Raw genomic sequence first — 57,671 nt, forward strand, 5'->3', positions numbered from 1 at the left:
CAGCAGGTGGATCGCCAGCATCGGCAGGAACGGAATAAAGGCGCTCGCCACCAGCACCGAGAACACGTTGCCAAAGTTAGAGCTGGCGGTCATGTTCAGGTATTTGATGATGTTGCCGAAAGTCTCCCGCCCCTTGATCACTCCCTGCTCCAGTACCATCAGGTTCTTTTCCAGCAGAATAATGTCAGCAGACTCTTTCGCGATATCAGTGGCGGTATCCACTGAAATGCCGATATCCGCATCCCGCAGCGCCGGGGCATCGTTAATGCCATCGCCAAGGAAGCCGACGGTATGGCCGTTATGCTGGAGCGCCTGGAGCACGCGGGACTTCTGCCGGGGCGTCAGGCGGCAGAAAAGGGTCCGCTCCTCAACCAGCCGGGAAAGCGCGCTGTCGTCCAGCCGTGCAATGTCGCTGCCGCACAGCGGTTCGCCGGGCGCCAGTCCGACATCCCGGCAAATTTTGCTGGTGATGACGGCGTTATCGCCGGTCAGCACTTTAACCGTCACGCCATTTTCATGCAGCGCTGCGATAGCCTGCCCGGCGCTCTCTTTGGCCGGATCGAGAAAGGTCAGCAGGCCACAGAGCGTCAGTTCACGCTCGTCCTCTTTATTCAGCGGCCGCGCCAGCCGGTTTTCTCCCAGCTTGCGCTCGCCGACAAGCAGTACCCGGAAACCCTGCTGATTGAGTTCCCCGACATGCTGGCACCACTGCTGACGGGCAGCGGCGTCCAGCGGACGACGTTCACCGCCGTCCATCCAGTGGGTGGAGATGGCCAGCATTTCATCCGCCGCGCCTTTGCAGATCAGCTGGTGCTGATTATTTTCGCCCGCGACCACAACCGACAGGCGGCGCCGTTCAAAATCAAACGGCAGCTCGTCAATTTTACGGTAGCGGCGTAGCCCGCTGAGGGCCAGGCCGCCCTGACTGTAGCTGAGGATCGCCTTGTCCATCAGGTTCCTCACTCCGCTCTGGTGGCGGCTGTTCAGCCACGCCAGTTGAAGCACCTGCTCACTGCTCCGGCCATATGCATCCAGATGCTGCGCGAGGATAATGCGGTCGCGGGTCAGCGTGCCGGTTTTATCGGTGCAGAGCACGTCCATCGCCCCGAAGTTCTGGATGGCGTTAAGGCGTTTCACCACCACCTTGCGGCGGGCCATCGCGATAGCGCCTTTCGCCAGGTTGGAGCTGACAATCATCGGCAGCATCTCCGGCGTCAGACCCACCGCCACTGCCAGCGCAAACATCAGCGCATCGCTCCAGTCACCTTTGGTGAAGCCGTTGATAAACAACACGACCGGCACCATTACCAGCATAAAGCGGATCAGCAGCCAGCTAACGCTGTTCACGCCGCGATCGAAGGCGGTCTGCGGACGTTTGCCCACCACGGATTTCGCCAGCGAACCAAACCAGGTGTTATTCCCGGTCGCCACGACCACCGCCGTTGCCGTGCCGCTGGCAACGGTTGTCCCCATCAGGCAGGTATCCGGCCTGTTCAGCAGATCGTTTTCGTCCCTGTTCTCAGCGATCCTTTTCGCGCGGATGCCGGAGGCCGTGACGTATTTCTCCACCGGGATAGCCTCGCCGCTCAGCGCCGCCTGGCTGACCAACAGATCGCGGGACGTCAGCAGGCGGCTATCTGCCGGCACCCTGTCGCCCGCCGCAAGGAAAACAATGTCGCCGGGCACCACATCCTGCAGCGAAATCACCATTTTCACCGGCTGCGATGTTTCACTGCGGCGGCGGATCACCGTGGCAGTCGTACGTACCAGGGATTTCAGCGCGTCCGCCGCTTTGTTAGTACGGTACTCCTGCCAGAAACGCAGCAGTCCGCTGAGCAAAACCATGATCAGCATGATGCTCACGCCGGTCAGATCGGTCTCTTCCCCCTGGCGCAGCGGTAAAACGTAGTCGGTGAAATAGCTGATAGCGGCCAGCACCATCAGCACCCAGATAAAAGGATTATTGAAGGCCTGAACCAGCTGTAGCAGCGCATGCGGCGCTTTTTCATTAGCAACCTGATTTTTGCCATGCTTCAGCAGGCGCTCAGCGGCATCGGCTACGGTCAGGCCACTGCGCTGGGTGTTAAGGTGTGCCAGGGTGCTGTCCAGGCTTTGTGTCATCTCGCGGGCGAAAGCCAAATCGCAGGCGAGTTTTATGTTGGCGTTATGCATTTTCATCTGCCGGATCCTTACTTATTTTTATTCAGGCGCGGGGCATCTCTCCTGCGCATGAGGATTTTTACGTTCTTTGGGGATCGGGACGGGGACAGAAAGCAGAAACGGACAGGAGGATTACAGTGAGCAGTCACTCCTTATTCTGCCTGTGTGCCATCGCCCGCCGCTGGTTGGAGGTTCTTTCATAGTACGTTCCTTGCCCGGCATCAGCACGGGACAACATTTAGGGGCAAAACGGGGATGTGACACGAGAGAGGTGAAACATTGCCCGCCGGTTTTCGGCAAGCAAACAATGGAGTTGGCTTACCTTAAAGGGTAAAACTTAAAGGGTGACTGTCCAACTGAGGTCTCCAGTGATGAAATCGCCGTCACTATAGTTCCGCTGATGGATGAAGTAAATTGTTAAAAAAAGCAATCATTTTTCCTGAGTCAGCCTTAATAACCATTATAAAACATAATGTTATGTGATAACTCTAGGTTATTACTTGCTGTTTTTTTCCTAAACCTTTTATCAACGCTTTGCATTTAGCTGCCTGTCCGGGCCGTTCATCGCCGGTGAGAGATGACAACGATCAACGCCAGGTGGCAGATTCAATCTACACTTCAGACCGATAACAGAGAGGACGCTCCCATAATGCTGAGAAGGACAAAAGTCTGGTTAAAGCGATCGCTGATCGTTCTGCTGATAGCGACGGTCGCCCTGCTGGCGCTGCGCGTGGCGCTAACGGAGCGTGGACCCGATTTGCAGCCCTGGCATAAGTGGGTACCGGATGAGCTGAGCGACAGCCAGATGGATCGGGATAGCTGGACGGATTATCTGCAAAACGAACAAAAAATCTTTGCCGACATGAAGCGCAACGTTACTGACAAAATCGCGGATACGTCGGAAACGCTCAACCGCTACGCTGAAAAAAGCCCGGTCTATCCGGGCCATTTTGCCACCGACTGGAACCGCTCTTATGAACTGCTTCCGCAGGGAACGCCGCGTGGCGCGGTGGTTCTGCTGCACGGGCTGACGGATTCGCCCTACAGCTTGCGGCATTTTGCCGTCAATTATCAGCAGCAAGGCTATGTTGTGGTAGCCATTCGCCTGCCGGGTCACGGCACGGTGCCGGCGGCGCTGACGAAAGTAGAATGGGAAGACTGGATGGCGGCTACCCGGCTGGCCGTTCGTGAAGCCAGGCAGCGTGTGCCGGCTGGCGCACCGCTGCAAATCATGGGCTTTTCCAACGGCGGCGCGCTCGCCATGAAATACACGCTGGACGCCCTGGAGGATCCCTCCCTGCCGCTGCCCAGCCGCCTGATCCTGATTTCGCCGATGATCGGCGTCAGCAGCTATGCGCGCTATGCCGGGCTCGCGGGACTGCCTTCGCTCCTGCCTGCGTTTGCCCGCTCGGCCTGGCTCAGCATCCTGCCGGAATTCAATCCGTTTAAGTACAACTCCTTCCCGGTCAAAGCGGCGCGGCAGTCCTGGCTGCTGACCAGCGCATTGCAAACGCAGCTGCACCAGGAAAGAGAGAATACGTTGCTGGATAAAGCCCCGCCGGTGCTCACTTTCCAGTCGGTGGCAGATGCCACGGTAAGTACGCCTGCGGTGATCCGCGCGCTTTACAACCTGCTGCCGGATAACGGCAGTGAGCTGGTACTGTTTGATGTCAATCAGGCGGTGCAGCTTTCACCGCTGATGCGCAAAAGTGCCAGAGATGCCGCAGACCATTTACTGCCTCCCGCGCCACGGCATTACACGACCAGAGTGGTGACCAATACCTCGCCACAGAGCAGTGCAGCGGTGGCGGAAACGACGCTGGCTGGCGCGACGTCCACGTCCCGCATACCGCTGGGCATCAACTATCCCGGCGATATCTATTCCCTCTCCCACGTGGCGTTACCCTTTCCGTTCAGCGACTCGTTGTACGGCCGCACGCCGGAGAGGCTCAATGAGTTCGGCGTCAGCTTCGGTTCCCTGTCGCCGCGCGGCGAGCGTTCGGTCCTGATCGTCAGCCTTGATACGCTGATGCGCCAGTCTTCCAACCCGTTCTTTCCCTGGATGCTGCGGCGGATTAACCAGACGCTGCATTAATTCTGCTGCGGGCCGCTGCTGTCGCTGAGCAGCAGCGCCAGCGGCGCCCCGTCCCGGCTCTGTTCCAGCGCGATTTTTGCCACGATAGTCAGCGGCACGGAGAGCAACATGCCCACCGGGCCCAGCAGCCAGCCCCAGAATATCAGCGACAGAAACACCACCAGCGTGGAAAGCCCCAGCCCGCGCCCCATCAGCCGCGGCTCCAGCATATTGCCAATCACCAGATTGATCAGCAGGTAGCCTGTAGCCACCAGCAGCCCCTCGCCAGAGCCGTTGAAAATCAGCACCTGAATAATCGCTGGCACTGCCGCAATGATCGAACCGATATTGGGAATATAGTTAAGCGCAAAAGCCAGCACGCCCCACAGTAGCGCAAAGCGGACCTCCAGCAGCAGCAGCATCAGCCAGACGAGAATACCGGTGAACAGGCTGATAGCGGTTTTCAGCACCAGATAACGACTGACGCTGTCGAGCGCCCGCCTGATAGCGGCCATGCCAGCGGAGGGCGGGCGGAGCAGATGCTGGAGCTTATCCGTCAGCAGCGGTACTTCGAACAGCATGAAGACCACGGTCATCAGCAGCAGGAAAATACCGGAGACCGCGCCGGAAAGCTGGGTGAGCAGCCAGCTCGCCAGGTTGAGCGTCGCGTTGGGATCGACCATGGTTATCAGCGCCTCGGTGGACACAGACACCCCCAGCTGGCCTGCCCGCTGCTGAAACGCCAGCAGCGACGCCAGCAGCACCTGCCGATATTGCGGCAGCGTGCGGGAAAAATCGTTCAGCATTGTCACCAGCGTGCTCAGCAGCAGCGCGCCCGCCATCACGATAGCCCCGGCCAGCAGCGAAACAGCCAGCATTCTGGGCAGGCCTGCGCGCTGCAACAGCCGGACCAGCGGATTCAGGATCACCGCCACGAACATGGCGAGGATAAAGGGCACGATGATTTCAGCGCCGGCGCGGATGCCAGCCAGAATAATCACCAGCATCCCGAGCATCACCACCACTTTAAAAGTGTTCTTGCTGGCCGACGCAAACATTAGCTTTTCCCGTAAAGATATTTAAACCCTTCACGTAGCCGCGGAGTATGCGAAGAGAATGCGGGAATAAACGCCGCCCCCATCCACACGGGCAGCAACAGCCCGCTCAGCGTTCGACGTTTTAGCAGCATCGCAAAGCTCCTCCTGAAAGATTCCGGAAAAATTGATCGGCCAGAAGTCTATTTGCTGCAAAAAACCGCGTCCTGTTTTCGATCAGAAAAGAAAGAGATCGGCGACGGTAAATGCGGCTGATTTAACATTTATTTAGTGGCCGGGGACGCTATCCGGAAATAGCAGGTAAGTGGGAGCAGGAGGAGCCGGGGATACGCGTTTTATTCCGGTAATTCAGTTAAAAATCTGGTTTAGTGGTTAACTTTCAGGCTGTACCCAGCATTTATAGCTGAGCAGATACTTTTTATAAGCCGATCCTTAGTGAATCTTGCCAGAAAATCGTCAATTCACCCTGCCATCGCCCGGCAATCCAGCCATCTCTCGCAGGATCCTCTTTATCGCGCCGGGCGCCTGCTGCGACGGGCTTTTCACCATTGAATGCGTGGGGGCGGGTGCGTAAGATTCTTTTTTACGTATTATAAATAAGAAACTGCTATGCAAGCCTCCATCGCCACATCGCCCGACGCCGAAAATGACGCCACGCCCGTAAACTCACGCGGTAAAGTACTCGTTGCTTCGCTGGTCGGCACCGCTATCGAATTTTTTGATTTTTACATCTATGCAACCGCTGCGGTCATCGTTTTTCCGCATATCTTCTTTCCTCAGGGTGATGCAACCGTTGCCACGCTCCAGTCGCTGGCGACCTTTGCGATTGCGTTTATCGCCCGCCCTATCGGGTCAGCGGTCTTTGGCCACTTTGGCGATCGCGTAGGCCGCAAGGCTACGCTTGTCGCCTCACTGCTGACGATGGGGATCTCCACCGTCGTGATCGGCCTGCTGCCGGGTTATGAAACCATTGGCGTCTTTGCACCGCTGCTGCTGGCGCTGGCCCGCTTTGGTCAGGGTCTCGGCCTGGGCGGTGAATGGGGCGGCGCGGCACTGCTGGCCACCGAAAATGCCCCGGCGAAGAAGCGCGCGCTCTACGGCTCTTTCCCCCAGCTTGGCGCCCCTATTGGCTTCTTCTTTGCCAACGGCACCTTCCTGCTGCTCTCCTGGCTGCTGACTGACGATCAGTTTATGCAGTGGGGCTGGCGCGTTCCTTTTATTCTTTCCGCCGTGCTGGTGCTGGTGGGCCTTTACGTTCGCGTCTCGCTGCATGAGTCACCGGTGTTCGCGAAAGTGAAAAAAGAGAAGAAGCAGGTCAAAGTTCCGATTGGAACGCTGCTGACGAAGCATCTGAAGGCGACCATTATCGGCACCTTCATTATGCTGGCAACCTACACCCTGTTTTACATTATGACGGTCTACTCCATGTCATATGGCACCACCGCCGCGCCGGGCGGGCTGGGCTTCCCGCGCAATACCATGCTGTGGATGCTGATGCTGGCGGTCATTGGCTTTGGCATCATGGTGCCGATCGCCGGCCTGCTGGCTGACCGCTATGGCCGCCGTAAAACGATGATTGTCATTACGCTGATGATTATCGCCTTTGCGATGATTTTCCCGTCAATGCTGGGCTCAGGCAGCCCGGCCATGGTGCTGGCGTTCCTGGTCTTCGGACTGAGCATTATGGGCCTGACGTTTGGCCCGATGGGCGCGCTCCTGCCGGAGCTGTTCCCGACGGAAGTCCGCTATACGGGCGCGTCATTTTCCTACAACCTCTCCTCGATCCTGGGCGCTTCCGTCGCACCCTATATCGCGACCTGGCTGGCGCATAACTATGGCCTGTTCTATGTCGGCGTCTACCTGGCGGCGATGGCCTGCCTGACGCTGTGCGCCCTGCTGGCCAGCAAAGAGACGCTGCACGACTCGCTGTTCGATTAAGCCGGATAGGGTGCTGGAAGTCCGGATGGGAAGCCGGACTCACCACCCATAACCCGCACGACGCAGCTATCAGTGCCTCTGGCCCGTAAAGAGCGGCCAGAACGTCTCAAGCAAGCCGCTTGTCCTGCATCCACCTGCTCAGCTCTGCTGAGCAGGTTTTTTTATTTTTTGTCGCTCTTCATCTGTTGCAGCACGTTAGTACACTGGTTGCCTTCATTATCGCTGGGCGAGATCAGCGCAAGCAGCGCCGCCGCCGGAGCCACCACGGCACCCAACGCAACGGCAGCGGCACCACGGGCAAGCAGCGGTCCGGCCTTCACGCCCGCGTCCGGATTTTTAAAAGTGCCGCGCACGTAGAGCGGTGAGCGCAGGGTAACGATGCGGATACCCTTACTTTCAGGGTCGATTGAAAGATCCAGCCGCTCGTTAGCGAAGTTTGTGGTGCCGCTGATATTAACGACCGCGTTCTGCGTATCAAAAACAAACAGCCGGGTGGCGGCCAGACCGTTCGTCACGTTCAGATCGGCGGCGGCACAGTTAATCCGCACTTCATCATCGCCAAACAGCTTGCCCACCACGTAGTTCCCCACGTTCAGGCCGACGATCTCCATCAGGTTACGGCTGATAACGCCATCATTCATCAGCAGCTTCAGATCGCCATTGCTGGTCGCCAGGATATCCGCCACGGAATTCCCGGTGCCGCGCAGCGTGGCATCGCCGTTAATCTGTCCCATACTGCTCTGCATCGCTTCAACGTCCGGGAAAAGCTGTTTCAGCTTCAGGTTACGGGCATGCAGATCGGCACGGGCGCGCATCGGCGTCCGGTCTCCCTCCATCCGTATTGTGGCGTTGAGGTTGCCTCCCGCGATGCCAAAGCGCAGCGGATCGAGCAGGATATTGCCGTTTTTCAGGACAAGATGCGTATAGAGATCGCTGAGCGGCAGCGAATTGCTGTGCTCAATGCGCTCGCCGCGAAACTTCACGTCGGCATCCATGACGTCCCAGCTTTTGGTTTCAAACTTATCATGCGGCAGCACGCGATCGGCAGGCTGGTTGTCCGCCTCACCGCGCTTCGCTTTTGCCTGTTCGGTTTTTTCGCTGCCTTTCCCGGAATTAACGCCTATCAGCGGGCCGAGATCCGCCATGCGCAGCTGTCGTGACGCCAGCGAACCTTCCAGTTTGGGCCGTGGTTTGCCCTGGGTATAGGTCAGTGAGCCGTGAATGTCGCTGTCACCGATATGACCATTGAACTTCTCATAACGGAACACCGGGCCGCCCTTCTGCTGGAAGCGGGCAATCAGGCGTCCATCCGTTTCGTAAGGAGGCGTGTCGGGCAGCAGAATACCCGTCAGGCCATAGAGGTTGGCCAGCGTATCGCCAGAGAAGCGCAGCCGTATATTCAGGCCGCCCAGATTGAGCGGATCTTGCAGGCTGCCCGCGACCTGAACACGGGTGGTGCCGTTGCGCACATCGGCCTGAAGGGGGAAAGGGGTTGTCTGGCTGCGCAGGGAAAGCATGCCGCCAATTTTCCCCTCGCCGGTGAGCTTTTCATCGTTATAGGTGCCGCTGGCCTTCCAGCCGAACACAAAGTCAGACGCCCCTTTCTGGCTGGCCTCTTCCTGATTGCCCGTGACCTGAGAAAAGGGCACAGGTTTACCCAGTGGATTAACCGTGACCTGGACGTCCGCCTTATTGATCGCATCCTGATAAGCAATCTGACTGCGATCAAACATAATGTTATCGAGGCGGAACGACCAGGCGGATGGCGGCTGGTCCGCATCGGCGTTGTCACTGCCGGCAAGGTTAAAGGTCCAGTTGTTTTTCCCCTCAGCGGTCTGGATCAGCCTGGCGTCGGGCTGGGTCAGTTTAATCCACGGGATATAAACCTCTTTTCCCAGCAGCGCCAGCGGTGCCAGGGTCGCCTCCGCGCGCTGGAGGTGGACCATAGTCACTTCGGGGATGTCAGGAGGATTGCCGAGCAGAATATCGTCGGCATGCACATGCGGCCAGGGGATCCAGCTGCGCCAGCCCGGCTCCTCCCGGTTACGCGTCCAGGCGACGCCCAAATCGCCGCGAATGGCAAAGGGACGGTTCAGCTCCGTCGAGACCTTCTGGTTGATAGTTGGCTTAATACGGTTCCAGTCAAAGGTGGCGATAACGATCGCCACCACGACAACCAGCAGCAAAAAAATCCCGACAATCCAACTGATTATTTTCCCGGTGCGTGACATACCTGTTCTCCATGCTCGCTTCTGTCTTCAGTAAAGATAGTCGAGAGCGGGCGAAAGGACATTACCCTAACCGAAGCGGTAAACTCCAACGTGAGCGAAAATTAAGGTTTTGTCGAACGCTCAGCGCTAACCCGGCGCGGCCAGCGTCGGCAAAATTTGCTCAGACCGCCCTGAAAAGCGGATAAACAGCCAGGAAACGGAAAAACAGGCGTGATGACACATAAAAATAAAACGGCGTTTTAAATTATTGACTCCATCCCCAGCCACGGTGAAACTAGGGGCAGAACAGATAACGGACTGATGAAAATGACCCAGAAAAGAATCGCCGTAATCGGCGAATGTATGATTGAGCTTTCACAAAAAAACAATGACTTAAGCCGTGAATTTGGCGGTGACACCCTCAACACGGCGGTCTACATTGCCCGCCAGGTTGAGGCTTCGCAGCTGAGCGTGGATTATGTTACCGCGCTCGGTACCGACAGCTTCAGCAGTGAGATGATCGCCGCATGGCAGCAGGAAGAGGTCCAGACCGCCCTAATCCAGCGTATGGATAATAAGCTGCCGGGCCTTTATGTCATCGAGACGGACGCCAGCGGCGAGCGCACCTTCTATTACTGGCGTAACGACGCGGCGGCCCGTTACTGGCTTGAGAGCGATCGCGCAGAGGAGATCTGTCAGCAGCTGGCGGAGTTCGACTATCTCTACCTGAGCGGCATCAGCCTGGCTATTCTCACGCCGCAGAGCCGTGAGAAGCTGATGACGCTGCTGTCAGCCTGTCGTCGCAACGGCGGGAAGGTTATTTTTGATAATAACTACCGCCCGCGCCTGTGGGCTTCTGCAGACGAGACGCAGACCGCCTATCAGGCCATGCTCGCCTGCACGGATATCGCTTTCCTGACGCTGGATGATGAAACCCTGCTCTGGGGCGAGGCGGACGTGGAGAAGGTGATTGCGCGAACGCGCGCCGCAGGCGTCAGCGAAATTGTTATCAAGCGGGGCGCGGAGTCCTGCCTGGTGTCGCTACCGGATGCGTCACTGATTGAGGTTCCTGCCGTGCAGCTCCCTGCCAGCAAAGTGATCGATACTACCGCAGCCGGCGACTCGTTCAGCGCAGGTTATCTGGCGGTACGGCTTTGCGGCGGCAGTGCAGAAGAGGCGGCGAAACGCGGTCACCTTACTGCCAGCACCGTGATCCAGCACCGTGGGGCCATTATTCCCCGGGCCGCAATGCCAGCCTGATTCGCTGTCGCTCAGGAGCATCCTGTCGGGTGCTCCTGATTAACGCCTCCACCCGCCATAATTATCTCCCTGCCTAAAGTTAAATCAGCAAAATAAAATCCCACACTCTCTTTTAGCTTCATCCCGAAAATAAAAGCGCTCCCTTATTTCAGCGGCTAATATTGGTATTAAGCTGTTATTTTCAATCGGCCTTTATCCCGCAGGTAATAAACGGAATTTAACAGAAAAATAATTTAAGCCTTTCTTTTAAATTGCTATGCCACGGCATTAGTTTAAATCTTAACTTCATGATTTTTATGGAGATAAAACTTATATCACTTAAATAAAAACAGTAGTAAATTTTATACTCTATTTTCCTGCTTACGGTGCTGGGGCGCCAGGTCACTAAAACGGATACGGACAGTACCGCTGGGTATAGTCTGATTCTGGACAAAACGCGAGGCAAAAGCTGGACGCTTTATTTATAAAACGGCACTGTCATCGCTATTCACCTTATTCCTGACCGGTCCGCCCGTTATTTTTAACGGCTGGCCTATACTCAAATAATGCTGCTCAGGAGCGCCTATGAAAACTGAAATTATTACTATCTGGCCGCAGGGCGACGCCCCTGGCGCCAGCGACTCGCGCGTTCAGCCGCAGATCGTCGATCTCGCGAAGGAATATGAACCCTTCGATCGTGCCGCCAGCGGTGTCCGCAGCCCGGAGATCGCGTTCTGGTATCCCGACGAGAAGAACGACAATGACGTCACGCTGCTGGTTACACCCGGCGGCGGCTTTGAACGCATCATGATCGATAAAGAAGGCAGTGCGCTGGCGATGTTTTTCACCGCGATGGGCTATACGCTGGCGGTGATGACCTATCGTTTTCCACAGGATGGCCATCACGAAGGCAGCGACGCGCCGCTGGCCGACGCACAGCGTGCTATTCGCGTGCTTCGTCATCGCGCCGCCCGCAAGCTTAACGGCAAGCGCATCGTGATGATGGGCTTCTCCGCCGGTGGCTACGTCGCCGCCAGCGCTGGCACCCGCTTCGGTGAAAAACTCTATCCAATACAGGATATTGCCGATTCGCTGAGCGCCCGGCCCGACGCGATGGTACTGCTCTATCCGGTCATCAGCATGCGCGAGGGGCTGGCGCATCCGGGCTCGCGCCTGCGGCTGCTGGGTGAGCATCCTGTTCAGCGGGAAATCGACGCGTATTCACTGGAAACGCGGGTAACGGAGCAGACGCCGCAGACGCTGCTGATCCATGCCGTAAATGATGAGTCGGTGCCGATCAATAACAGCATGGTGATGTTCAGCGCGCTGCGCGAGCATAAGGTTTCCAGCGAGCTGCACTTTTACGAGAAAGGCGGGCACGGCTTTGGCATCCGCAATGTCGCTGACCTGCCGCTGGCAAGCTGGCCGATGCTGGTCAATGAATGGCTGCGCGCACGGGCCTGGTAGGCAGCAGAGCGGCTTAACGCCGCCCTGCCCACTTAGTTTTGCCGGACCGGAATATCGGAGACTTCGGGCTGGGTTTCATCGACGACAGCCGCCGGTTCCGGCGCGGGCGTCATTACCGTCTGCCAGATGTTCTGAAGCGTTTTTACGTTGGTTTCCGGTTCGCCCTGCGGCTGCATCAGCACCATCGTCAGCTCCTGAGAAAGCTGCTGCCGCAGTTCCTGATTCATCAGTGACAGCGTCAGGCCGGACAGAAAAGTCTGCCGCAGCTTCTGATACTGTTCCGGGGCGATATCCACCACCGCATTCTGCTGCGACCGCAGCCGCTGGCTCATCAGTACGTCAGTATCGGTGCGGGCATAGGTGGCAAACAGCTTATTCAACTCCACCGTTTTCTGCGCCATCAGCGCGTCAAACTCCTCCTGCGGCAGACCGTTATCACGAATATTCGCCATCTCCTGGGCGATCAGTTTCAGGTTGCTCTCCAGCGTGGCGTTGTCCGCGTCGATATTGATCGCGCACTGGGCGCGCTGATAGAGCACGCGGCAGTCAAAGCCGACCTGAACCTTCTGGGCTTTATTCTCCGATAGCACCTTCTGCACGTGCCAGAACAGCGCTTCGCGGGCCAGATCGCTCTGCCAGTAGCGCTGCAAGCTTTGCGACTCGCGGATCGGCTGCCACGGGTTATCCCAGACCAGCGACAGGCGATCCTGCCGGAGGCTGCTGTTCACCAGGTTGACCGGCTGCGTCGGCAGCGGTGAGAGCGTTGGCATCGGGGAGGGCACTTCCCGCTGGCCCTGAAGCGACGAGAACGTTTTGCCGATCTGTTCAGCCAGGCTGCGGCTGTCAACGTTGCCGACCACAAACAGCGTCATGGCGTCCGGCGTGTACCACTGCCGATAAAAGGCGTTCAGCTTTTGCGGATCGACCGGCTGGCTGACCGCCGGGGCCGGATCGTGGCCCAGCAGCGTCGAGCCTTTCAGCCGATAGCGCCACCAGACGTCCTGCGGGTTGCCGGGCCAGGTGGCGATGGGGTCATCCGCACTGAGGGCGGTAGTGACCGTCTGCTCATCGATGTTCATCTCGCCGGCGGTGGCAGCCAGCCAGTTCAGCGCCTCTTTCAACAGCTCGGGACGGTTGTTCGGCAGGCTTAATGTATAGAGCGTATGGTCATAGGAGGTGAGCGCTGGGGGCTGTGGGCGATCGTGATCGATCCCCTGCTGCCAGAGCGAGCGCTGCTGCGCGGGTTCCAGCCTGACGTTGTGCACCAGCGCCAGACGGGGTAACAGATGGGTGAATCCGGCCTGCTGCGTACTCTCCACCAGCGAACCGGTATTGATCAGCAAGCGTACTTCAACGCGGTCACTTGGCCGCTGCGGCGTTGTCAGCACCTGCCAGCGAAAACCGTTATCCAGTTTTCCCTGCTGCCAGGCGGGATCGGGTTGGAGTGTTTCAGCCTGCACAGTGGTGGCGGCGGCCAGCACTATCCCACCAATCAAAAGACGCATTCTGGTGCCCTGCATGTGAACCCCTACTCAATCACAAACCAAAAAAATCACTGGCGATCTACGGCCTGTGGTTATCGACGTAAAGGATAACTCAGGGAAGCCGCTGTTTTTTTACGGAGCAGCTTCTTAGACCACGCGCCGGCAAGGATGTCGCGCCACCGGGTGAAAAAAGGAAAAAAATCTGTGAGGGTTATTATGCAAATGCCCGCCGCGAGGGCAAGTCGCGACGGGCATATGGCGGGATATTTATGTAATTAGACGGTTATTGTCACCTTTCAGGCTGTTTTTTCCTGTTTTTTCCGGGAAGAGAGCGTCTCTTTCAGCTGTTTCTCATCCAGCTGCCCAACCCACTTCGCCACCACAACCGTGGCCACACCGTTACCCACCAGATTAGTCAGCGCACGCGCTTCGGACATAAAGCGGTCGATACCCAGAATCAATGCCAGGCCTGCGACCGGCAGATGGCCTACCGCAGAGAGCGTCGCCGCCAGCACGATAAAGCCGCTCCCGGTGACGCCCGCCGCCCCTTTCGAGGAGAGCAGCAGCACCACCAGCAGCGTGATCTGGTGCGTGATATCCATATGCGCATTGGTCGCCTGAGCAATAAACACGGCGGCCATCGTCAGGTAAATGGAGGTTCCGTCCAGATTGAACGAGTAGCCCGTTGGGATCACCAGCCCGACCACGGATTTCTTACAGCCCAGATTCTCCATCTTCGCCAGCATTCGCGGCAGCGCGGACTCGGAAGAGGAAGTGCCCAGCACGATTAGCAGCTCTTCTTTGATATAGGCAATAAATTTGAAGATGTTGAAACCGACTACCCGGGCAATCAGGCCCAGCACCACCACCACAAAGAGTACGCAGGTGATGTAGAAGCAGATAATCAACTGACCCAGCTGCACCAGCGAGCCGACGCCATATTTACCGATGGTAAACGCCATCGCGCCAAAGGCACCGATGGGGGCGAGACGCATAATCATATTGATGATGCCGAAAATCACCTGGGAGAAGCTTTCAATGAAGTTAAACACCAGCGTGCCTTTGCTGCCCAGACGATGCAGCGCAAAGCCGAACATGATGGCGAAAAGCAGCACCTGAAGGATATTGCCGCTGGCGAATGCGCCGATCACGCTACCGGGGATAACGTCGAGCAGGAAAGCGATCACGCCCTGACTTTCGGCCTGCTGTGCATACACCGCCACCGCCTTCGCATCCAGCGTGCTCGGGTCAACATTCATTCCGGCGCCGGGCTGTAGCACGTTGACCACGACCAGACCGATAATCAGTGCCACCGTACTGACGATTTCAAAATAGAGCAGCGCCACGGCGCCGGTGCGCCCGACCGCCTTCATACTTTCCATGCCGGCAATGCCGGTCACGACGGTGCAGAAAATCACCGGCGCGATGATCATTTTGATGAGCTTAACAAAGGCGTCGCCCAGCGGCTTCATCTGCGCGCCCAGCTCGGGATAGAAGTGACCCAGCAAGACGCCGACGGCGATCGCCGTTAACACCTGGAAATAAAGGCTTTTAAACAGGGATAGTTTCATAAAATGTCCGTGCTGCGTGGATGGCGGGTTATCGCTTTCGTTATGGTCGAATATGCGCGTGAAAATAACACCCCGTTAACGAGATTGATATAACTTGTCACATGCCACGGCGGATGCAGATAGCGTTTTATGAGCTGAATCACGTCAGCAAAACCTATCCCTGCGCTTTTTGATCAAAAGAAAAAGGACAACAGGGCCACTGATAGGTAGAGGATGACCGCTAAGCTTGCGGTGCCGGGGAAAAATACTTCTGGTTGAATGAGGCGACCGGCAGCGCCTCCGAGTAGAGATACCCCTGGCCTATCTGAATCCCACGCGCCAGCAGCCAGTCGCGCTGATCGGCGGTTTCCACGCCCTCGGCAATGACATCCAGCCCGACAATCTCCGCAATGGCGGCCACGATGCGTACCATAGTGTCATCATGCGGCAGCATACAGACGAAGCTGCGATCCATTTTCAGCTTGCTGACGGGCAATGATTTAAACTGGCTGAGCCAGTTCAGATTGGCGTAGCCCATACCAAAATCATCCAGCGCCACGGCGACACCCACCTGTTGAAGCTCGCTCAACAGCCGCAGCGCCTTCTCTGGCTCGCCTATCTGAGCAGTCTCGGTGATTTCCAGCATCAGGCTGCCTGGCGTAATACGGTGTTTTTGGATAAGATCGCGGAGGTGCGTCACCATATCCGGCTCCCGCAGCTGCACGGCGGAGAGATTGACGCTCAGCGGCAGTGCAATGCCCTGTTTCTGCCAGTCGGCCAGTACCTGGCACGACTCTTCAAACACCCAGCGCCCCAGCGAACCGATCACGCCAATCTCCTCGGCATTGACAATCAGCTCTTCCGGCAGCGCCCAGCTGCCGTCCGGCTGATGCTGACGAAGCAGCGCTTCGGCCCCCACCAGCCTGCCGCTGTGCATATCCACCTGCGGTTGCAGAAACAGCCTGAACTCCCCTTCAGCCAGGCCTTGCAGGATGTCGTACTCCTGCGTCAGGCGTTTGTGCGCTCGCGCCATCATGGCCGGATCGAAGAATAAAATCTGATTTTTACCCTGCTGGTGAGCCGACATCATCGCCGAGGCCGCGCGGCTGAGAAAATCCTGAGCGGTCGTCTGGCTGGCGGCACGTTGGGTGATGCCGATACTGAGAACAGGCCGCAGCTGCATCTGATGCAGCGTCACCGGCTGGTTAAGGCGCATCAGCAATACCCTCGCCAGCCGCATGGCGCGGAAAGGGTTATTCGCCCGCTTAACGAGCAGCGCAAAGTCGCTAAGGGAGAGCTGCCCCACGACCGTGGCATCATCAATACAGCCGCGGATCTTTTCCAGCAGCGTAAGCAGCAGCGCGTCCCGCTGTTCATCCGTCACCACGCCGTTCGCGTCCTCCAGCGTCTCTATGCGCAGCACCATTACCGTAAAGATTTCGCCATCGGGGATGGCGCTGAGATGCTGTTCAAGCAGTGCCAGGAACAGCGCCTTATTGGGCAGGTTAGTCAGTGCGAACCGGGTGGTCAGCTGGCTCATCTCATCATGAACCGATTCCACCACCTTCTGATTGCGGTTATAGCTGCGGATCAGCATCCCCAGCTCATCATTGCGGTGACGGTTGGGCAGCGCCAGCTGATGGGTAATCACATCCTGTGCCGGTAGCGCCTGCAGCTCGTTGGCAATTTTACCCAGTGGACGCACGATCAGCTTATTAATACACCAGCTGATCGCTACGGAGAGGATCAGGGCCAGCAGAAGATAGGTGGTAACCATCGTTGAGACGGCGCTGAGGATAAACTGATAGACCCGCCATGAGTCTGCCTGAAGGATGAGCAGCGCCATCGGTTTAGGATTAGATGGCTCAACAGAATAGAGCGGCACGGTGATCTGCACCGGCAGCTCAAACACTTTTGCGATGAGTTCAGGGACCGGCTTTGCAGGTTCGAAATCGGTATGCAGCGCCTGAAGCCCATCGGGCAGCACGACCTCCGCCCGGCCCAAAATCCCCGCCGGTTTCAGCGAATTCAGGATCACTTCAGCCTGGCTGATATCCGCCTTCAGCACCGCCTGCGCCAGCGGCACCCGCACGGTATGGGCCACATTTTCCATCTGCTGGGCGTAGTCAATCCTGCGCTGCTGCACAAAGTGGAAAAGCTGAATGACGATAAAAATAGAGATGGTGACAACCGCAACGCCCGATATGGTCGCCATCTGTTTTATCGTTAATGAACGACTGACGCGCAAGCCTGCTCTCCAACATCCTGTATGCCACCCCGGGCGGGCAGCAAAAACTGTCCTGAGTATATCGTATGGCGGCTACTTGTTAAGTTATCCCGCACGGTAAGCGCCCGATTAAGGCTTTTCCGGGGATAAAGCGGCCTTTTTTGCCTGAACGGGCGGACGGGAAACCGCATGAACACCCGGGGCGGCCCGTTCAGAGCGCCCTTTGTAAAGAACGCGCGTAAACCTGACGCCGCGGCAAGTATAATCTGTTACCCGCGGCATATCGATACCCGCGTCCATCTCGGCGATAAGCAAAAAAAATCCCTCGCTATACTTAAGAAAAGTCTTAAGTCGTGTTTCAATGGGTTTGCCTTAACTAGTCAGGTATATTGGCAAAATAGCCTGGAAAAGCTTCACGTCAATCGGGCTACCCCTAAGGTCCTGAACTATGAGTGATACAAAAAAAGCAACGTCCGCTTTCACCCTGGGTTTCGGACAGGCCACACAGGCATGTATGAGGATGCAGCCGGCGGGCTGCTACTGGGTAACGGTGAACCCTGAGGAAGATGCGCGTCTGCTGGCACGGCAGTGCGTCAGCACCCAGCACCCGGTTGCGCTTATCCATTCGGGAATGGGGCATGACGTTCTGCTCTCTGACGATCCGGCCGCTGTTGCGCCGATCGTTCTGCCGGAGACGGAAGAGGCGGTGATGGGGCTGGCTGACGATCCGGCGGCCATCCTTCCGCGCTCGCCCGGCGTTATCCTCTTTTTCACCACAGCCTCATTGTGGGAGATGCTCTCCGCAGATACGCGCTATCGCTGGATGAAAAAAATGCAGGCTTTTATCGCCGCCCAGCAATCCACCCTGCTCATTATTACCGCCACGCCGGAAACCAATCCCCTTCGTCCGCAGCTGCAAACTTTTTACCGTTATCTTAGCGGCCTGTCCCATCTCAGCCGGCATCATGACCACTGGGATTACCGCATCAGCTGGTGGACAGATAACGACGGTATGCTGACTGACCGGACATTACGGCTGTCATTAACTGCCGGGCGGTTTACACAGATAAGTGATGAACAACAGGCTGCGCCGCCAGTGCCGGATGATGTGCAGCTTTATCTGGTGGAGAAGTCCGTACTTGAGGATGCCGCGCCGGACGCCAGCCACTGGCGCCTGTTTGAGAATAATGCTGAGCTGTACAGCCGCGCCCGCCAGGCAGAGGCCGCTACCGTGGTGTTTTCCCTGCACCACAGTGAAGAGATAGCCAGCCTGGCGAGCCATATTCACAGCCTGCGCCGCAGCCGGGGCAGCGCGTTGAAAATTGTGGTGCGCGAAAAACAAGCCGCGCTGCGTTACAGCAACGAGCGTCTTCTGCTTGCCTGCGGCGTTAACGCCATTGTTCCCTTTACCGCGCCGGTGTCGCGCCTGTTCGCTATCCTGGAGGGGATTCAGGGGCACGCTTATAATCGTCACGTCCCTGCCGAACTGGATGCACTGCTCAGATCCATCCACCCTTTGCAGGAAAGAGGCTATTTACCACCAGCATGCTTTTTCCGTTCTGTCACCGGGCGCATCAACAACGCGCTGCTGCCGGAAAACAGTAAGGGGTTGCTGATCGCCCTCGATACGGTGCCCGAACTCTCTGCCACAGAGGCGTTAGAACTTTGCAAACCGCGTCGCTTTGGCGATGTGGTCACGCTGGCGGAAGAGAAACTCTGGTTGTTCCTCTCCTCCTGCCGCTACAGCGATCTGGATACCGCCCTCCGGTTCATCTTTCGCCAGCCCCATGAGCATATGTTCAGTCGCCGCACGGTATGGCATAAGGATGCAGAGATTATCGGCCTTATCAGCGAGCAGACCGGACAGAGTGACCGCCCGCAGAGCGTGCATGCCGGGGACGTTCTTACTTTCCGCAACCTCCCTCACGATCACATGCCGGATGAAGCCCCCCCGGATGAAACCTCCTGACAGAGCGGCGCAGGCTCACGGTGGATAAGATCAAAAAAGCGTGCCGGAGGCACGCTTTTTTCTTACCGATCTTTCAGCGCCAGCCAGGTCAGCAGCCGCAGGCTGGAGGAGTAGTAATCCTCTTTGTCATACAGCCGGTCACTGAGGAACTGACTCTGACTGAGGGTCAAATCCCGCACCGCCAGCAGGCCGCCCGCCATGTTATAGGGCGCTTTGTTATTGCTCAGCACATCGATCCACGCCGGGGTCTGTGACCGTGAAAAATTCATCCAGAAGCGCTGGAACGGAACCAGCTGCAAACTTTGCGGATCGTACCAGTAAAGATAGAGCGGTACGCGTATGGCATCGTAGCTGAAGCGCGGCGGCCATGCGGTGGCAGGCGCAACGCTGCCGTCGGCGTTCAGCGCCACCCAGTCAACCGGCAGGCCCGCCTCGCCAAAGCGCATTTTTTCCAGCAGCGCCATGCCGCTATCGATCAGCGTATTCCAGACTTTCAGATGACTGCGACGGGCAAAGTCGCGCCACGCCGGAAAGAGGAAATAAGAAGGGTTAAGCACTACATAGCTGGTTTTATTAAAACCATTATTACCCGGAAGCATCACCGTATAGCCGCCAAAGGTGATGACGTCCCGCGCAATGATGGCCTTCTGAATCCGATCCGACGCGGCCAGATAAGCGTTGTTATGCCATTTCTCTCCCGCTTTTAGCAGCGCCCAGGCGATCAGGACATCACCATCGGACGCGTTGTTCTTGTCGGCAACAGGATCGGCGGCTGAGGGAACGTATTTCCAGTAGAACAGTCCGGTCTGCGGATTCTGGAGGTACTGCTGCGTCCAGCGCCACAGGCTGTCAAAGCCGCTGCGGTCGTTGTACCACACCGCCATCAGCATCGCGTAGCCCTGCCCTTCAGTGTGGCTGATGTTATTGTTGCCGGTATCCTGCACGCGGCCTTCGCTGGTCATATAGCGACCTTTGAACGCCCCCCAGCCTTCCGCCGCGCTCGCCTGCACGCAGCCTGCCATTAACGCCAGCACCATCATACTCGCCCTGAGAAACCTCATTATCCTGTTCCTTACATCTGGTAGCGGAAATTCAGCGTTGTTTCGCTGTCGGTTGCTTCACACAGCACAGGGACGGCCTGACTGCCGCCCTGATCGCGCAGCCAGCGGGCGTAGAGGCCGGTCAGCACCGCGCCCAGCGCCTGATGCCACTTCTGCGCCGCCATCTGCCCATCTCCTGTCGGCAAAGCATGGTGACAGATGAGCAGCGAGGTCTCACGCGGGGCCAGATCGACGAAGCCCCAGTTAAAGCGTGCCAGAACCTGGTTAATCTGAGCTTCCAGGTCTGCCACGGTCCGCGCGGCGCCCAGAGGGTAGCGTGTTGCCAAATCCTCCCCCATCTGTTGCAGAAAAGCGTGGCTTTCCTGCTCGCCGCCATTGCGTAACATGCCGTTAATCATCAGGCTGAGCAGATCGAACCAGCCCGGCTGAGACTGCTGCTGGCGATAGTAGTGCAGGGTACGATCCTGTAAGTCACTCATGCTTATTTGTCCCCGAGCATATAGCGGAAGTAAAGTCTGGCGGTGCTTTCGTTGTAATCACCAAAAGTGTCGTAGCCCAGCTGTCCACCAATGGTCACATCTTTATTCACCTTGTAGTCCGCGCCGGCGTGCAGATTATAGCCAATGCCGTTTTTGCTGCTGCCTTCATAGTAAGCATCTTCAACGTAGCCTCTGTCCGCAAAGCCCTCAAGCTGGGCCTGCTTCTCCGGATCGGTCGGGAACCAGGCGCTGCGATCCTGTGAATAGGATTGATAGCCTACTGAACCGCCCACGGACATTTTCAGATCGTCGTAGTTCCGGCTCCAGTCAACGGGGAAGGAAACCGCCACGAAGTCCTGCGGGCTGAAGTATCCCCCCTGGCCGTAGCTGTAGTAGCTGAGGTTTTTCGAGAAATCCATCCAGCTGATGCTGATACCGGTTTTCAGTTCGCCGCTGGCGTCGTGGAACGGGCGCACATAGGCTCCCGCGTTGCCGACAATACTCTGGTTACTCTTGACGTTTTCACCGATGTAGCTGTAGCCGCCGGCACCGAAATAGAATCCGGCATCGCCATTGTCATAACTCAACAGCGCGTTACCGCCGTTCTTCGTCACACGGCCCCAGCGCTTGCCGCTCAGCTTATCTTCAACGCCCACGTAGGAGAGCAGGCTGTCGGTGACAGCGCGGCGCTCGCCGGTCAGGATCAGCGTCAGATAGTCCGTCAGCTTAGGTGACCACTGAACGCCACCCACCAGCGTGCTGAGATCCTGCCCCAGCGGCGTGGAGCCAAGATCGATTTTAAAATTATCGTTGGTCAGGCCGAGGTTCACCTCAACGCCGGAGGCGTTCTGCGATCCAGGTGAGTTAAGCTTCACTTCGCCGGGATCGATGTCGTTCGCCTGCGCTATGCGGCCCTGCTCAAGCGCCTGCGTACCAAAGCGCGACAGGGCGCTGCCGGAAGGGCTGCCCGCGCTGAGGGTGACCGGCGTCAGCGTAAAGTCGAAGCGCGTATCGCCGTAAGGCACCGTTGACCAGGTCAGCGGCGCTTTCGCCTCGGTCAGCTTGCTGAGGCCTGATTCGCCATCGCGTCCTCTGACCTGCACAGTACCCTGCGTCCAGGTCCCGGTACGCTCCTCCAGGGTATCCATCATGGTATCGATCTGATGCAGCGTCTGGTTCTGTTGCGATGGCACGTTGACGCCAGCGGTCTGAAGCACCGTATCGCTGCTGCCAGCATCCTGCTGCCAGGGCATTACGGTGCCATAGGCGGAAGGCGAACGACGCGTGGAGAGCGTGGTTCTGTTGATAAACGGATTATCCGTCAGCGCCATCCCGCCGATGACCGGGGTGGTGCCGGTCGTGGCGCCCTCAAGGCCGATCATCTTACCGCGCGCGGTTCGCAGGTAGGACAGCGCCTGCTGATGCTCGCCGTCGGCTTCCGCCACGCGCGCCATTAACAGCAGGCGTTCCGGCGTCTGCTCGCCGCGCAGCCCCGCCGCCAGGCTTTTCGCTTTCGGCAGGTCGTTACTGGCGAGCGCCACGTCGATGGCGCCCACGCGGGCATCCTGCGTTGGCGTGTCTCGGGTCATCAGGTAGTCATAGACGACGCCCGCTTCTTTGTTCATCTTGCCGGACTGGTAAAGCCGTCCCATGGCGAACATCAGATCGCTATTCTGCGGATCGTGCTGCAACGCGCCAATCAGTTTGTCGTAAGCGGCGGCATACTGTTTCTGCTCGCGCAGACGATCGGCTTCCTGAATGACATAGCCATTCTGAATCCCCGCCAGCTGGGCTGGCGTGCTGCGGGATTGCAGTTCCGGGTTGCGCAGGAAGCTCTGCGCTTCTCCGCTCAGGCCAGCCTGGTTCAGCACCGCCACCTGAGCCGCATAATCGCCCGCGTCGCCCCTGACGCCCTGCTGCATATTGCTGCGCACCAGAGAGACTGCCGTGGTGATATCGCCGGCATCGGCCAGCGCTTCCGCCAGGTTTCCCACATCCGCCGGATTCTCCGGAGGATTGACCGCCAGCGCCTTCAGCGTATTCGCCGCTGCCGCATTTGCGCCCTGCGCCAGATATTGCTGCGCCACGGCCATTTGCAGGTTGAAGTTCACCCGGCGGGAGAGGTCACGCATCGCGCCGTTCTGGCTGCGTGCCGGAATGCGCGCAAGCAGTGACTGCGCCTGCTGCCACGCGCCGCTTTCGCTGGCAAACAGCGCACCGGCATAGATTTCGTTGCTGCTGGCACCCTGCCGGAAGGCGGGCTGCATCACCCCGGCGGCCAGGCTGGTATTGCCCTGCTGCTGGTAAATCCGGGCGAGATCGAGACGCAGCCAGGCATCGTTCGGGAAGCGCTGCATGCCCTGCTGAAGCAGGGTAATGGCCTGCTGCGGATTACCCGCGTCGAGCGCCTGCTTAGCCTGACGGCGAACCGGCTCGCTGGTGACGGCGGGCCGCGGCGTCACGCTCTCCCGCACGCTGGCGGGCAGCGAAGAAAGCAGCGTGCTGGCCTCTTCGCTACGGTTTTGCTGACGCAGCACATAGAACAGCCCTTCTTTCGCCGCGCGGTTATCGGGGTCGCCTGCCAGCACGGCGCGATAGGTCTGCTCGGCGGCTTCGGGCTGATTGCTGCGGCGCTGGACGTCAGCGCGGAACAGCCTGGCGGAGAGGCCCTTTTCACCTTCGGCCTGGGTTAGCGGCTCACTCAGGCTCAGCGCCTGCGCCGTATCACCGGATTTCATCGCCTGCTGAGCCGCCGCCAGCTGGGCATAGAAGCGGGCATCAGTTGCCTGCTGCTGACGCTGCTGCGCGTTTTCGCCACCCTGCTTTGCGGCGCGATCGAGATAGTCAGCGGCGGCGGCATAGTCGCCGCTGCGCTGCGCAACATAGCCCAGTCCGGCCAGCGCATCCGCATCCTCCGGGCTGGCCTCAAGTACGCGATTAAAAGCGCTCTGGGCGCCGGAGACATCACCGCTGTTCAGGGCTGTGAAGCCCTGGCCTTTCTCAGCGCCGCCGACGTTTTTACGGAAGTACGCCATCACCGCGCTGTCCTGAGGATGACGCTGCTGGTAAGTCTGGTAGCGCGCCGCATCATCAGGCTGCGGTGCCAGCCAGAGCAGCGCCTGCCGCAGCGAACGATCCGCCTCCGCATTGCCGTCCGCCAGGGCTTCGAGCATCTGGAGTCCTTCCCGACGGGTCGGCTCCTGATAGGTCAGCGCCTTACCTAACGCCAGCTTCGCGCCAATATCCTGCGGATGCTGCGCGGAGAACTGGCGCAGATTATCCACCGCCTGCGGCAGCAGCGTGCGGTCGCCTGCCATGGTCAGATAGTACTCAGCCGCAACGCTGGCCGGTGGCTCGTTACCGCTGAAGGTATTGCGCCAGGTTTGCAGCGAGGCGGCGATATTTCCGCTGCTCGCCTGCTGACGAGCCAGCGTTAACTGGGCGGCGGGGATCGCCCGCAGCTGACGTGCGTTATCCAGTTCCACCATGCGCGGATCCTGGGGGGAGACGTCGCTGAGGCGGGTGCGCCATTTCTCCGCCGTCGCGTTATCACCGCCCTGCTGCGCCCACAGCGCCATAAGATACATCGCCTGGGTATTCTTGCCGTCGACCATCAGCACTTTGTTCAGCGCGTCGCGGGCGAGGTCATCGTGGGCTTTCTGATGCCAGTAGTTAGCCTGGTCGAACAGCGCCTGCAGGGCCGGATTACTCTCGGCCGCAAGCGTTGGGAAGGCGAATACCGACGCGGCGAGCGTCAGGCCGGGGACCCACATCAGGCGAAGTCTGGCGGTCAGTATTGTCATTTTCATCATGGTCTTCACTTCTTCTCGCCAGAGGATCGGGAATCATTCTGCGGGTTCAGCCGCTTCCAGGCGTGGCGCTTCAGCAGTACGCAGGTGCTCAGCCCGACAAGGGTGGAGATCAGCAGCGCCAGCAGCGCCAGTACAACCGCGTGCTGGTTGGCGTACCACACCACCATCATGTACCAGGGCATCTGCCCGCTCGGGAACTGCGGCCCGACGCGGAAACTGCGGATCCCGTTTTCATCGGTAATAATTGCCGTATCGCCGCGAATACCCGCATTGATACGCTGTAGGGTCATGTCGCGATGCAGGCTGGTAAGCTGGGCATCGTCGGTCGCCACCGTCACCACCACCAGGCGTGACGCATTCCACGGGGAGCGGTAGCTGACAAACCCTCGCCAGTCCTCGTTGGAGGATAAGTAACGATCGGCCTCCACCGCCTGGCGGAACCAGTCGCCGGTCAGCCAGCCGCGCAGGTTATCCAGCAGCGTCGGCTCCTTCACGCCCAGCGTGTGACTGCTCACTTCAAAAGGTGAATTCTGCAACATGGCGCGGGTGAAAGGCGTCTGGGCCAGGGTCGTGACTGCCAGCACATCGCTGTTTTGCAGACGCTCATAGGCGCCGCCACCCGCAGGCACGCCGAACATAACGCTGTTATGTTTCAGGGCCACGCCGGTGGCGTTGCCGGAGCGTCCGGCCAGATCCAGCAAAGTGCCGATCTCCGCATCACTTGGTGCCGCCGGTAGCATCAGCACGGTCTGCGAATAGTCGGCAAGCCGCGTAAACGGGAACGACGCGCCCACAAAATAGGAGAGATCGGGCAGCAGGGTGAAGTGGCGCGTATGGCTCAAATCGATATACGAGTCATCTTCAATGCGGCTTTTGATATTGTTGTTGGTCAGTACGCTACAGGGCGCGTTGGCCTTCGGTTTGATATTAAAATAGAGCTGGAGCTGGTTATCGCCATAGATCAGATAGGGATCGAGCTTCAGCGTGTAGCGCTCCTGCCGCGCGTCGCCGCCCAGCCGGTGCCAGATATTCTCCAGCAGGCCCACTTTATTGACCGACAGATTGCGCAGGAAAGTGCCGTTCAGGCTGACGTTAAGGAAAGATTTCTCCTCATCTATCCAGCTTTCGGCCGGGAAACGGTAGTTCACCTGAACCGGCAGCGTGTCGCCATCCCACAGGAAAAGGTCGGGCGCGGCGCGGAAGTTCACCCGCAGGGCGTCATGCCAGATGCCGGTCGTGGTCAGGCTCTGATCTTTGCGCAGCAGCTCGCTGAGCCGCACCGGACGATCGGTATTGATCCAGCGCGGCGCATCATAAGGTTTGCTGACCGGGAGGGTCTGCCCGGCAACCGCCAGAGAAGATTCCTCCACGTTCAGCGGCTGAATCAGCCGCCAGGCCGCCTGCCGCAGCTCATCATCATTCTTACCGATCACCAGCATCAGCTTGTACACCGGATTGACCGGGTTATCGACCATCCGCAGCGTCGGGCCGGTGACTTCTGGCACCGCCAGCCCGCCAACCCTCTCGCCCGGCTGGGCGAAGATAATGCCGTTTTTCTCCGGCAGTTGATTACGCAGCACCGGGAAACTAATCCCGCGATAGTCGCTCTGGATACCAAGCCAGGAAGAGAGAATAGCCGCCGCGCTGACTTTACCCGGCGTCACCGCCTGGCCGAACACCATCGGCACGCTGGCGGGCGTCATCCGCAGCGGATCGACAAAAGGACGCGGGAAATTACGCAGGCTGTTGCCCATGTTCAGCTGCTGTCCTTCGAGCGACAGCGCTGTTTCAGGCAAAATGGTGACCTGATACTGACTGGCGCTGTCACGCTCGCACAACAGCTGCTCCGCATCATTAATTTTGAAGCTGAGATTGTTGTTGGAGACCACCATCGCCGCGGGAATATCAAGCTCATACTCCTCGCTGGCCTGGGCCGACGCGCTGAGCGGTAGCGTGCCCAGCGGCTGACCGTTGAGCATCAATTGCAGGGAGGTGTTACGGGCCGCCAGCGCCGGAGAGACTTTCAGCGCCAGGTTCAGACGCGCGTTGGTGATCACTTCATCGCCAGGCAGCGTAAAGACGATGCCCGACTGCAGCTGACCGCCGCTCAGCAGGATCCCTTCGCTCTGCCCCATCTGCCTTACCGTGACGGTACTTGAGAGCGGCTGGTTCAGCATAGTGCTGGCGGGTGCAGCCGGTGCGCCACTCACCGTTGGCAGCGGCGGCAAACTGGCAGGCAGCAGCGGCGTACCAGCCGGGCCGGGACGCTCGCTGGCATCCAGTGAGGCAGGTTCGGGCTGTTCGCTCGCTTCTGCTAAAGCAGGATCGGGCTGCTCGTTGTTACTCGTTGCCGCCGGATCTGCTACAGGCTGCGCGGGCTCAGCTTGCCCCTGTGCTTCGCTACTTTCCGTCGTTGCTGGCTCAGGCGTGGCCTCAGCATCACGCCCGCCCACGCCCGCAGGCGGAGGAATTTGCGACAGCGCGCCGCTGTCCTGGGTGACGCTGTCAGGCGCGGCCCAGGCAGCGCTCAGCGTCAGTACGCTGGTAAAACAGAGTGCAGGTAATATCCACTTCATGCCACGCCATCCTCTTCAGCCTTCGCGGCCTGTGGCTGTCGTTTTGAGCCCCGATCTTTCCAGGTCAGCCAGAACAGTTCAAATACGGTACGAACAATCGTTACCAGCGAGCGCAACGGCTTATCTTTCGGCCCTTCCGGTTTAATCCAGGCGTCGGCACGCGACAGGACAACGCGCACCAGCTCACGACGACGGGAAAGTGGGATCTCATCAAACTTCAGGCGGATCACGTCCTCGTCTGCGCCAATCAAGCTGACCGGAATGGAAATCGCACCCGACTGAAGCATCAGATCGATCGCCTCAATTTCATCGGTTTCGTACCGGTTATCCGGGGCCGCGATCTGCGCGCCGCCCATCGATAAATTGACCGTGGAGGTGCGCGAGGAGATGCCGCTGGCGTAGTGCAGCACAACCGGGATCTCCACATCAATACGGATGGTTTTACGCGTCTGCCTGGTTTCACGGGCGACGGCAATCGCCGCCATCAGGATAATCAGGCTGAACAGCGCCCAGCCGACGTTCAGGGCGATAACCCAGGGATCAACGCCAAAATAGTCATGCGCCACGGCCCGTACCGTTCCGCTCACCACACCAATCATCAGCAGCGTGGCGCAGATAACGTGCGGGCGCACAATGTTAAAGTCGAAGAAGCCGACGTCCAGCAGGCCGCCTTTATCCGTCACGTTGAATTTGCCGTGCTTTGGCGAAATCATGGTCAACAGCGTCGGGATAACCAGGTGGAACGCCATCACCGTTTCGTAAATCTCCCCCCAGAAGGTGGCGCGGAAGCGCCCATTCATCCGTGAGTTGACGTAGAGCGACATCACCAGGTGCGGCAACACATAGGCAAAAATCAGGCTGGCGGAAGAGTGAATGATGTTGAGGTTAAACAGCAAATAGGCCAGCGGCGCGGTCAGGAAGACGACGCGCGGCAGACCGAACTGGAAGTGCAGCATGGCGTTGAGATAGCAGAGACGCTGCTGCCACTTCAGCCCGCGCCCCAGCAGCGGATTGTCCACGCGGAAAATCTGCGTCATGCCGCGGGCCCAGCGGGTGCGCTGCACCACATGCAGACCCAGACGTTCAGTCGCCAGCCCAGCCGCCAGCGGCAGGGCCAGGAACGCCGATTTCCAGCCACGGCGCTGCATCTTCAGCGCGGTATGGGCATCTTCGGTCACGGTTTCAGTGGCGAAGCCGCCAATCTCTTCCAGCGCCGACCGGCGAATGACCGCACAGGAGCCGCAGAAGAAGGTGGCGTTCCAGTTATCATTGCCCTGCTGAACGGGCCCATAGAACAGCGCCCCTTCGTTCGGCACTTCCCGGGCAGCTTTCAGGTTACGTTCAAAGGGATCGGGCGAGTAAAAATAGTGTGGCGTCTGTAACAGCGCCAGCTTCGGATCTTTCAGGAAGGGAGCGACGGTCGCCTGCAGGAAAGCGCGGGTCGCCACATGATCGCAGTCAAAAACGGTAATCAGTTCGCCTTTGGTAATGCGCATCGCATGGTTGAGGTTACCCGCTTTCGCGTGACGGTTATCGTCGCGGGTGATATAGCCCACGCCCGCATCGGCCGCAAAAACGGCAAACTCGCTGCGCTTGCCGTCATCCAGCAGATAGATTTTTATCTTATCCCGGGGGTAATCAATGCACTGCGCCGCCAGCACGGTATCGCGCACCACGTCGAGGCTTTCATTGTAGCTCGGCACGTAGATGTCCACGGTCGGCCAGAGGCTAATGTCATCCGGCATCGGTTCGATGGTTCGCTTAAGCGGCCATGATGTTTGCAGATAGCCCAGCAGCAGGATCACCCAGACGTAGATCTCGGCAGCAAATAAGCCGATACCCAGAATAGCTTCAACTTCTGAATTAAAGGAAAGGGTTTCTGTCGCACGCCAGTATATATAACGCGTTGACATCAGCGCAGAGAGAAACACCATTACCATAGACGTTTTGTGGCTTTTGCTTATGCCTAACACAAACAGAATGGCAATGGCGATCAGGCCAAAAATATATTGCTTCTCGCTGTCCATCGGGACGATCACGATAACTGCAGCGACGGGCAATAATACCAACAGCAGCAGGTAGTACAGGACTTTTTTCATAAGTCATCCTGAAAACAAAACTATTATTTTTTACCGCGGCGCGGGCGCGCCACGGTGTGTCAGGTATCCCTACCGAACGGTTAAACCCTTGTTTAACGCGATCTTATTGGTGCATGCATCTCGCCATCGCCGACCTTAATATCGAGCAGGGCAGAAACACGTTTACCGACAATTTCAATATCAAAGGCGGCAGCGGAAACCGGGCTGAAGTCGTAAATGGACTGCTGCGACGCGTTGGCTTCCGCCACGCTCTCATCACGATTGACCACGCCAAGCAGCCGGTCACCCAGCCGCTGCTGCATAAATGCCGTGACGTCCCGGCTGATATTCCGGCGACTGTCGCTCTGATTCAGCACAAAATAGTGACCCGCACGGTGATTGAGCGGGCCACCGATCATTTTCTCATTCTCAATCTGCGGCAGCAGCGAAAGCGAAGCGGTGTCCGCCAGCATCACCACCACGTGCAGATCGGCCAGCCCGCTCAGCGCCTTCAGCGCCGGGCCGGGGCCAGGAGGGAAATCGGCCACGATCACCAGTCCCGGATAGTTAAGTACGGTGTGCAGCCCCCGGGCGAGAAAGTTCGGATCGCGCGACAAATTATCTTCAAATTCAACGCGTTGCTCTTCCGTAACGTCGCCATACGGCATCACGAAAATATTGCCGCCGGTGGTCAGTATCGACTGGCTCCAGTCGGGCGACTCGGCAGACTTCGCCACAAAGCCCCGCCCGTCCGACAGCGGCACGCCAAAATGGAGGCGCAGGGCGTTCTGTACGTCAAAATCGATAGCCAGCACCTTACTGCCCCCGCGCGCCAGCGTATAAGCCAGGTTGGCGGCCAGCGTGGTTTTACCCACTCCACCTTTGGGAGAACAAACACAAACTAACGGCATAGGGCAATTCTCTCCAGAAGAGGTTGAAGCAGCGTCTCTTTCGGCAGCAGGGTTTGCGGCGATTCCGGCACCGAGCTGAATAGCTGTTTAAAACGAGGTTGTTCATCCGGCGGCGCAGCGACAGGCAGTGACGATACGGCAGTGAACAGCGTCGGTGCCGGCGCGTTAGCGGAGCCGGAGAAAGCGGGAATTTCCTCAGCGGGAACTTCTGCGATCTCTCTCTGAACAGGCTTTAATGAGGCTGAAATCGTCTCCAGTAGCGATCCCGCGGGCTGTGCGGCAGGCTTCGCCGAGAGCGTCGCGGCGATGCTCTGCGGCTGGACGGTACGCGGCGGCGTCTGCGCGGGTTGACGCTGGGCAGCCTGCGGCTCATTCTGGGCCGCTGGCGCAGCCGCAGCCGTCGACCTGAAAATATCTTCCGTCATGGGCTGAGGCGCCGTCACGTCAACGCGCTGGCCATTTCCCAGCCCGCTCCCGGTGCCCTCATCTGACAGCTGCTGAATTATCGCCCAGCCGGTACTGTCTGAATTCTTTGTCTGCCCAGACATATCCTTGAATTCGATATGGTTTGTGTGCGTTTTTTCTTTAAAACGCTGGAGATCGTCATAGCTTTTCATGGGAGCTGTCGCGGAGAGTGGAAGGATTTCGCGGCAATATAACATACAATTTTTATTTTCATCAGATTAATCTTAGTGTTAAAAACGCCATGTTAAGTGAATTATTTACTCCGGAGGATTAAACATCCCGATGATTAGGCTGAGACTGAATCCCCGTTGTTATTTCAGCTTTAACTTAAATGTCGCAGCGGCGTTAACTCATTAATTTCCGTCTTATATTCTTTTGTGCCTGTTAATGAATTAACCGCATTTCCACGCCCTGGCAAACCTTCAGTTAAACTTAACAAACAATCTGCAACCTTGCTCGCAAATTTCAGATAAGGGTGCGGAATGTTCAGCGCAGGTACACTTTTTGAGGGCGTGCGGCGAGATTGCATAAAAAGCGCAACAGTTATTTTCTTAAGGGAAATGACGAAGGAATTAGTTAAGTCTTTGTTTTTGATAGCAAAGGCGGGATTTAAAGCGCTCTGACAGGCGGAAGAGGTTTTGCCGCCACGAGGCGCAGCGGCAAAACAGAGTCCGCACCGGTAAAGGGCGGACTACAGGCAGGGCAGACACTCAGACGTTGACCGGTTTTCCTTCATCCTGATCGACGGCGAAGCAGGCGATCTGCTGATCGCCATACTGTTTCAGCTGTGGCTGAAGCTGGGTACAGGGCCCGAAGCGACGACGACAGCGCGCATTAAAGGCGCAGCCCGGCGGCGGATTGAGCGGGCTGGGCAGCTCGCCGGTGAGCTTAATACGCTCACGGCGATCGTCCGGATTCAGACGCGGCGTGGCGGAGAGCAGCGCCTGCGTATAAGGATGACGGGGATTGGCAAAAATCGCCTCCTTCGTCCCCCGCTCCACGCAGCGGCCCAGATACATCACCATCACCTCATCGGCAATGTGCTCCACCACCGAGAGATCGTGGGAGATGAACACATAGGAGAGCCCTAACTCTTCCTGCAAATCCATCATCAGGTTCAGCACCTGCGCACGAACCGAGACGTCCAGGGCGGAGACCGGCTCATCGGCGATCAGCACATCCGGGTCAAGCATCAGGCCGCGGGCGATGGCAATACGCTGGCGCTGGCCGCCGGAGAACATATGCGGATAGCGATCGTAATGCTCCGTTTTCAGACCCACTTTAGCCATCATCGCCTGCACCTTCTCCCGGCGTTCGGCCTTGCTCAGGTCGGTGTTGATCAGCAGCGGCTCTTCCAGGATCTGGCTGACCTTTTTACGTGGGTTAAGCGAACCGTAAGGGTTCTGGAAAACAATCTGGATTTTCTGACGGCGCAGCTTTTGCGCCTCAGGATCGTGTTTCAGCAGATCCTGCCCCTGATAAAAGAGCTGACCTTCCGTCGGCGTTTCTATCATCGTCAGCAGGCGGCCCAGCGTGGATTTCCCACAGCCCGACTCCCCCACTACCGCCAGCGTTTTACCCCGTTCAAGGTTAAAAGAGACGCCATCCAGCGCTTTTACCAGCTGCTCCTGGCCGAAAAATCCTTTTTTCACCGGGTAGTGTTTTTTCAGATCGATCGCCTGCATCAGCAGGGACGAATTATCGTGTTCAGGCTTCATATGTTGGTCTCCCGGCATCGTCCAGAGGGTAATGACACTTGGACTGACGCCCCGGAATATCTCGTAATTCAGGCTCGACCGAGCGGCAATGATCGGTGGCATACGGGCAGCGCGGATTGAGCAGGCAGCCTTCCGGACGATCGTACTTGCCCGGCACCACGCCCGGCAGTGAAGCCAGACGGGCCCTGTCGGCCGCAAACTCCGGCAGCGCACGCAGCAGCGCCTGAGTATAAGGATGACGCGGCGCCTTAAAGATATCGACCGCTTTACCGGTCTCCACCACCTGCCCCGCATACATCACGATGATGTGCTGCGCGGCTTCGGCCACCAGTGCCAGATCGTGGGTGATCAGGATCAGCGCCATATTTTCCTGACGCTGAAGATCCAGCAGCAGTTCAATGATCTGCGCCTGGATGGTCACATCCAGCGCCGTGGTCGGTTCATCCGCAATCAGCAGCTTCGGACGGCAGGCGATGGCCATCGCGATCATCACGCGCTGGCTCATACCTCCCGACAGCTGGTGCGGATAAACATCCAGGCGGGAGGCGGGATCGGGGATCCCCACCTGATTCAGCAGATCGATAGCGCGCTGACGGCGGGTACTTTTATTCCCGCCCTGATGCACTTTAATCGCTTCCATAATCTGATAGCCGACCGTGTAGCACGGATTCAGGCTGGTCATCGGGTCCTGGAAAATCATCGCCACTTCCGAACCGACCAGCTGGCGCCGCTCTTTTTCGGAGATGCGCTTCAGATCGCGACCGTTAAAGGCCAGATTGTCAGCCATCACTTTTCCGGGGAAATCAATCAGCCCCATAATCGCCAGCGAGCTGACCGATTTCCCGGAGCCGGATTCGCCCACAATGCCCACCACCTGGCCCTGTTCGACCTGGTAGCTGATGCGGTCAACCGCACGGAACGGTGCTTTTTCGTCGCCGAAGTGCACCGACAGTTTGTCTACATTTAATAACGCCATCGGGTGCCTCTTACTGCTTGAGTTTCGGGTCGAGGGCGTCGCGTAAACCGTCGCCCATCAGGTTAAATGCCAGAACCGTCAGCAGGATTGCGACACCGGGGAAGGTGACGACCCACCAGGCACTTTGCGCATACTGGAGCACGTCGGAGAGCATGGTGCCCCACTCCGGCGTTGGCGGCTGCGCACCCATACCCAAGAAGCCCAGCGCGGCCATATCCAGGATCGCGTTGGAGAAGCCCAGCGAAGCCTGCACTATTAGCGGTGCAAGGCAGTTTGGTAAAATATTGATAAACATCTGACGCAGCGCGCCTGCGCCCGCCACGTTGGAGGCGGTAACGTAGTCGCGATGCACTTCCACCAGCACCGCCGCGCGGGTCAGACGGATATAGTGCGGCAGCGCCACAAAGGTCAGCGCGATCGACGCGTTGACGATTGAGGGGCCGAAGACCGCGACCAGCACCAGCGCCAGCAGCAGGCTTGGCAGCGCCAGCATGATGTCGACCAGACGCATAATGATGGCGTCCGTTGCTCCGCCCACGTAGCCTGCGATCAGGCCGAAGATCACGCCCAAAATCAGCGAAAGCACCACCACCATACAGCCAACCAGCAGCGACAGACGCGCGCCGTACATCAGGCGGGACAGCACGTCGCGGCCCACGTCATCCGTGCCGAGAATGTACTGCCAGCTGCCGCCTTCCTGCCATACCGGCGGGTGCAGCAGCGCATCACGAAACTGTTCCGATGGCGCATGTGGAGCAATAAAGTTCGCGAAGATCGCGATGAGGAACATTGCAAGGACGTAAACCAGGCCGATAACCGCGCCTTTGTTACGCTTAAAATAGTGCCAGAACTCCTGTACAGGGGTCATGGGCTTGGGTGCAGCGCTGACGCTGCTCGGATCGACTAAAGACATCCTGGCCCCCTTATTTCTTGTGACGAATGCGCGGGTTAACCACGCCGTAAAGCACATCAACCAGCAGGTTGACCAGAATAATCAGCGTCGCCACCATCAGCACGCCACCCTGAACTACCGGGTAGTCGCGACGCTGGAGGGCATCGATCAGCCAGCGGCCTAATCCCGGCCAGGAGAAAATCGTTTCGGTCAGTATGGCGCCCGCCAGCAGCGTTCCCACCTGAAGTCCGATGACGGTCACAACGGGCAGCATCGCGTTACGCAGGGCGTGAACCACAATGACCCTGAGACGCGTCAGGCCTTTAGCGCGGGCGGTACGGATATAATCTTCGCCCAGCACTTCCAGCATGGAAGAGCGCGTCATGCGGACAATCACGGCCAGCGGAATAGTCCCCAGCACGACGGCGGGCAGGATCATATGCATCACGGCGTCTTTAAAGTCGCCCTCTTCACCCCAGAAGAAGGTGTCGAATATCATAAATCCGGTCAGCGGCTGCGTATCATCCAGGAACACCGTATCGCCTATTCGTCCGGAGACGGGCGTCAGGTCAAGCTGCACGGAAACCAGCATGATCAGCATCATGCCCCACCAGAAGATCGGCATGGAGTAGCCGGTCAGGGAGATACCCACGGCGGTGTGGTCAAACAGGGAGCCACGTTTTACGGCTGCCAGCACGCCAGCCGGAATGCCCACGGCGACGGCAAAGATCATCGCGCAGATGCCCAGCTCAAGCGTTGCCTTGAAGCGCGGAACAAACTCATTCCAGACGGGAATGCGGCTTTTCAGGGAGATCCCCAGATCGCCATGAAGTACGCCATAGACGTAGGAGATGTACTGCTGCCACAGCGGCTTATCCAGCCCCATCTGGGCCAGCAGCTGCGCATGGCGTTCAGGTGAAATACCGCGTTCGCCCGCCATAATCAGCACCGGGTCGCCCGGGATCATATGGACAAACGCGAAGGTTAACAGGGTGATACCAATAAACGTCGGGATGACAAGTCCCAGACGTCGGAGTATGAACTGCAACATATTCCGGATTCTCGTTAAGTTCCCACAGGCTCGTAACCTGCGGGATTATATTTGCTCACATCTTGCGGCAGAGCGATCTCTACCGCGACGCCGGTGAAAGCGCCTTTACCCAACAACTATTGAATGAATTCAATGAATGATTTCAGAAAGTCATCATCCGGGTGCGGGCTGACGGATAACCAGCACGGCGTAACGTTCTCGTCACCTGGCGTATTGCCAGGCAGCGATGCTGTACGCCGTGCCATCCGTTGGCTCAACCCTGCACCCGGTAAGAATTACTCCTGAATATCAACGTTCTCGAAGTGATGCTTACCTAAAGGATCGACGATATAGCCTGACACTTTCTTACTGACCGGCTCATACACGGTGGAGTGTGCGATGATCAGCGCGGGTGCCTGGTCATGCATCACGACCTGCGCCTGCTTGTAAAGCTCAATACGTTTGTTGTGATCGGCTTCAGCACGGGCTGGCTGAATCAGATCTTCAAACGGCTTGTAGCACCAGCGAGAATAGTTCGAGCCATCTTTCGCGGCGGTGCAGCTGAACAGGGTAGCGAAGAAGTTATCCGGATCCCCATTGTCGCCGGTCCAGCCCATCATCACGGTCTGATGCTCACCCGCTTTGGCGCGCTTCAGGTACTCGCCCCACTCGTAGGTGACGATTTTGGCTTTCACGCCAATTTTCGCCCAGTCATTCTGGATCATCTCCGCCATGCGGCGGGCATTCGGGTTATATGGACGCTGTACCGGCATCGCCCACAGGTCGATCGAGAAACCGTCAGCCATACCGGCTTCTTTCAGCAGCGCTTTCGCCTTCTCAGGATCGTAAGCGTAATCCTTCACCTCATCGTTGTAGCTCCACATCGTCGGCGGGATCAGGTTTTTAGCGGTCTGGCCCGCGCCCTGGTAAACGGCGTCGATAATCGCGTCTTTGTTCACGGCCATCGTCAGCGCCTGGCGAACCTTCACGTTATCCAGCGGTTTTTTCTCGGTGTTGAACGACAGGTAGCCGACGTTCAGGCCCGGCATCTGCATCAGGTTGATATTTTTATCTTCCTTCATGCGGGCGATATCTGCCGGATTCGGATAAGGCATGACGTGGCACTCGCCTTTTTGCAGTTTGGCGTAGCGCACGGAGGCATCCGGCGTGATGGAGAACACCAGACGGTCAATTTTTGGTTTGGTGCCCCAGTACTGGTCAAACGCCTTATACAGGATGCGGGAGTCTTTCTGATACTGCACCAGCTGGAACGGCCCGGTGCCGACCGGCTTCAGGTCAACCTGCTGCGGCGTGCCGGCTTTCAGCATATTGTCGGCGTATTCCGCGGACATGATCGAGGCAAAATCCATTCCCAGGTCAGCCAGGAACGGCGACTCCGGACGGGTCAGCACAAAGCGCACGGTGTAGTCGTCCACTTTCTCGATTTTGCTAATCAGGGCAGGCATGTCCATGCCTTCAAAGTACTCATAGCTGCCGCCAGAGACGTTGTGATATTTGTTGTTTTCGTCCAGCTGACGCTCAAAGGTAAAGACCACGTCATCGGCATTCATATCACGGGTTGGCTTAAATTCTTTGGTTGTCTGCCACTTCACGCCTTTACGCAGGTGGAAGGTGTAGGTTTTACCGTCTTCACTGATATCCCACTTTTCAGCCAGGCCGGGCTGAAGTTCCGTGGTGCCGGTTTTGAACTCCACCAGACGGTTATAGATCGGCACAGAGCTGGCGTCATAGGTTGTGCCGGAAGTGAACAGCTGCGGGTTAAAACCTTCCGGTGAACCTTCAGAACAATAAACCAGGGTCTTAGCCTGGACGCCAGCGGCAACGGTGAGCGCGATCAGGCTCAGACCTACCTTCAGCATTCCTGTCTTGGCCAGGGAAATACGCATGCTTGTGCTCCAATTGTGATGTGGTGTTGTGTTGTGTGTACTGACGCAGGGCCTGGTTTTTTTTATGGCGGCCCCGGCGTGATGCCTTCCGGCATCGGTGACGTGTCGTTCAGGGTTGTTCCGACGCGGTGAAAAGCATCAGACAATTCTGCTTCTTTTGTTCACTGAGGCATCAATTTGTCAACTGTTGCAGTGAACGTCAATACAACTGTGAGGTATTTACACAGAGTGTGAGAAACAGCAAGCAAATATAAAAAAAACGCTTTCAGGCCAAAACCAGGGTAAACGCGTGGGTGAAGCGGCATTAACCATATAAAAAGCCTGCCATCTGGCTAAAGAACAGTAATAAGCTCCGGAAAAAAACGTTCAGGGAACACCGCCAAGTGCCTCCTTTTTGAACGATACACTTTGCTTATACCTGTTCAGGCAGCGGAATATGCTGCGTCAGCGATATAAGAAATGCGCAGTTGGCGCAAAACGGACATAAGAGAAACGCGACGCGAATTAAGCGCTGACGGAGAGGTGGCAGAAGGCGTGGCGAAGGTTTTCAGGCTGCTGAAGAATGCCTTAGCGCCGAAGCACTTTTATCATGGGCAGTATAACGTGCTGCGGGAGCAGCAGGCAGGTCAATGCGTGGAGGGGAATCAAACGCCCGGACTGTGCCGGGCGTTAACAATCAGGCTTTTTCCGCCGTCGCCGACGTGGCTTTTGCTGGCGCGGCGCACCAGTTATTGGCGTCGTTGATACCGCCATCCGGCGAGGTATATCCCAGACAGCCCAGGATGGAATCAAACAGCTCTACGTGACGGTGGGTTTTCCCCACGCGCTGCTGCGCCTTCAGACGTTCAAACGCACGATGATGATCGGCTTCCGCCAGATACTTATCGGAGGCCCAGACAATCATCGGCACACGAAACTGCTCGGGCGGGGCCATATGACGCGGAGTGCCATGCAGATGCATGTTCTCGCTGATCGACTCACCGTGATCCGATGAATAGAACACAATCGCTTTTTTATCCCTCAACTGGTCAAACACGCTATCTAACACCGTGTCGGTATAAAGCACCGAGTTATCGAAGGCGTTGATCAGCATATCTTTACTACAGGCATGATCCACGCCCATGCATTCAGGCTGATAGCGGGCATATTCACGCGGATAACGCTGAGAATAGAGGTAGTGTGAACCTTTGGTATGCAGCACAACCAGGTGTTTGCCCTGAGGATGCCTGTCGAGCGATTTTTTCAGCTCGGGCACCAGCAGCATATCGTCCACCGATTTCCCCTGGTTCTGCTTTTCAGAGCCGATCTGTTCGCGGAAGGCATAGTTATCGGTATCGGTATTGTTATAGAACCAGACCTCACTCTGCATCGCAAACAGCTCAGAACTGAAGCCTAACTGCTTCAGTACCGCAAAGACGTTCTGCTCTTTTAGCGTGCGTCCCGGTCCTTCATCCGTCCCGCCCTCACGCACAAACATGCAGCGCAGCGAAAGCTTCGTCGCTGTATCGCAGGACTCCCCCCGGAAGGCGACAAGATTCTTCTCCTGCGACAGTTTCGGCGTGGTGTCGCGCTCATAGCCCAGCAGGCCCATATGATCCCAGCGGGTGGTTTCCCCGATGACAAACACCACATAGGTATCATCCAGACCGGCAGCAGGCGGGGTATAGGTAAATTCTTTGGCCGGATCGAACAGCGACTCGCTATCCATTTTTTCGTCGTAGCTGGTATAGGCGAACAGGCCTAACGCCGACAGCCAGTTTGACGGAAGATAAGAGTGCGCCACCACGCCGCCATAGCTTGGCAGATCGATGTTAGTCAGCTTCTCATGAATACTCTGCTGTTTGTCAAAATAGCGGATGGGCAGCCAGACCAGCGCCACGGCGAGCAGCAGTGTCAGCAACGGCTTGATGCGATGTCCCGGCGTTTTGACCTGTTCAATCAGCGTCATACGCAGCGAGTTACGCCAGATCAGCAGCAGCGGCACCGCGCTGACCAGCACCATCCAGAGCACAAAGTGGTAGCCAATCACTTCCTTCGACAGATCGGTATCGGTGGTCATCACCGAGGCGACGATGCCGTACCCGATGACCACATTGAAAAAGCTCATATAGTAGCTGGCGGCGACGGAAATCAGCACCAGAGCCGTGGCGGCAATGCGCCAGAATACCCGGCCACCGATCGAAAGCAGGCGCATCAGGAAAAACGTCAGCAGGACGATCGCGACCATTTCCGCGACGGCGGAGAGCCACTGCGAAACCTCAAAATGCGTCAGAAAAGGATCAAACCGCCGGTAAAAAACGGGGATATTGAGGAAGATACCGATGTAAAAAGCCAGCAAAAGCGAGAGCTTCTGTTGGGTTAGTGATTTTATATAATTCATGCAACCATTTTCCTGGCGTAACCAAACAATTCTCAAACGCTAATCAGACCATGCCGTTTCGCCAGAGTTCGGATGACAGACCGATTATGCGGCGGAGAGGGTTTAAACGGAACATTCTGAAAGCAAGAAGCTGAACGCCTCCTTTACAAGCGGCGTAGTTAATCACATTACCTGCAAGAGTTCAGATTAATCGTGTGAATAGTGCACAGAAAAGTGCAAAAAGTGGTCAGCGGTAGGTGACTGGTGGGCGAGGCAGGGTTCGTGAGACCACATACCCATTGTTACTGAAGAGCTTTTCTGCCGTCAGCGGGTTCGGTTCGCCTGAAACGTCAGGCACGCCGGGTATCAGCATCTGACTTCTACGGCCTTATTTGATCGCGCCCGGATAAACGTTTTTCTGAGCTTTCTGATTAAACACCTATACGGCGCCGGCATTCACTCAGGAACGGATTTTATTCCCCTCGAAAAGGGTCAATTTGTTTACCCCATCGGTAAAAATGGCCATATCGCTCCTTCAGGTAAATTCTGCGCTTATAGCTTTACTCCGGGCTTACCGGCGGGTTCTCAGACTGGTCAGGCAGTAACAGAGCAATTGACCAGATAATCAGTCCGCCCAGTGCCAGCGCAAAACCTGTCCAGCCGGCCGACGCCCATCCCAGCCCTGATGCGATAGCTAAACCTGCCAGCCATGGACCCAGCGCATTGGCAATATTGAACGCGACGTGATTGAGTGAGGCTGCCAAATTCTGGGCCTCTCCCGCTACCGCTATCAGCCGCATTTGCAGTATTGTCCCGAGCCCTCCCCCGCAGCCAACTGCGAATACCGACAGAGAAATTAACCATATGTTATGTGTGCTGAAAGAATAGAACAGCGTTGAGACAGCGCTCCAGAGCAGAATGAGACCAGCGGCAGGCATAATGCCCCTTCTTGCCAGCTTTGCTGCCACCCTGTTACCGAAGGTAATGCCTGCTCCAAACAGGCAAAAAATCAGTACGGTCGTAGTGTCTGATACCTGTTTCATCGTCTGCAATGTTGAAGCGAGATAACTGTAAACGGCAAACAGACCGCCGAAGCCAATGGCGCCGATACCCACGCTCAGCCACACCTGTGGACGACGTAACGCGCCAAGCTCCTGTCGTATGGAGCCGTTAGCACTAACCGGCTGAAGCGGCAGTATGCAGCGTAGCGACACCATAACCAGCACTGAAAAAAGTCCAATAGCGGCATATCCCATCCGCCAGCCCGCATACTGGGTAAGCAGGTTGGTCAGCGGAACGCCAACTGTGGTAGCCAGTGCCAGCCCCATAAGAATGCGGGCTACGGCGCTACCTTGACGCTGCTCTCCTGCAATGCTGACTGCGACCAGAATTGCCGCCCCAAAATAAGCACCTGAGTCATCCCCGTGACGAAACGCAGCGCGACTAAACTTTGCAGAGTGGGAGCGAGGGCGCTGAGCAAATTGCCCACTGCGAACCAGCCCAGCAGTAGCATCAGCAGCAGACTGCGTTCAACGCGCGCGCCCAGGACCGCCAGTAAAGGCGCCCCCAGGACAACGCCAAGTGCATAAGCACTGACTACGTGTCCTCCTGACAGGGCATCGCCACCCAACTCATGGGTTATCGCTGGCAAAAAACTCATCGTGGCAAACTCACCCGTACCGATAGCGAATCCCCCTGATGAGAGGATCAGATGTGCCAGCATGACAGATGCAGACGGGCGGGAATGTACTGCGTTGAACATTTTTACTGGCGGCACTTTCCGGTTCACTCCGTTTTATTTCAGAGAATTAATAAGCGACGGTAAAACGTTCACGGTGATGCTGTGGCTGCTCTGCTTCATCCAGCATCGCAACAGCATAATCTTCCAGGGAAATCCGGCTATCCCCGCTGTTGTTGAGCAGCAGGTGGTCTTTACCGACCCGATACTGTCCGGTGCGTTCGCCAGGCACCAGCATGGCCGCCGGACTAAGAAACACCCAGTCCAGCTGCCTCTCGTTCTCTAACTGCTCCAGAAATCTGGCTGTGCGCAGTGCCCCTTCTTTCCACTCAGCGGGAAAATCTTTTTGATCCACGACACGTTCACCGGAGGGGAGCAGTAGTGTCCCGGCGCCCCCCACCACCAAAAGGCGGCTGACCTCTGCACGTTTTGCCGCTTCAATAATGGCCAGCGTGGTGCTGCCATCACTGTCCGCCCCAGGGTTGTAAGCGCTGATAACGACGTCATGGCCGCTGAGTGCAGCAGTCAGATCGCCTGCATCCGCCACTTTCACACTCAGGTTTCTGTCATTTAATGAAATGCTGTTGATGTTTCTTACAATGGCGGTGACCTCATGGCCCCTTTCCAGCGCTTCAGCGAGGAGTTTTGATCCTACATAACCGGTACTACCAATAAGGGCAATTTTCATAAAATCTCCATAAATTTTCCGGGTACAAAAAACAAGACCTGAAGTTTGCGACCTGTTCTATATTGAGATTTATTATGTCACTTTAAGAGTGTCATGATTATCTGCGGTTTATTTAATGATTCTTTAAGGCTGGCTAATAAATGAATGATTTGAAGCTATATGCGGTATTTGCAGAAGTGGTCGCATCGGGATCCATGAGCGCGGCTGCCCGCCGACTGAATCTGACGCCCTCTGCCGTTAGCCAGATTATCAGTACGCTGGAGCGACAGTTCGGCGTGAGCCTGTTACACCGCTCGACCCGCAGACTTGTGCTGACTGATGCCGGAGAGCGCTGTTACCCCCATTGTCTGAAATTGCTGGAAGCCAGAAATTCTGCTGCCGCTTCGCTGGAACTTGCCCGTGACGCCCCCGGAGGTGAACTAAAAATCGCTGCCCCTTTGGGGTTTGGTGCCTACGTAGCGCCTGCGCTTGCCCCCTTGTTGGCGGAATGGCCACAGCTAAGACTGAGCCTGCTCGTTGATGATGAGCTGACTGATCTGGTGGCGTCACGCATCGACGTGGCGCTGCGCGTTGGCTCATTACCTGACTCAAGTTGGATTGGACGCAGGCTGGGTGATATGGAGACGATATTATGCGCCTCGCCAGCCTATCTGGAACGCTGGGGAGCGCCACAGATTACAGATGATTTATATCACCACCACTGGCTGTCATTAATGAATGAGGTCCTTCATACGGTTACCCCTAACCGGATTAACGACACTCCTTTGCCCAATTTTCAGCTTCATTTAGTGGATGAAAAGAATAAGCCGGAAAAGATAACGTTAGCGGTCAGAACCACCACCACTAACCAGATTACACTTCAGCAGATGTGTGAACAGGGAGCGGGCATTGCGCGACTTTTTTATCCGGATGTCCGGGCGGCCCTGGAGCAGGGCACGCTGGTAAGAGTACTACCAAATAAACAGCTGCCTTTTTACCCGCTGACTTTATTAACGGCCGAACGTCACCCAGGGCAGGCAAATATAAAGCTGGCCGTCAGTGCCTTAACTTCCTTTTTTAGTTTTTTACCCACGGTGAAAAGGCGTTTTTAAGCAATTAACGCCTTCATATACTTTTAAGTTAATTTATTTTTACGATGAAATAAATTACGGAGAATATAGCCCCTACTTTCTAGTTCCGCCGGCTCTGGATGGTCTGGGTTTCGCTTGTATTCCGCTGATGACAGCGCGAATCAACATTGCATCGGGTCAGCTGATTCCGGTACAGGACTCCCTGATCATAATTTCCCATTAACCGATCTGGCTTTATGATCTGCGCGCTATGTACAAACTAGCGATGTCCGCCTCTGACATAAAGGAAGCATTTATCTTCCTCTGTGAACGAAAAGCAAACATTAGCATTAGTACACCCCTTGTATAAGTGGCGGATCGAAACGACTAAACCGCGCTCTAAAGCTCGTCATAGTCACCGGCTCTGCACCGCCTGTTCACTACGGTGATCGGCTCACAACCAACGAGTTATTACCGTGGATCCCCTGAGACAGCGGCATCGGCAACATCACCGGTACTGATTCCGGGTCTCATCATGAAGATAGTTCATGTTGAGTGAAATTAAATCACTTTTCCTCACCCCGTGACTCAGGCATAAAAGATGCAACGTTGTTAATTATTTAACATTGATACAATAAATTAGAAAGCCTGAAAAGCAAGCGAGAACGTCAGGTTTTATATCATAAATCAGGGTGCCGGATTGCAATGAATAAAAACCTCACATTTACGCTTAAAATTATTCGTTTTGACGAAAACTATAACCCTTCTGAAAATACGCGCATCACCACCAACTTTGCGAATTTAGCCAGAGGTGATAAGCGTCAGGAAAACCTGCGCAACACCCTGGCGATGATCGATAATCGCTACAACTCTCTGGCGCAATGGGATAACCCTACAAGCGATCGCTATTCGGTTGAGCTTGAAATTATCTCCGCTGAATTGAATATTGATATTGAGGGCAAAGGCGGTGCCTTTCCAGTGATTGAAATATTGAAAACGAACATCGTTGACAAACAAAGCGGCCAGCGTATTGAAGGCATTGTAGGAAATAACTTTTCCTCTTATGTGAGAGATTACGACTTCAGCGTCTTACTGCCGGATCATAATAAAAACCAATCTGAATTTAGCATGCCCGCTAACTTTGGCGATTTGCATGGAAATATATTTAAAAACTTCATTAATTCAGCTGCATACCAGAAGGCTTTCAGTAAGCCGCCGGTTATCTGCCTGAGCGTTTCAAGTAAAAACACCTATTACCGTACGGGTAATACGCATCCTGTATTGGGTGCCGAATATCAGCAGGACGAGCCTTCCCTGACCGATTACTATTTCGCAAAGATGGGGCTGAAAGCGCGCTATTTTATGCCGGAAGGCAGCGTTGCGCCGCTGGCTTTTTATTTCCATGGCGATTTACTCAGCGATTACACTAATCTTGAACTTATCAGTACCATCAGCACGATGGAAACCTTTCAGAAGATTTACCGGCCTGAGATTTACAATGCGAACTCCGCCGCAGGAAAAGTCTATCAGCCAAGCCTGAAGCATCAGGATTATTCGTTAACTCAGATTGTTTACGATCGGGAAGAGCGTAGCCAGCTGGCGGTTGAACAAGGGAGGTTTACTGAAGAGAAATTCATTAAACCTTACCAAACTGTGCTTGAGCAATGGTCTGCTGCTGCCGTTCTTTGATCGATCGACATACAAGGTTCTCTATGATGAAAAAGTTATTACCTACGTCAACGTCGGGCAGTTTGCCTAAACCTTCCTGGCTGGCTCAACCTGAGACACTGTGGTCACCCTGGAAATTGCAGGGTGAGGAACTGGTTGATGGCAAACGGGATGCGCTGCGTTTATGCCTGCAGGATCAACTTCAGGCAGGTATTGATATCGTCAGTGATGGCGAGCAAACGCGCCAGCATTTTGTCACCACCTTTATTGAGCACCTCAGCGGCGTTGATTTTGAAAAACGCGAGGTCGTGAGAATCCGCAACCGCTATGATGCGAGCGTGCCGACAGTCATCGGCGAAGTGGTCCGTCAAAAGCCCGTTTTTGTTGAGGATGCAAAATTTCTACGCCAGCAAACCAGCCAGCCGATAAAATGGGCGCTGCCGGGTCCCATGACCATGATCGATACGCTTTATGATAGCCATTATAAAAGCCGTGAAAAGCTCGCATGGGAATTCGCCAAGATCCTGAATCAGGAAGCCAGAGAATTAGAGGCTGCCGGAGTCGATATTATTCAGTTCGATGAGCCTGCATTTAATGTTTTCTTTGATGAGGTGAACGACTGGGGGATTGCCGCGTTAGAAAGGGCCGTTGAAGGCCTTAAATGTGAAACTGCTGTCCATATTTGCTATGGCTACGGCATCAAAGCGAATACAGACTGGAAAAAAACGCTGGGATCGGAGTGGCGACAGTATGAAGCGATCTTCCCCAGGCTGCAAAAATCGAATATCGATATCATCTCCCTGGAATGTCAAAACTCTCGTGTTCCCATGGACCTTATTGAACTTATTCGCGGCAAGAAAGTGATGGTGGGTGCCATTGACGTGGCGACGAATACCATTGAGACGCCGGAGGAAGTCGCCGATACGCTGCGTAAAGCGCTACAGTTTGTTGATGCGGATAAACTCTATCCCTGCACCAACTGCGGCATGACGCCGTTATCCCGTCGTGTCGCCCAGGGCAAGCTAAATGCCTTAAGTGCAGGCGCAGAAATCGTCCGCAGAGAAATACTGGCTAAATAACTTCGCCAGATATCAGAAGATTAGAAGAGCAGTCATAAGGATGAAGCCTCGCGGCGTTAAGCGAGGCACCTTTGCTTTTAAAGTTCCGGATATAACCCCCTCACCGGACTGGCAGCCTCAAGCAGCGAGGCGATATGCAAAATAGTTCTCTCAGCATGCCATTTGCCAACAATCTGTATGTTAACAGGTATACCCTCACGGCTTCTGCCAAACGGCAGCGCTATGCCGGGTAAGCCCGTCACGTTCAGTGGGACTGTCGCGCCCTGCAAATAAGTCGCATCAACCTCCTGTCCGTCAATGACAAACCGGTCAACGCCGTGCTTGTGTGCCGGGATGGGCAGTACATGTGTGATAAGCGCATCATACAGTGTGAAGTATTCTGCAAAACCATCCCGTAACCTTTCCGCTGCCTGTTCCGCATCAATAAAATCAGCCACAGAAGTCTCCGGCAGAGAGAGCATGGTCTTTGCCATCTTATAAAGTTCGTCCGGCCTGCGGTGGCGGCAGCAAATTCCGGCTTCATTTCCATCACGTGGATTCGGTTGAAAACATCAAGCGCAAAGTCTTGCTCCAGTGCCGGAATACCCACGTGCTCCACGACGACGCCCGATCCCTGTAGCGCTTCAGCCGCTGACTTCACTACCGCTGCCACTTCCGCATCCACCGGGCCAAAGCCAGGACCGGTCATCCAGCCGATACGAAGCGGCCGGGATGAACTAAACGGCAGACCGTCTGAATACAGGGGCGCGCTGCTGGAAAAAGCATCCTGCCCGTCGGGCCCGGCCAGTTGTGAAAATGCCAGGGCGATATCACGTACAGAACGGGCCATCGGGCCAACATGCCAGAAACGGCGGGGCGCGCGGGGCCAGATGCCCGTCATCGGCACGCTGCCGTGCGTCGCTTTCATTGAGGTGATCCCCGTCTGCGCAGCCGGTCCGCGTATGGAAATGGCCAGGTCTGTTCCCAGACCAAGCGGAGACATGCCTGCCGCGATGGCCGCAGACTCTCCGCCGCTGGAACCACCGGGCGTACGGATCAGATCCCAGGGGTTATTGGTGCGCCCGGAAAGCAGATTATCGCTCTCAATCCAGTATGAAAATTCGGGCAGGTTGGTTTTAGCCAGCAGGATACCGCCAGCGCTTCTGAGACGCGCCACGCTTGTCGCGTCCTCTGCCGGCAGACGATCTTTAAAAATGGGTGAGCCGCGCTGTGTCAGTACTCCGGCAGTATCTATCGAATCTTTCGCGGTGAAGGGAATGCCATGCAGGGGCCCGAGATCCTCTCCTCTCATCACCGCAGCTTCGGCGGCTCTGGCCTGTTCCATCGCACCGGCTGCTACCGTCACGATCGCATTGACTTCCGCATTAGTCGATTCAATATGGTCGATATGCGCCTGTATAACTTCAACCGGAGAAATTTCACGGTTGAGGATCATTTTGGCCATCTGGGTTGCGTCTGAAAAAAAGATGTCTTTGCTCATGATTGTTTACCTACCTACCTACCTATCGATTGATAGGTAGACAGTTGGCGCAGGAAACCGTTGCGTCAACACCTACCTAACATGTGGTAGAATAAATCTGTATTCTTCAGGAGATGAATAATGAGCAAGACATCTAAAGATGAAATCTTACAAGCAACCCGCCTGACAGCACAGGCTCATGGTTATACCGGTATTAATATCCGCAGCCTGGCTGATGAGGTCGGGATCAAGTCGGCGAGCATTTATTACCACTTTTCCAGTAAAGCAGAGCTGGGCGCAGCGGTAGCGCAACGATACTGGGAAGATACAGCACGCGATCTGCAAGCTCTGCGTGAAGCAGAAGCCGACGCGCTGGGGAGCCTGAACCGTTACCCACAGATTTTTCGCCGCTCGCTGGAAAGTCAGAACCGGCTGTGCATGGGCAGCTTTATGTCCGCCGAGTATGATGACCTGCCTGAGCCAGTAAAAAGAGAAATGCAGAAATTCGCTGACGTAAACATTGCATGGCTGAGCACGCAATTACAGGAGGCAGGTATTGTCGGATCTGAAGATAGCGAAAAGCGGGCACGCGCTATTTTTTCCGCCATTGCAGGCGCTCAGCTGATGGCCAGAAGCCGGAACGATATCAGCCTCTTTGACGAGCTTATTGAGGGGTATACACAGGCAGGCTTACTTCCTTCCGCTCACAGGTAAATGCGACGCGGTTTGGTTCAGGCGTGTAAAGCCGGAGCTGTGCGCTTTTGACTGATGTCCTGTTGGTTGACGCAGAGCAATAACTGGAAGTCTGCTTTTATGCCAGAAGCAGATATAAAGAAAGTATTCATCATCTGCCCGGAGAGCGAACATAGCTGCCCGCCGTCCTCTCTGTTATGACATTGAGTACTTTATTAACTGCAAGGTATTCTGTCTTACGTGAAACCCATATGAACGTAAAGTAATTAACCATGACATCCGGACAACGAACCTGAAGCGCACATTTCCACGAGAACGCTCATGTGCTATTTACAAACCATGTCACTGCTGAGATGTTAGCGGACTAAAGCTCTTTTTTCCTTTCCCCAGGGGCATACATCAAAAACACATACAGTCATCCTTGAACATTTTTCCGATACGAAATCTGTGTTGCCAGGACAATCAGCATTCCTTTTTATGGGATGCCATACTCGATCGCTTCCGGGCAAAGTTTTTAGCACATCTAATTTAAAAGGTTTACCGTTTTTATTGACATGTTGAATCCCCGTAGTAATGACATTGCCCTTTTCTATTATATATTCGCTGGAATACCAGAGAATGAGATGAAGTTTCCTTTCAGAAACTATCCGCGAAAATAATGTGCCTGTTGATGGGCAGGCAATGGTGTCAATAACTGTCCATTTCATTTGATATCTCCTTGCTAAACTAAACCGGCTGACATCTTCAATGGAAATAATAATAATATATTTATGCTAATAATTTTGGTTGTTTAATTAAGTTTTTATTTAGATTCACTTCCTTACAAAACTCATGAATTAAGTATTAATATCATGATACATGTCATATTAATTTGCGATGATTCCTGCTTAGTACACCTTCTCTCTTACTGCATAAACAGGGCAGCTGGAAGCGACGCTGCAAAATGCAACATTTGCGCTCAGACGTCCCCCTAAAGCTGTTACGACCGGGTACGGTGTAAAAATAGGCGTGAGCTGTGACCCGTCGTCTATTTCCGTTTAGTTTATTGCTTACGAAAGCGTGATGCTTCGGTCGACACCAAAGGATGCATGTTGCGAAAAAGACATTGTGGGGCGATTAAGAGCTCACTGAGCGATGAACAGAAAACTGCGGGTCGGTAGGAATTTTAATTGATCCCTGCGTAACGTCTACTTCTGCCACAAAGCAGCCCACCAGCCAGAACCGTGTCGGCCTTGGGTAAGTAACGGACATCAGGCCTGAATAAAGTATTCCGGGCAGCAGCTGTTTAAATATGTCTGGATTGACCGTGACAATTCCGTAAAGATTTCCACCTCCTGGCGAGCGAGCCTTACCTTCGTATTTAAACGGGATTCTGTATCCGCCTTATAAGAAATCCGACAAAAACGCCCGCTGCACGCAAGAGCCCATTCGCCACCATTCGGAAAAAGCTTAGCGTTTCGCCTGTACCGTGGATGTAGAGGTGACGGGCTATCTGTCTGCTGGCACAGGCACCCTTTTTGACTCAGAAACATATATGCGCATCGGTAAGTCCGGTTGTCATACATGGCGACTTCAGGGAAAGCGCAGCGTAAACCGGTTCACGCCCTGCCCGCTATACACCTCGCAGCTTCCCTGATGCAATCGCATGATGCTACGCACAATAGAGAGTCCTAATCCGCTGCTGCCCTGATGGCGTGACGCCTCGGCGCGCCAGAAGCGATCGAAAATGCGCGCCTGATGTTCGGTGCTCAGCTCAGAGCCATGGTTTTCCACCACCAATTCAACACCGTTCGTCAGCGCCGAGCTAAAGACACGGATCGCGGTGTCACGATGGCCGTAGCGCAGCGCATTCGCCATCAGGTTCGCCAGCGCGCGTTGCAGCAGCAGCGAATCGGCATGCAGTTCGCCGTGCAGCGCCATCTCCAGCCGCATCGCCTTTTCTTCCGCCATTCCGTCAAAATAGCCCTGCAATTTCTCGCCCAGCTGCGCCAGATCGATGCGCTGTACATCCATCGCCTGGCTGGCATCTTCCGCTTTAGCGAGAAACAGCATGTTATCGATCATCTTCGCCAGCCGTTCCAGCTCTTCATAATTGGAGCCCAGCAGCGCCTGATAATCGCTGACGCTGCGCGTCTGGCTCAGCGCGACCTCGGTCTGGCCAATCAGCGTACCGACGGGCGTACGCAGTTCATGCGCCATATCGGCAGAGACCTGGCTTAACTGCTGATAACCCATTTCAAGGCGGCTCAGCATCTGATTAAAGGCGGCGACCAGCGGCTGCAATTCCGCCGGTGCCTGAGCGGGCATACGGTGTGACAAATGACGCACATCAACGGCATTCGCTTCCGTCGCCAGGCGACGCAGTGGGGACAAACCACGTCGTACCAGCCAGACACTGATCGCGGCCACCAGTAATGCGGCCAGCGTGGTCGCCAGGATGATTTGATTGCGGTAGCTGCTCATCGTTTGCGTCCGGTCGTTCATCAGTCGGCCAGTGACGATCTCAATCTGCCCGCTGCCATCACGCGTTGGCGTGAGCGCCGCCGCCGAGATAAACGGCGTACCGTTGCCGGCTTCGAGATGATGTACCGACGCCAGCGTTAGCGGCTGGTCCGCCGCGACGGGCGTAATGGCCGGGAGCGGGCGCTGGCCGGGATTGATCACAATCAGCGGTGGCTGCCCGGGAAAACGCAGCACCAGCAAAGATTCGGTATTGCCGAGCATATTGGCGAACAGACGCGGTTTCTGCTGAATCAGCGTAATGGCATCTTCATCGCGCAGCAGCGTGCGGATCTGATCGATACGCGTCAGCAGTGCAGCATCGTCACGCACGCCAATCTGCACAGCCAGGGAGTGGTAAAGCGCGATGCCGCTGCATGAAAAAATGACCATCACCGTAACGCTTAGCATCAGCGACAGACGCGCCGCGAGAGAGCGTTTCTTCATAATTCTGCTTCGCAGCGATAACCCACGCCGTGAACGGTGTGGATCAGCGGTTGAGCAAAGGGGCCATCGATTTTCTGCCGGAGGCGTTTTACCGCCACATCAACCACGTTGGTGTCGCTGTCAAAATTCATGTCCCACACCCGGGAAGCAATCAGCGTGCGCGTCAGCACTTCGCCAGGATGCAGCAGGAACAGATGCAGCAGGTTGAACTCTTTGTTGGTGAGATCGATCCGCTGACCGCCGCGCTCGACGCGACGTTTCAGGACCTCAAGCTGCAAATCGGCCAGCGTCAGAATATCCGGCAGCTTCTGCTGGCCGCCGCGCCGAAGTTGTGTACGGACGCGCGCCAGCAGCTCGGCGAACGAAAAGGGCTTAACCAGATAATCATCTGCGCCCAGCTCCAGCCCTTTGATGCGATCTTCCAGGGTGCCTTTGGCGGTAAGAAAGATAACCGGCGTGTGAAGTTGTTTATCCATCGCCATCATCACCTGCCATCCATCCATGCCGGGCATCATCACGTCGAGTAAAATCAGATCGTAATGATGCTCCCGGGCATAGAACAGGCCATCCTGGCCGTTTTCCGCCACGTCCACGATGAATCCCGCCTCCGTCAGGCCTTTGCGCATGTAATCGCGTGCTTTGGCTTCGTCTTCAATGACCAAAATTTTCATGCGCATCTCTCCGGAACAGGTACTTAAGGCTGCGCGTGTTGCGCGGCTTGTTCGATCAACTTTGCGACATCATCAGGATGCGACTGATACACCGAGTGGCTGGCACCGGCGATTTCCATCGTATGGCTGTGCGCGCGTTTGGCGTACATGCGTTCCAGATCGGGGCTGATAATTTTGTCAGCTTTCGCCACCATGTACCAGCTGGGCCTGGTTTTCCACGCCGGATCGGAAATGTTGGCGGTGAACACCGCCGCGTTGGTCGGCATCTGCGCATGTGCTTCAAAATCAGCCTGCGCGTCAGGCAGGTCGGCGGCGAAATCGCTGTGATAATATTTTGGCTCAATGGTCAGATAGCCATCGGCCGATTTTGCAAACGGATGCGCGCTGTTGGGGAATTTCTTGCCGTTGCTGGCTTCCGTTTCGCCGTTATCCAGCGCATGGGCGGCAATGTACACCAGACCAGCCACTTTACCGTCGTTACCGGCTTCAGTGATGATCGCGCCGCCGTAGCTGTGGCCGACCAGAATCACCGGGCCATTTTGCTCATCGATAATGCGTCGCGTCGCCGCCACATCTTGCGGAAAGCCGGTCAGCGGCTCCTGTACCAGCGTCACGTTATAGCCGTCATGCGTTAAACGATCGTACACCGGACGCCAGCCCGCACCGCCAACGAAAGCGCCGTGCACCAGCACATGTTATGCACCGGCGCCGCCTGAGCTTGCGCCACGCCGCCTGCGATAGCCAGCAGCATGCCCGCTGCAAGGGTAATTTTGTTCAGTGTCATCTTAATTCTCCTGTCTGGAAAGGTTCGCCTACAGGATATGAAATGGGTTCTGACATTAGGGTGAGCCAGTTATGACAAAAAAATGACATTGGCGAAACGCGGCTATCGATCCTCTGTAATCGCTTAAAAACCTTCACAAATTGTGTTGCCGCCTATCCATTCTCACCCGCATCAGATCCATCCGCTGGCTGGATCGACTGAGTTAATCTCAGACGCGCGGCGCTGCTTTTACCGTGTCAACAAACAGCCGCAATGCAACGGGCATATGGCGGTTTTGCGGAAAGTAGAGCGCGATGCCCTGCGATGCAATCGTCCAGTCATCCAGCAACGTAACCAGCCGCTGCGTGTCCAGCCACGGCCGGGCGTAGCGTTCCGGCACATAGGCCAGGCCTAACCCGGCGACAGCCGCTTCCACCATTAAAGCGCTGCTGTCGAGGGTCAGGCTGCCCGGCACATCCAGCGCAAGCTGCTGCTCATGCTGCTGATATTCCCAGTGATAACGTTTGCCGCCTGGCAGACGATGGCGCAGGCAGGTATGTTGCATGACGTCCTGCGGATGCTGGATGTCTGGCCGCCCGGCTAAGTAACCGGGCGATGCCACAGTAACAAAGCGCAGCGGTCCGCTCAGAGGAATGGCCACCATGTCTTTCGGCACATCTTCAAGCAGCCGGATGCCCGCATCAAATCCCTGCGCCACGATATCCACCAACTGACCCTGTGCGACTAAATCAATCTCAATCCCCGGTTTTTGCTGGATAAACGTCGGCAATACCGTTTCCAGCAGCAGGCTGATCGCTGCATCGCTGGCGCTGATGCGCAGCGTGCCGTAAGGCTGCTGACCGCTGGCGGTGACGTCATTCAGCAGTTCATCCATCTCCGCCAGCAGCGGCACCAGGCGCGCAATCAGCATTTCACCCGCTTCGGTCAGCGCAACGCTGCGCGTGGTGCGATGGAACAGCCGCACGCCAAGCGTCGCCTCCAGCCCTTTGATCGTATGGCTAAGCGACGAACGTTTAAGGCCGAGCACGTCAGCCGCGCGACGAAAACTACGCTGTTCGGCAATGGTTTTCACCGCCTCCAGTTCGCTCCAGGAAGGACGCTTCATTGTTGAATATTTCCCACCATCTCATGCTGATTTGCGGAGATTATGCCATCAGTCATTCAGTTTATGATGATCTTCGGTTCACTAAACGGAGATGACCATAATGAAAACCTGGCTGATTACCGGCGCATCTGGCGGCCTGGGCCGCGGGATGTGTGAAACGCTGCTGGCCCGTGGCGATCGGGTGTTTGCAAGCGTCCGGCGTGAAGCTGTATTAGACGATTTGTCTGCAAAATACGGCGACTATTTGCAGGTGATAACGCTTGATCTCAGCATGACAGCGACGATAAATCCCACCGTCGAGGCTGCGTTCGCTCAGGCGGGACGGATTGATATTGTGGTAAGTAACGCGGCTTACGGCCTGTTTGGCGCCGCGGAAGAGCTGAGCGATACGCAAATTGAGCGGCAGATTACCACCAATCTTACGGGTTCGATTCAGCTGATACGCGCGGCAATTCCCTTTTTGCGGCAGCAGGGCGGCGGACGCATTGTGCAGGTTTCTTCGGAAGGCGGCCAAATCGCTTACCCTGCTTTCAGTTTGTATCATGCCAGTAAATGGGGAATTGAAGGCTTTGTCGAAGCGGTCCGGCAGGAAGTGGCGGCGTTTGGCATCGACTTTTTGCTGGTAGAGCCGGGGCCGACGGCGACGCAGTTCGGTGCCGGACTGGATATTGCTGATGCCCTGCCGGCTTACCGCTCTACGGCGGCGGGAAAACTGCGGGCGGCGCTGATGTCCGGAGAATTTGCGGTTAAAGGCGATGCTGAAAAATGCGTGACGGCGATGATCGCCGCTGCTGATGCCGCCAGCCCCCCGCTGCGCCTGCCGCTGGGCAGCACGGCATATGACAATATTGAAGCGGCATTAAAAACGCGTCTGGAGGCGCTACAGGCAATGAAAGCCGTAGCATATGGCGCAGATCGCCACGAAGTGTAGGCAGCTATGCCCGATGAGGTGAAAGGCAAAACAGCTAAGTTACGGCGCATAATCGTTATAACCCAAGGCGCCAACGTTCGCGTCGGGCATGAAGCGGACGTGCGCGGTGTAAGGTCCGCGAGGAGCGAGGAGCGGACGCAAACCTCACACTATTATCAATAGTGATCTCATTGTCCGCTTAATAATTTTGTTGATTTAAAGATAACCCACATAGTCGGCCGAATCTGCGTATCCCAAGATTCTATAGCCGAATGAAGTTTCAATTCCGGGGAGATGAATAGCCCGAAGGATAATTCCAACTTCCACGTGCTGTTCAACTGAGTTTGTCAAAACATCCAGATACTTAATATCTGAATAGCCATCTTTACTGAAATGGTAAAACCATTCGCCATCCACTATGGATTCATAGCCATTGAGGGAGGTAGTTTTCCATAAAGGGGGCGATGTCATGCTTAGCATCGCCAGACGGATTTTATTCCATTTTGTATTATTCATGCAGCTATAGAGCATTCTAAACTCCCAGGAACTGCTCCATATAGATTAACATACTACGCTAATAGCAACGTCCGGCTCTGGCACAAAGCAGTCTATGGCAACAACTTCAGGCCACTATGGGCGAAAAGCAAATTTCCGTAATTGTTTCCATAATTCATGAAGATATTTATGACATCGCCGTTTGTTAATCAACGAGGGAACAAGTCATATCAGGCTCGACGGATCAAACGGTGAGCCTGTTTGCTTATTAACGTATCACATTAACATTTTCCAGTTTTATCTGGCTTTCAGGTTTATTACCAACCTTCATAGCGACTGGAACGAAGACGTTGAGATCTTGCAGCCAGGCTAGCTTATCACTGCTACCCGTTTGCCCTTTATTAGTTGTATGGCACTTAACTGATAGATATTTCCCACTAAATTCAGGTGCAATGCTTTGTGCGTCCCCCCCTCCCGTTACGTCACAGCGTAAAGTTGAAGCAGTGACTTTTTTATCAGAATCAATATTGTCCCATTGCGCCTGAAATCGTTGGCCAGTCACTAACGGGAAACGCAAATCGGTCTGCAGCTTGTTGAGTAGTGTGGAACCACTGCTGATGGACATGGTGAACTTCAGCTGTAGCTGATTAGCCAACGTTAAACGTTGCACTGTCCAGATACCATAATCTTCCAGCTTGCGTATATAACCATTCGGTTGTGCATCCAACTGTACTTTGACCTTTCCGAGAGCGCTTACCTCGGTATATCGGATCTGCTTAAAGCGCGGTAAAGCCCATGGCTTGATCAATGACTGCGCCTGGCGCTCAATTGCTGCTGAAAGGGGGGATTTATTTAGCCACTGCGGATTATTATTACTCAGATCGGGCATTGATGGCCCCATCAACGTTGATGCTGGCTTGTTAGCGGCGGGTACAAAGTGCCCTTCGGCAGTGAACGTTTTTCCTGCTGGTAACTGGCAGAGCTGTTCAAAGCGTTGCGCCAATTGAGTGTTAATGTTGAAGCTACTCTTGCGGCGAGAAATATCAGCAGTGATGAGTGAATCGGTAACGCGCCCCTCGCTGTCGAAGTTCATTGCAGCGACAGCCTCACCCCGATGGGTTTTACAGTTATATAAATAGTGCTCAATTTTTAATTCGAGCGGCGCGTCATAAGGCGGTTCCCAGATGATATCTGCAAGATCATATCCCATGCGTACCGATAAAATATCGCCAATGCGCTGAATGCTATTAATATCGACAAGAGCGGTCATGCCGGTTGTAGACGTGGCTGATAACCTTTCCCACCGTATGTCTTCTATCGGTAGCTGGCAAACCCTACGGATCTCCTCTGCTGTCATCTGCTTATCATCCTGTGCAGGGGCATAACGGAGGTAGCTGTTGCCGTAATAGCGAGCTTTGGTAAACCCCTCCTCATTCAGTAAATCCCTGTACAAAAGCTGTGCTTTGCCCTGTTTACAGTCAATGGAACGCCATTGCTGAGCAATTTTTCCGTTATTGAAGTTTAACGACACCATGTAATTCACACGATCATGGATTCTTGTTACAGACAGGGGGTTGGTGTCACCACCTATCAATACAGGCTTATCAGCAGCCTTAGCGAGAGAAATCGGCAAGAGCGATAGAAATATAAGTGATCGCATTAAAGAGCGTACGCATTGCATACATGTTCCTTCATATCTTGGTTAAAGACTAAAGGTATCGGCATTAGGAAGTAGATTGTTAGTCTGACTTAATATGCACCTTATAAATAAACATAGCGGGGGGTTAGTTACGGCCCCTCCTGGCACAAAGCAGCCTGATACAGGAGTTGCAGTACCAGAAGCGGGCGCTGCCCTCGATAGCTTCTGGAGCACAGTCAGGAAAATCACCGATCGTCTCCGCTCATCTGTTTTCCAGAGTCACCTTTTAGCAATATATCAGAGCTGGCTCGTAAGAACTTCCCAAATGCAGTCACTTCTTTCCGTCATTATTGATATGTTATATCATAACCTTCCATTTGCTAAACGTTGAGGTTTTTGCCTTGTCTAATAATATCAATACGCTGGTACTCTCTCTCGGGATGTTTCTTATCACCAGCAGCGCCTATGCTGACGGTACGCAGGCCCACAATCACGATCGTGGACATACGCACGAGCATGGTCACGGCCATTCACACGGCGCTCCTCTGACCGAAACTGAACTAAAAGCCTCACAGGGGGTTTTCAGTGACAGCGATGTGAAGGACAGGCCGCTCACTGACTGGGAAGGAATGTGGCAGTCAGCTTATCCGATTATGCTGTCGGGTGAGATGGACCCTGTGTTCAGAAAAAAAGCTGAAAAAGATAAGGGCAAATCCTTTGAAGAAATTAAGGAATATTATAAAAAAGGCTATGCAACTGACGTTGCCGAACTGGGTATTGAAAACGGGCTGATGGAATTTCATGTCGATGGGAAAGTAAGCGCCTGTCGTTATGATTACGCCGGTTATAAAATTCTGACCTATCCGTCGGGGAAAAAAGGCGTCCGCTATCTGTTTGAGTGTAAAGACGCAGACTCAAAAGCGCCTAAGTTCGTCCAGTTCAGCGATCACACTATCGCACCGCGCAAATCTGCACATTTCCATATTTTTATGGGTAACCGCTCACAGGAACAACTTTTCAGTGAGCTTGATAACTGGCCTACCTACTTCCCTTATCAGCTCACCAGCGCTCAGGTTGTCGATGATTTGCTGCACCATGACTAATCATTAA

The 57,671-nt window shown here is 55.6% G+C and carries 38 protein-coding genes and 3 pseudogenes (1 of these 41 running past the window's edge); 11 read left to right on the top strand and 30 right to left on the bottom strand.

Annotation, left to right across the window (positions count from 1 at the left end):
- Positions 1-2,178, bottom strand: partial view of a magnesium-translocating P-type ATPase gene (mgtA, locus tag AAH446_RS12160; RefSeq protein WP_342906946.1) — the 5' portion only. Its footprint begins 507 nt before the window's first position; the window shows 2,178 of its 2,685 coding nt (coding positions 1-2,178); the start codon lies at positions 2,176-2,178; its stop codon lies beyond the left edge, outside the window.
- Positions 2,179-2,809: 631 nt separating this feature from the next.
- Between mgtA and AAH446_RS12165 the strand changes: the two genes are divergently transcribed.
- Complete coding sequence (locus tag AAH446_RS12165; protein WP_342906947.1) at positions 2,810-4,255, top strand: alpha/beta hydrolase; 1,446 nt, start codon at positions 2,810-2,812, stop codon at positions 4,253-4,255.
- Here AAH446_RS12165 and AAH446_RS12170 read toward each other — a convergent pair.
- A complete protein-coding gene (locus tag AAH446_RS12170; protein ID WP_342906948.1) occupies positions 4,252-5,292 on the bottom strand; it encodes an AI-2E family transporter in 1,041 nt (346 codons plus the stop codon). The genes AAH446_RS12165 and AAH446_RS12170 overlap by 4 nt on opposite strands.
- Positions 5,293-5,898: 606 nt before the next feature.
- On the opposite strand from AAH446_RS12170, the gene AAH446_RS12175 reads away from it, so the two are divergent.
- Positions 5,899-7,227, top strand: coding sequence for an MFS transporter (locus AAH446_RS12175; protein ID WP_342906949.1), 1,329 nt, complete (start codon positions 5,899-5,901; stop codon positions 7,225-7,227).
- Between the two features lie 161 nt (positions 7,228-7,388).
- Here AAH446_RS12175 and AAH446_RS12180 read toward each other — a convergent pair whose 3' ends face one another.
- On the bottom strand, positions 7,389-9,458 hold the full coding sequence (locus AAH446_RS12180; protein WP_342906950.1) for an AsmA family protein: 2,070 nt from the start codon (positions 9,456-9,458) through the stop codon (positions 7,389-7,391).
- Positions 9,459-9,764: 306 nt separating this feature from the next.
- Between AAH446_RS12180 and kdgK the strand changes: the two genes are divergently transcribed.
- Both kdgK and AAH446_RS12190 read left to right on the top strand, forming a co-directional pair.
- The gene (gene kdgK, locus AAH446_RS12185; RefSeq protein ID WP_342906951.1) at positions 9,765-10,697 is read left to right on the top strand and encodes a 2-dehydro-3-deoxygluconokinase; all 933 of its coding nucleotides are present in this window, start codon (positions 9,765-9,767) and stop codon (positions 10,695-10,697) included.
- A 564-nt stretch (positions 10,698-11,261) separates the two neighbouring features.
- Entirely contained in the window at positions 11,262-12,143 is an 882-nt protein-coding gene (locus AAH446_RS12190; RefSeq protein ID WP_342906952.1) for an alpha/beta hydrolase, read from the top strand.
- A gap of 32 nt (positions 12,144-12,175) precedes the next feature.
- Here AAH446_RS12190 and AAH446_RS12195 read toward each other — a convergent pair whose 3' ends face one another.
- The 3 genes from AAH446_RS12195 to hmsP form a co-directional block, all read right to left on the bottom strand.
- Positions 12,176-13,663: a M16 family metallopeptidase gene (locus tag AAH446_RS12195; RefSeq protein WP_342906953.1), complete on the bottom strand. Its 1,488-nt coding sequence runs from the start codon at positions 13,661-13,663 to the stop codon at positions 12,176-12,178.
- Positions 13,664-13,923: 260 nt separating this feature from the next.
- Positions 13,924-15,198 carry a dicarboxylate/amino acid:cation symporter gene (locus AAH446_RS12200; protein WP_342906954.1) on the bottom strand — a complete coding sequence of 425 codons (1,275 nt, stop codon included), beginning with the start codon at positions 15,196-15,198 and terminating at the stop codon, positions 13,924-13,926.
- Between the two features lie 220 nt (positions 15,199-15,418).
- Complete coding sequence (gene hmsP / locus AAH446_RS12205) at positions 15,419-17,425, bottom strand: biofilm formation regulator HmsP (protein WP_342906955.1); 2,007 nt, start codon at positions 17,423-17,425, stop codon at positions 15,419-15,421.
- A 427-nt stretch (positions 17,426-17,852) separates the two neighbouring features.
- On the opposite strand from hmsP, the gene bcsE reads away from it, so the two are divergent.
- On the top strand, positions 17,853-19,373 hold the full coding sequence (bcsE, locus tag AAH446_RS12210; RefSeq protein WP_342906956.1) for a cellulose biosynthesis protein BcsE: 1,521 nt from the start codon (positions 17,853-17,855) through the stop codon (positions 19,371-19,373).
- 62 nt (positions 19,374-19,435) lie between these two features.
- Here bcsE and AAH446_RS12215 read toward each other — a convergent pair whose 3' ends face one another.
- The 15 genes and pseudogenes from AAH446_RS12215 to AAH446_RS12285 all read right to left on the bottom strand — a co-directional run bounded on the left by AAH446_RS12215 (position 19,436) and on the right by AAH446_RS12285 (position 42,063).
- Positions 19,436-20,410, bottom strand: a complete 975-nt coding sequence (locus AAH446_RS12215) for a glycosyl hydrolase family 8 (RefSeq protein ID WP_342907128.1) — start codon at positions 20,408-20,410, stop codon at positions 19,436-19,438.
- A 35-nt stretch (positions 20,411-20,445) separates the two neighbouring features.
- Positions 20,446-20,913: a cellulose biosynthesis protein BcsD gene (bcsD, locus tag AAH446_RS12220; protein ID WP_342906957.1), complete on the bottom strand. Its 468-nt coding sequence runs from the start codon at positions 20,911-20,913 to the stop codon at positions 20,446-20,448.
- Between the two features lie 2 nt (positions 20,914-20,915).
- Positions 20,916-24,722 carry a cellulose biosynthesis protein BcsC gene (locus AAH446_RS12225; RefSeq protein WP_342907129.1) on the bottom strand — a complete coding sequence of 1,269 codons (3,807 nt, stop codon included), beginning with the start codon at positions 24,720-24,722 and terminating at the stop codon, positions 20,916-20,918.
- Between the two features lie 8 nt (positions 24,723-24,730).
- On the bottom strand, positions 24,731-27,301 hold the full coding sequence (gene bcsB, locus AAH446_RS12230) for a cellulose biosynthesis cyclic di-GMP-binding regulatory protein BcsB (protein WP_342906958.1): 2,571 nt from the start codon (positions 27,299-27,301) through the stop codon (positions 24,731-24,733).
- On the bottom strand, positions 27,298-29,400 hold the full coding sequence (gene bcsA / locus AAH446_RS12235) for a UDP-forming cellulose synthase catalytic subunit (protein ID WP_342906959.1): 2,103 nt from the start codon (positions 29,398-29,400) through the stop codon (positions 27,298-27,300). Before bcsA ends, bcsB begins: the two co-directional genes overlap by 4 nt.
- A 92-nt stretch (positions 29,401-29,492) precedes the next feature.
- The gene (bcsQ, locus tag AAH446_RS12240) at positions 29,493-30,290 is read right to left on the bottom strand and encodes a cellulose biosynthesis protein BcsQ (protein WP_342906960.1); all 798 of its coding nucleotides are present in this window, start codon (positions 30,288-30,290) and stop codon (positions 29,493-29,495) included.
- Positions 30,281-30,952: a cellulose biosynthesis protein BcsO gene (gene bcsO, locus AAH446_RS12245; protein WP_342906961.1), complete on the bottom strand. Its 672-nt coding sequence runs from the start codon at positions 30,950-30,952 to the stop codon at positions 30,281-30,283. Before bcsO ends, bcsQ begins: the two co-directional genes overlap by 10 nt.
- 513 nt (positions 30,953-31,465) lie before the next feature.
- Positions 31,466-32,473 carry a dipeptide ABC transporter ATP-binding subunit DppF gene (gene dppF, locus AAH446_RS12250; RefSeq protein ID WP_342906962.1) on the bottom strand — a complete coding sequence of 336 codons (1,008 nt, stop codon included), beginning with the start codon at positions 32,471-32,473 and terminating at the stop codon, positions 31,466-31,468.
- On the bottom strand, positions 32,463-33,449 hold the full coding sequence (gene dppD / locus AAH446_RS12255; RefSeq protein WP_342906963.1) for a dipeptide ABC transporter ATP-binding protein: 987 nt from the start codon (positions 33,447-33,449) through the stop codon (positions 32,463-32,465). Before dppD ends, dppF begins: the two co-directional genes overlap by 11 nt.
- Positions 33,450-33,459: 10 nt before the next feature.
- A complete protein-coding gene (gene dppC, locus AAH446_RS12260; protein WP_342906964.1) occupies positions 33,460-34,362 on the bottom strand; it encodes a dipeptide ABC transporter permease DppC in 903 nt (300 codons plus the stop codon).
- 10 nt (positions 34,363-34,372) lie between these two features.
- The gene (gene dppB, locus AAH446_RS12265) at positions 34,373-35,392 is read right to left on the bottom strand and encodes a dipeptide ABC transporter permease DppB (RefSeq protein ID WP_342906965.1); all 1,020 of its coding nucleotides are present in this window, start codon (positions 35,390-35,392) and stop codon (positions 34,373-34,375) included.
- A 275-nt stretch (positions 35,393-35,667) separates the two neighbouring features.
- The gene (gene dppA / locus AAH446_RS12270; RefSeq protein WP_342906966.1) at positions 35,668-37,278 is read right to left on the bottom strand and encodes a dipeptide ABC transporter periplasmic-binding protein DppA; all 1,611 of its coding nucleotides are present in this window, start codon (positions 37,276-37,278) and stop codon (positions 35,668-35,670) included.
- 676 nt (positions 37,279-37,954) lie between these two features.
- Entirely contained in the window at positions 37,955-39,658 is a 1,704-nt protein-coding gene (gene eptB, locus AAH446_RS12275; protein ID WP_342906967.1) for a kdo(2)-lipid A phosphoethanolamine 7''-transferase, read from the bottom strand.
- 539 nt (positions 39,659-40,197) lie between these two features.
- Positions 40,198-41,399: pseudogene (locus tag AAH446_RS12280) on the bottom strand (MFS transporter).
- Between the two features lie 46 nt (positions 41,400-41,445).
- Positions 41,446-42,063 (bottom strand): NAD(P)-dependent oxidoreductase, encoded by a 618-nt coding sequence (locus AAH446_RS12285; RefSeq protein WP_342906968.1) that lies wholly within the window; start codon positions 42,061-42,063, stop codon positions 41,446-41,448.
- A 140-nt stretch (positions 42,064-42,203) separates the two neighbouring features.
- On the opposite strand from AAH446_RS12285, the gene AAH446_RS12290 reads away from it, so the two are divergent.
- The 3 genes from AAH446_RS12290 (at position 42,204) to AAH446_RS12300 (ending at position 45,859) form a co-directional block, all read left to right on the top strand.
- On the top strand, positions 42,204-43,154 hold the full coding sequence (locus AAH446_RS12290; protein ID WP_342906969.1) for a LysR family transcriptional regulator: 951 nt from the start codon (positions 42,204-42,206) through the stop codon (positions 43,152-43,154).
- 663 nt (positions 43,155-43,817) lie between these two features.
- Entirely contained in the window at positions 43,818-44,801 is a 984-nt protein-coding gene (locus AAH446_RS12295) for a DUF1852 domain-containing protein (protein ID WP_342906970.1), read from the top strand.
- Positions 44,802-44,827: 26 nt separating this feature from the next.
- Positions 44,828-45,859, top strand: a complete 1,032-nt coding sequence (locus tag AAH446_RS12300) for a methionine synthase (RefSeq protein WP_342907130.1) — start codon at positions 44,828-44,830, stop codon at positions 45,857-45,859.
- A gap of 77 nt (positions 45,860-45,936) precedes the next feature.
- On the opposite strand, the gene AAH446_RS12305 is transcribed toward AAH446_RS12300, so the two are convergent.
- Together AAH446_RS12305 and AAH446_RS12310 are read right to left on the bottom strand one after the other, a co-directional pair.
- Positions 45,937-46,332: an amidase family protein gene (locus tag AAH446_RS12305; protein WP_342906971.1), complete on the bottom strand. Its 396-nt coding sequence runs from the start codon at positions 46,330-46,332 to the stop codon at positions 45,937-45,939.
- Positions 46,333-46,436: 104 nt separating this feature from the next.
- A pseudogene (locus tag AAH446_RS12310) lies at positions 46,437-47,339 on the bottom strand (amidase); the annotation flags it as partial.
- A 120-nt stretch (positions 47,340-47,459) separates the two neighbouring features.
- Between AAH446_RS12310 and AAH446_RS12315 the strand changes: the two are divergent.
- Positions 47,460-48,032, top strand: a complete 573-nt coding sequence (locus AAH446_RS12315; protein WP_342906972.1) for a TetR/AcrR family transcriptional regulator — start codon at positions 47,460-47,462, stop codon at positions 48,030-48,032.
- A gap of 335 nt (positions 48,033-48,367) precedes the next feature.
- Here the strand turns inward: AAH446_RS12315 and AAH446_RS12320 are convergent, their stop codons facing one another.
- The 5 genes and pseudogenes from AAH446_RS12320 to AAH446_RS12340 all read right to left on the bottom strand — a co-directional run bounded on the left by AAH446_RS12320 (position 48,368) and on the right by AAH446_RS12340 (position 53,517).
- Positions 48,368-48,718, bottom strand: a complete 351-nt coding sequence (locus AAH446_RS12320) for a hypothetical protein (protein WP_342906973.1) — start codon at positions 48,716-48,718, stop codon at positions 48,368-48,370.
- An 865-nt stretch (positions 48,719-49,583) separates the two neighbouring features.
- Complete coding sequence (locus AAH446_RS12325) at positions 49,584-50,957, bottom strand: heavy metal sensor histidine kinase (protein ID WP_342906974.1); 1,374 nt, start codon at positions 50,955-50,957, stop codon at positions 49,584-49,586.
- A complete protein-coding gene (locus AAH446_RS12330) occupies positions 50,954-51,628 on the bottom strand; it encodes a heavy metal response regulator transcription factor (RefSeq protein ID WP_342906975.1) in 675 nt (224 codons plus the stop codon). Before AAH446_RS12330 ends, AAH446_RS12325 begins: the two co-directional genes overlap by 4 nt.
- A gap of 23 nt (positions 51,629-51,651) precedes the next feature.
- Positions 51,652-52,412 (bottom strand): annotated as a pseudogene (locus AAH446_RS12335) (alpha/beta hydrolase).
- A 208-nt stretch (positions 52,413-52,620) separates the two neighbouring features.
- Complete coding sequence (locus AAH446_RS12340; protein ID WP_342906976.1) at positions 52,621-53,517, bottom strand: LysR family transcriptional regulator; 897 nt, start codon at positions 53,515-53,517, stop codon at positions 52,621-52,623.
- A 100-nt stretch (positions 53,518-53,617) separates the two neighbouring features.
- On the opposite strand from AAH446_RS12340, the gene AAH446_RS12345 reads away from it, so the two are divergent.
- Positions 53,618-54,448: an SDR family oxidoreductase gene (locus AAH446_RS12345; protein WP_342906977.1), complete on the top strand. Its 831-nt coding sequence runs from the start codon at positions 53,618-53,620 to the stop codon at positions 54,446-54,448.
- Positions 54,449-54,643: 195 nt separating this feature from the next.
- Here the strand turns inward: AAH446_RS12345 and AAH446_RS12350 are convergent, their stop codons facing one another.
- Both AAH446_RS12350 and AAH446_RS12355 read right to left on the bottom strand, forming a co-directional pair.
- Positions 54,644-54,958, bottom strand: a complete 315-nt coding sequence (locus AAH446_RS12350; protein WP_342906978.1) for a DUF6678 family protein — start codon at positions 54,956-54,958, stop codon at positions 54,644-54,646.
- A 232-nt stretch (positions 54,959-55,190) separates the two neighbouring features.
- Positions 55,191-56,603, bottom strand: a complete 1,413-nt coding sequence (locus AAH446_RS12355) for a hypothetical protein (RefSeq protein WP_342906979.1) — start codon at positions 56,601-56,603, stop codon at positions 55,191-55,193.
- A gap of 398 nt (positions 56,604-57,001) precedes the next feature.
- Here AAH446_RS12355 and zinT point away from each other — a divergent pair, with 398 nt between their 5' ends.
- Positions 57,002-57,664 (top strand): metal-binding protein ZinT, encoded by a 663-nt coding sequence (gene zinT / locus AAH446_RS12360; RefSeq protein ID WP_342907131.1) that lies wholly within the window; start codon positions 57,002-57,004, stop codon positions 57,662-57,664.
- Positions 57,665-57,671: the final 7 nt, after the last annotated feature.

Source organism: Erwinia psychrophila, from assembly GCF_039023475.1.
Lineage (GTDB): Bacteria > Pseudomonadota > Gammaproteobacteria > Enterobacterales > Enterobacteriaceae > Erwinia.

What these genes read in the sequence shown, in the direction of transcription:
- AAH446_RS12165 (WP_342906947.1), top strand. Translation starts at nt 2,810, where the DNA reads ATGCTGAGAAGGACAAAAGTCTGGTTAAAGCGATCGCTGATCGTTCTG.
- AAH446_RS12170 (WP_342906948.1), bottom strand. Translation starts at nt 5,292, where the DNA reads ATGTTTGCGTCGGCCAGCAAGAACACTTTTAAAGTGGTGGTGATGCTC.
- AAH446_RS12175 (WP_342906949.1), top strand. Translation starts at nt 5,899, where the DNA reads ATGCAAGCCTCCATCGCCACATCGCCCGACGCCGAAAATGACGCCACG.
- AAH446_RS12180 (WP_342906950.1), bottom strand. Translation starts at nt 9,458, where the DNA reads ATGTCACGCACCGGGAAAATAATCAGTTGGATTGTCGGGATTTTTTTG.
- kdgK (WP_342906951.1), top strand. Translation starts at nt 9,765, where the DNA reads ATGACCCAGAAAAGAATCGCCGTAATCGGCGAATGTATGATTGAGCTT.
- AAH446_RS12190 (WP_342906952.1), top strand. Translation starts at nt 11,262, where the DNA reads ATGAAAACTGAAATTATTACTATCTGGCCGCAGGGCGACGCCCCTGGC.
- AAH446_RS12195 (WP_342906953.1), bottom strand. Translation starts at nt 13,663, where the DNA reads ATGCAGGGCACCAGAATGCGTCTTTTGATTGGTGGGATAGTGCTGGCC.
- AAH446_RS12200 (WP_342906954.1), bottom strand. Translation starts at nt 15,198, where the DNA reads ATGAAACTATCCCTGTTTAAAAGCCTTTATTTCCAGGTGTTAACGGCG.
- bcsE (WP_342906956.1), top strand. Translation starts at nt 17,853, where the DNA reads ATGAGTGATACAAAAAAAGCAACGTCCGCTTTCACCCTGGGTTTCGGA.
- AAH446_RS12215 (WP_342907128.1), bottom strand. Translation starts at nt 20,410, where the DNA reads ATGGTGCTGGCGTTAATGGCAGGCTGCGTGCAGGCGAGCGCGGCGGAA.
- bcsD (WP_342906957.1), bottom strand. Translation starts at nt 20,913, where the DNA reads ATGAGTGACTTACAGGATCGTACCCTGCACTACTATCGCCAGCAGCAG.
- AAH446_RS12225 (WP_342907129.1), bottom strand. Translation starts at nt 24,722, where the DNA reads ATGAAAATGACAATACTGACCGCCAGACTTCGCCTGATGTGGGTCCCC.
- bcsB (WP_342906958.1), bottom strand. Translation starts at nt 27,301, where the DNA reads ATGAAGTGGATATTACCTGCACTCTGTTTTACCAGCGTACTGACGCTG.
- bcsA (WP_342906959.1), bottom strand. Translation starts at nt 29,400, where the DNA reads ATGAAAAAAGTCCTGTACTACCTGCTGCTGTTGGTATTATTGCCCGTC.
- bcsQ (WP_342906960.1), bottom strand. Translation starts at nt 30,290, where the DNA reads ATGCCGTTAGTTTGTGTTTGTTCTCCCAAAGGTGGAGTGGGTAAAACC.
- bcsO (WP_342906961.1), bottom strand. Translation starts at nt 30,952, where the DNA reads ATGTTATATTGCCGCGAAATCCTTCCACTCTCCGCGACAGCTCCCATG.
- dppF (WP_342906962.1), bottom strand. Translation starts at nt 32,473, where the DNA reads ATGAAGCCTGAACACGATAATTCGTCCCTGCTGATGCAGGCGATCGAT.
- dppD (WP_342906963.1), bottom strand. Translation starts at nt 33,449, where the DNA reads ATGGCGTTATTAAATGTAGACAAACTGTCGGTGCACTTCGGCGACGAA.
- dppC (WP_342906964.1), bottom strand. Translation starts at nt 34,362, where the DNA reads ATGTCTTTAGTCGATCCGAGCAGCGTCAGCGCTGCACCCAAGCCCATG.
- dppB (WP_342906965.1), bottom strand. Translation starts at nt 35,392, where the DNA reads ATGTTGCAGTTCATACTCCGACGTCTGGGACTTGTCATCCCGACGTTT.
- dppA (WP_342906966.1), bottom strand. Translation starts at nt 37,278, where the DNA reads ATGCGTATTTCCCTGGCCAAGACAGGAATGCTGAAGGTAGGTCTGAGC.
- eptB (WP_342906967.1), bottom strand. Translation starts at nt 39,658, where the DNA reads ATGAATTATATAAAATCACTAACCCAACAGAAGCTCTCGCTTTTGCTG.
- AAH446_RS12285 (WP_342906968.1), bottom strand. Translation starts at nt 42,063, where the DNA reads ATGAAAATTGCCCTTATTGGTAGTACCGGTTATGTAGGATCAAAACTC.
- AAH446_RS12290 (WP_342906969.1), top strand. Translation starts at nt 42,204, where the DNA reads ATGAATGATTTGAAGCTATATGCGGTATTTGCAGAAGTGGTCGCATCG.
- AAH446_RS12295 (WP_342906970.1), top strand. Translation starts at nt 43,818, where the DNA reads ATGAATAAAAACCTCACATTTACGCTTAAAATTATTCGTTTTGACGAA.
- AAH446_RS12300 (WP_342907130.1), top strand. Translation starts at nt 44,828, where the DNA reads ATGAAAAAGTTATTACCTACGTCAACGTCGGGCAGTTTGCCTAAACCT.
- AAH446_RS12305 (WP_342906971.1), bottom strand. Translation starts at nt 46,332, where the DNA reads ATGGCAAAGACCATGCTCTCTCTGCCGGAGACTTCTGTGGCTGATTTT.
- AAH446_RS12315 (WP_342906972.1), top strand. Translation starts at nt 47,460, where the DNA reads ATGAGCAAGACATCTAAAGATGAAATCTTACAAGCAACCCGCCTGACA.
- AAH446_RS12320 (WP_342906973.1), bottom strand. Translation starts at nt 48,718, where the DNA reads ATGAAATGGACAGTTATTGACACCATTGCCTGCCCATCAACAGGCACA.
- AAH446_RS12325 (WP_342906974.1), bottom strand. Translation starts at nt 50,957, where the DNA reads ATGAAGAAACGCTCTCTCGCGGCGCGTCTGTCGCTGATGCTAAGCGTT.
- AAH446_RS12330 (WP_342906975.1), bottom strand. Translation starts at nt 51,628, where the DNA reads ATGAAAATTTTGGTCATTGAAGACGAAGCCAAAGCACGCGATTACATG.
- AAH446_RS12340 (WP_342906976.1), bottom strand. Translation starts at nt 53,517, where the DNA reads ATGAAGCGTCCTTCCTGGAGCGAACTGGAGGCGGTGAAAACCATTGCC.
- AAH446_RS12345 (WP_342906977.1), top strand. Translation starts at nt 53,618, where the DNA reads ATGAAAACCTGGCTGATTACCGGCGCATCTGGCGGCCTGGGCCGCGGG.
- AAH446_RS12350 (WP_342906978.1), bottom strand. Translation starts at nt 54,958, where the DNA reads ATGCTCTATAGCTGCATGAATAATACAAAATGGAATAAAATCCGTCTG.
- AAH446_RS12355 (WP_342906979.1), bottom strand. Translation starts at nt 56,603, where the DNA reads ATGCAATGCGTACGCTCTTTAATGCGATCACTTATATTTCTATCGCTC.
- zinT (WP_342907131.1), top strand. Translation starts at nt 57,002, where the DNA reads ATGTTTCTTATCACCAGCAGCGCCTATGCTGACGGTACGCAGGCCCAC.